Origin of the sequence: Brevundimonas sp. (assembly GCF_051860745.1) — a bacterium.
GTDB lineage: Bacteria > Pseudomonadota > Alphaproteobacteria > Caulobacterales > Caulobacteraceae > Brevundimonas.
This window is the reverse complement of the sequence record NZ_JBHYDN010000013.1, coordinates 1-55462: the sequence shown is the minus strand read 5'-3', so window position 1 is coordinate 55462 and position 55462 is coordinate 1. Positions and strand designations below refer to the sequence as shown.

The window sequence follows — 55462 nt, the reverse complement described above, 5'->3', positions numbered from 1 at the left end:
GCCGATCCGGTCTGCGCCCAGGCGGGCAGAAGCCCTTGCAGCCCCAGCAGGCCGCCGCCGACGACGGCGCCCCGGAGAAGCATTCGGCGGTCCAGGCGGGGGGTCGACATCGGCGAGAAATTCCTTGGCGACTATTCAGCCGTTCGTTCAGATACGCATTCCGTCGGCGTATCCCTTGCGGCAGGACGCCACAGGCATCGAGATCGCGGCCTTGTGCACCTTCCCGTCACGGCCAGGTCAAGCGACTTTGCGCGGAGCCCCGCCCAAGACCTCTGACAGCTTCTTGCGCGCGCGGGCGATGCGGGTTTCCACAGCCTTCGGCGTGATGCGAAGGATGGAGGCGATCTCTGCATGAGACCGCCCTTCGAGCGAAGCGAGAAGGAGCGGCCCCTTCAGGGCATCCGGGAGGTCGAACAAGGCGCGTTGCAGGTTCTTTGCCTTGCGCTGGCCATCCAGTCGGGCCTCAGGCGTGGGCGCGTCGTCGCCCACTGCCGTCGCCTCGGGCGCGTCGAGACCCATGACCCCGCGCACACCGCGGCGAACCGCTCGGCGACGGCTCCAGTCGCGACATTTGTTCAGGGCGATGGAGCGCAGCCAGACCTCGAAGGGCCGCGCCGGATCATAGCGCCGCATGGCGAGCCAGGCTGACGCATAGGCTTCCTGAAGCACATCATGCGCCTCGGCCTCGTCGCCGACGTAACGGCGAACGAACCGATAGAGGTCGGCCTTCGTGGCGGTCATCAGGGCGGTGAAGGCGGCCCGGTCCCCGCCTGCCGCGCGGACCTCGATGCTTTGTCCGGCCCCCACGCGCCGCGCTTAGCCGGCGTCGGGGCGCAAGGCGTCGACGACCGCTGCGTCGAACACCTCGGCCTGGGCCGGGGTCAACACGGATCGCATCTCGAAGACATGGGTGATTGTCGCCTTCTGGAGATCGCCCATTGCAGCGTGGAAATGGTCTACCGCCGCCTGGACCTGCGGCGAGTCTCCGTCGCTGGCGGCGATGGCGGCGGCCAGTTCTCGATTGCCGGCGCGGACCTCGGCCTCCAGCGCGGGGCGACGAGCAGCGAAGCGGGCTTCGATGGCGTCGAGACGGCGATCCTGCTCCGCGCTCAGATCGAGCTTTTCATGGACCACGCTGTGCAGGCTGGTCGGCTGCCGCTCCCGCATTGTCCAGGTCGCGCTCGCCCAGGTCGCCGCGCCGCTGGCCAGGGCCGCCAGAACCCCCGTGATGACGATGGACTTCCAGTTGGTGCTCATCCCCGGACATCCAGGCCGCTGAGGGGCGAAAGACCGGCTGATACAGTGAATACACGCATCTCTGACGGTTCCGGACGGGGAGACAGCAGCATGAAACCTCCGTTCGTGACGCCGACGACCAGCGCAAGAGCAACGGCTGCGACCCGGACCTGTCCCATGCGAGTCCGGTCGTGGCGTTCGCCGATGCTCGCCCAGACCTTGTCCTCCAGGTCGGCGAGTTGCGCCTCGCCATCGTGTCGGCCGCCGCCGATCAGTCGATCAATGTCATCCAGCATTGCGCACCTGCTTCACGCCCCGTTTTGTCATACGCGCCTTTTCGGCATAGCCCTCATGAGGGGTCGAAGGCTATCTGACGTATAGAAGTATGACGTCGGCGCGACCCGGCTGATCATGCACCCGGTCTGGAGGGAGACGCACCTGATGCGATCGCAACTGAACCGTCGTCTATTGCTCGGCGCAGGCTTTTTCCTGAGCGTCGGCGGGACCGCCTGCGCGCAGACAGCACCCGCGCGGAACCTGACGGTATTCAAGACTCCGACCTGCCCATGCTGCGACGGGTGGATCGCCCACATGCGCCAGGCGGGCTTCACGACAACTGTCACCGTTGTTCCCGATCTCCAGCCGATCCGCAGCAGTCGGGGACTGCCCGACGCGCTTGCCTCCTGTCACACCGGGCTGGTCGGCGGCTACCTGGTCGAGGGTCATGTGCCGGCCCAGGACGTCATCCGCCTGATAGCCGAGCGACCGACGGCGGTCGGTCTGGCCGTGCCGGCGATGCCGCTGGGGTCGCCGGGGATGGAAACGCCACAAGGGCACCAAGACCCCTACGAGACCTTGCTGGTGCTCCGGTCTGGTGCAACCCGCGTGTTCGCTCGCCACAACCAGCCGGCCTGACGAAGATCCCGCGCAGTCCGATCACCTAACCCACAACCCGGAGCCCGCCATGTCCCGCACCGCCCTTGCCCTCGCCCTGTCGATGACCGTGCTTTCGGCGACGCCCGCCTTCGCCCAGGACCACGCTCACGGCCATGACCACGCCCCAGGTTCAGTCGCGGCGGAAGCAGCGGGCGCGGCCACAGCTGTTGACGCCTTCCACGCTGCGCTCAAGGCCGGTGACACGGCCGTAGCGCTGACGTTTCTGGCGCCGGACGTCATGATCTTCGAAGAGGGCGGCGCGGAACGATCGCGGGACGAATATGCGTCCCATCACCTGGGATCGGACGCCGCCTTCGCTGCTGCGTCTGAAGCGACGATGGCGCGCAGATCGGGCTGGGCTGAAGGCGACCTCGCCTGGATCACCAGCGAAGGCCGCACCACGAGCCAGTTCAACGGCCGCGCCGTGGATCGCCTGACGACCGAGACCATGGTCCTGAAACGGCACGCGGACGGCTGGCGCATCCACCACATCCACTGGTCGTCGCGCGCCCCCGGCTAGGCGCGTTCGCTACGTCACAGGGCCGACGGCGGGGCGAGCGTGCCCATCACCGCGACGACGGCCAGAAGGATGGCCCCGACCAGCGTCTCTGTGACCACGCTGCGCCGGAGCCGTTGGAGCGCCTGTCGAGGATCGGCTCCGCCCGCCAGGACCGAGCCCAGCTCCGGCGTGAGCCGGAAGCGGTTGCCTGCCGCGAAGATGAGCATCAGGGCGAACAGGACGAGTTTGCCGATCAGAAGCTGGCCGTAGAGACTGGCTCCCAGGTCTCCGATCCGCGCGGGGCCGACCAGAAACCAGCTGTTGACGAGGCCGGTCACCACCAGGACACCGACAGCGAGGGTCCCCAGACCGGCGAAGCCGTGCAGGGCGCGATGGATCGCGACATCGTCCGGCGCGGCGCGGCACAACAACAGGGTCGTCAACGCCGCCAGGGCGCCAAGCCACAAGGCGGCGGCGACCGCATGAATGATGTCTGCGGCGAGATGCAGGAGCCCGCCGGGCCCTTCGGTCGCTGCGCCATGACCCGTCCAGGCGAAACTGGCGGCGACGATCAGACCGGCCAGAGTCGTCAGACCCCAAAGTAGCCGTCCCGGCTTCGTGGCAACCACCACGACAAGACCAAGAACGGCGACGACGGCCCGGACGACCATGGCCATGCCCAGGGCTGTGCCCGTGACCATGAAGGATAACGACGCGGGCTTGACGGCTTCGCTCAACGACCCCGCCATGACCGCCGTCTGGGCCACCAGGGCGGCGAGCGATCCCAGGGCGATGACAATTGCAGCGACGATCAGCGTGGGCCGGGCCCAGCCGAGGTTCGGACCGTCGGCTCCCCTGAAGCTGTAGAGCAGGAACAGCGGCGCGCCGAGCAGGACGACGGCGCCGCTGTATTGAAGCCAGCGGAGCGCGATGACCGCGACTTCGAGCATGCGGTCAGCGCACCGTGAAGGTGTAGGAACCCGTCATGCGGTGGCCGTCGCTCGTCGCGATGCGCCAGTCGACGCGGTAGGCGCCGGCGGCCAGAGCGCGGGAGAGAGCTCCCGTCAGGGTCCTGCCGTCCTCGGCGACCGAGGTCTGGACCGCGACCTTCTCGCCCGCCGCATTGACGACATCGAAACCCGAGAAGGCGGGAGCCATGCGCTCGCTGAAGGTCAGGCTCAGCGTCCGGGTTGAGGCCACGGTCGCGTTCGGCGCCGGCGTTGCGCTGACCAGTCGGGCGTGCGCCGCCGCCGGTCCAGCGGCGAACGCGAGGACTGCCGCGACGGCGATGATGGGCGTGGGATTGAAGTGACGCATACTCAGTCTCCAGACATCTGGCCGCTTCCGGCCTTGAGCTTCTCTACGCACTGCGCTGGCCCATCCCTCATGAAGAATGATCGCGGCTGCTTAGCCACGGGCCGGGCTTTCTCCATGCCAAGGCGGCGAACGAGAAGCGCTCAGGAACCGCCGCTCTCTCGATAACGTTCCCAAAGTATCAAAGGTGATCGCTGAATAGTCAGGAGAGTTGCGTATGATGAAGATGGGTTGGGGGCGTTTCGCCGCGATGATCACGCTGTCCACGGTCGTGATGTTCGTTCTGATGTATCAGCTCGTCTACAGCCCGGAACATGCAACATTCAGCGTAAACCGTTTGGTCGCGTCCTTGGTTATGGGCTGTGTGATGACGTTGATCATGCTCGGGTTCATGTGGGGCATGTATGAAGGCGAACGAACCAAAATCGCGATACTGACGGGCGCTGCGATACTCGGCGCGCTGCTGCTCTACACGAACCGAAATCAGACGCTCGTAGGCGATACCGCCTTCATGCGCGCGATGATCCCCCACCATTCCATCGCTATCAACAACGCCAGAAAATCCAGGATAAGCGATCCGCGCGTCCGCGAACTGGCCGATGAGATTATCGCTGCTCAGGTGCGCGAGATCGCGACCATGCAGCGCCTCATCGCCGACATAGAAGACAACGGCGAACGCGGCGATCGACCTCTGCCGGCCCGGTCCGCCACTCTGACTTCTTCCATGGAGCCCAAGATCCGCGAAGCCGTCCGCTAGGTCCCGGGTCCGTCGGGTCTATCGAGCGGCCCGCGCCAGAAGTTCGATCAGTTCGCTGGCCTTGGCCTTCCGATCAACGGGATCGTCACTGGTCATCGCGCCCATCACGCAGTGGTCGAGGTGGTCCCTCAGAACCTCCGTCTCCACGCGGTGCACTGCGGCCCGGACGGCCTGCAGCTGGGTCAGCAAGTCGACGCAGTAGCGGTCGTCCGCAACCATCCGGGCGATGCCCCGCACCTGGCCTTCGATCCGGCTCAGCCGGTTAAGGATTTTGGGCTTCGTGTCGATTTGCATGCGGCCTCGCCTCCAGAGTTTTGGATATACCCCACAAGGGTATCTTGCGCTATACCCCCAGTGGGTATATTTACGCGCTCGGATCAGCCGGAGAAAGCGCCATGTCCACGCATCCTCACAATCACGCCGCAGGCCATTCGTGCTGCTCGACGAAAGCCTCCGCAGGCTCGGCCACGGTAAAGGATCCGGTCTGCGGGATGTCGGTTGATCCGACGACAACCGCTCACCGAGCCAACCATGACGACCAGGACTATTTCTTCTGCTCGGCAGGGTGTCGGACCAAGTTCATCGCGGACCCGCAGCGTTATCTGAACCCGCGCGTGGAGGCGGAGCCCGTCGTCCCGGGCGCGATCTACACCTGCCCCATGCACCCGGAAATCCGCCAGGAGGGTCCAGGCTCGTGCCCGATCTGCGGCATGGCGCTGGAGCCGGAAACCGTCGCCGCCGAGGCGCCGCCCAACCATGAACTGATCGACTTCACCCGCCGCTTCTGGGTCGGTCTGGTTCTGACCCTGCCGGTCTTCGCGCTGGAGATGGGCGGGCACTTGACCAACCTGCACATGCTGTTGTCCGGACAGTTGTCGAACTGGATCCAGTTCGCTTTGGCCACGCCTGTCGTACTGTGGTGCGGCTTGCCCTTCTTCCAGCGCGGCTGGACCTCGCTGCGCACCCGCCGCCTGAACATGTTTACCCTGATCGCCATGGGGGTTGGGGTCGCCTGGCTCTACAGCGTCGTGGCCGTCCTGGCGCCCGGACTGTTCCCGCCCGCCTTCCTGAAGTCTGACGGAAGTGCGCCGGTTTATTTCGAGGCGGCGGCGGTCATCACGGTGCTCGTGCTCGTCGGACAGATCCTCGAGCTCCGCGCCCGGGAGCAGACGTCAGGCGCGATCCGGGCCTTGCTCGATCTCACGCCCAAGACCGCGCGACGGGTCCGGCCGGACGGCGTTGATGAGGATGTCTCGCTTGACCAGGTCATTGTCGGCGATTCCTTGCGGGTCCGCCCCGGTGAAAAGGTCCCGGTAGACGGCGAAATCCTGGATGGCCGCGTTGCCGTCGATGAGTCGATGGTGACCGGCGAATCCATGCCGGTGACCAAGGAAGTCGGCGACCGGGTCGTCGCCGGGGCTCTGAACAAGACCGGGTCCTTCGTCATGCGCGCCGACAAGGTCGGCGCCGATACCCTGTTGGCGCAGATCGTCCAGATGGTCGCCCAGGCACAGCGCAGCCGCGCACCGATCCAGAGGCTGGCCGATACGGTGTCAGGCTGGTTCGTCCCGGCTGTGATCGCGATAGCCCTGCTCGCCGCCCTTGTCTGGGGTCTGGTTGGTCCGGAGCCCCGGCTGTCATACGCGCTCGTCGCCGCCGTTTCGGTCCTTATCATCGCCTGTCCCTGTGCCCTGGGCCTTGCGACCCCGATCTCGATCATGGTCGGGGTGGGGCGAGGCGCGCATGCCGGCGTCCTGATCAAGAACGCCGAAGCGCTTGAGCGCCTCGAGAAGGTCGACACCCTGATCCTCGACAAGACCGGCACCCTGACGGAAGGACGCCCGTCCGTGACGGCGATCCTGCCCGCCCAAGGCTTCGACGAAGCGGACATCCTGCGTCTTTCGGCCAGTCTTGAGCGCGGAAGCGAGCACCCCTTGGCGGATGCGATCGTCCGGGCCGCTCGGGACCGCGATGTGACCCTGTCAGAAGCTGCGGACTTCGATAGTCCGGTCGGACGCGGAGTTCGCGGGACAGTCGAGGGCCGCCAGGTGGCCCTGGGCAACACCCGGTATCTCGGTGAGCTTTCGATCGACGTCTCCGCTCTGGAGCCGGAGGCTGATGCGCTCCGCCATGACGGCGCCACGGCCATTTTCGTGGCGGTGGACGGGCTGGCGGCCGGGATCATTGGCATCGCCGATCCGATCAAGGCGACCACCCCGGGCGCGATCCTCGCGCTGAAGGCGGCGGGTCTGCGGCTGGTCATGATGACGGGGGACAACCGGACCACAGCCGAAGCCGTGGCGCGACGCCTTGGCATCGATGAGGTGCAGGCCGAAGTCTTGCCGCAGGACAAGGCGTCGGTGGTTCAGCAGCTTCGGTCACAGGGCCGGGTCGTGGCCATGGCGGGGGACGGGGTCAACGACGCGCCCGCCCTCGCCGCCGCTGATGTCGGCGTCGCCATGGGGGCGGGCTCGGACGTCGCCATTGAAAGTGCGGGCGTGACCCTGCTGGGCGGCGATCTGCAAGGTATCGTCCGCGCGCGGCATCTGTCTCGGGCGGTGATGGGGAACATCCGGCAAAACCTGGTCTTCGCCTTCGGCTACAACGCGCTCGGCATCCCGGTAGCGGCGGGACTGCTTTATCCCGTGTTCGGCTGGCTCCTCTCACCCGCCTTGGCCGCGCTCGCTATGGCGCTCTCCTCGGTCAGCGTCATCGGGAACGCGCTGAGGCTGCGCGCGGTGAAGCTCCAGAAACGTCCCCTCCGTTGAAAACATGCCGCCGACGACATGGGGCTGGAAGGGTCCGCGGCGGCGAGGTCCAGCCTTAACTGCTGCTCCCACGGGAGGAGGTGCATCAGCGCGAATACGCCGTCAGCCACCGGAGCACCCGCGTAGCAGCTGTGAGTAGCAGCACTGCCCGGGTCGGTCCAAGTCCTTGTTTGATAACGCCTGGTGGAGCCGAGGGGAGTCGAACCCCTGACCTCGTCATTGCGAACGACGCGCTCTACCAACTGAGCTACGGCCCCCCTTACCCCGTTGGACAATGGGGCGCAGGCGAGGGCGCGACATACGAGGGGCGGGGCGGGAGTGTCAACGGGGTTGGCGTCGCTGAACCTGCGACGCCGGAATCGTTGGACGCCGGAATCCTTGGACGCAGGACGCGGTCACGCTAGAAGCGGAACAGATTTCGCTTCTGGAGCCCCTTCATGGGTTACGCCATCGTCTGGCTGGTCAATACGATCCTCTCGATCCTGATTTGGTCGATCATCCTGTCGGCCATCATCAGCTGGCTGTTCGCCTTCGACGTCATTAACCGCCGCAACCGGTTCGTGAACCAGGTCGCCGACTTTCTGGACCGGGTCACCGCGCCGCTGCTGGAGCCGTTCCGCCGGATCATTCCGCCGCTGGGCGGCATGGATATCTCGCCGATCGTGGTGCTGCTGCTGATCAATTTCGCGCGGATTCTCTTCAACCGGATGAGCGCGCCCTATCTGATCTCGATCCTGGGCTGACGATCATGCGACCGGGGCGCCACGGGACGGCGGGTTCGGGACACGCGCCGCGTTCCGGCCTTGCACCGTCCGGCAGGGGTCCTAAGGTGCCGCTCCGACCGGGCCTCCCGCCTGCCAGATAACCGGACTCCATGACCACGATCCGATCCGTCGCCATCGTCGGCGCAGGCCAGATGGGCGCAGGCATCGCCCAGGCTGTGGCCGCGGGCGGCTATCAGGTGCTGCTGTACGACTCTGCCGCCAACCGCGTGCCCGAGGCGCAGGCCGCCATCGCCGCCAGCCTGGCCCGCCAGGTCGAGCGCGGCCTGACCGATCAGGCCTCGGCCGATGCAGCGCTGTCGTGCATATCCGCTGCGGCTTCCCTCGCAGTTGCGGCCAAGGCCGATCTGGTGATCGAGGCAGCGGTCGAGGACGAGGCGGTCAAGAAGTCGATTCTGGCCGAACTGGTCCCGCATCTGGGTCCCGACACCCTGCTGGCGTCCAACACCTCCTCGATCTCGATCACCCGGCTGGCCTCGGTCACGGACCGGCCCGACCGGTTCATCGGCCTGCATTTCATGAAGCCGGCGCCGGTGATGAAACTGGTTGAGATCGTGCGCGGCATCGCCACCTCGGCCGACACCTATGAGACGGCCGTCGCCTTCGCCGAGTCCCTGGGCAAGACCACGACCAACGCCGAGGACTTTCCCGCCTTCATCGTCAACCGTATTCTGGTGCCGATGATCAATGAAGCGATCTACACCCTGTACGAAGGCGTCGGGAACGTCGCTTCGATCGACAAGGCGCTCAAACTGGGAGCCAATCATCCGATGGGGCCGCTGGAACTGGCGGACTTCATGGGGCTGGACGTTGTTCTGGCGATCATGAACGTGCTCCATGAAGGCTTGGCCGACACCAAATACCGGCCCTGTCCCCTGCTGGTGAAATATGTCGAGGCCGGCTGGCTGGGGCGCAAGTCCGGGCGCGGCTTCTACGACTATTCCGGCGAGACGCCGGCGCCGACGCGGTGAGTCCGGCGCGATGATCCCGTTTCCGGAAAAGGCCGAGGATTTTCCCTGGCAGGAACGGGTGGCGTGGCGGCGCGAGCCGCACCGGATGGTGCTGGCGGCGGTGGCCGGGGCCCTGTGGCCGCCTATCCCGATCACACTCCTGATCTGGCCGCCGAACAACTGGGCGCCCTCGATGGAGATCGACCCGCGGCTCGTGGCCCTGATCATCGGCCTGATCGCTGTGCCGGCGGGATTGTGGTTGCTGAGGCGAGAGCGTGAGCGGACAGGACGGCCGTCGACGCGGCTGGGCGTGGTGTGGCGGTTCATGTTCTATGGCGGTCTGCTGGCCGCCGGGCTTCAGGCGCTGTTCGCCCTCATTCTGTGCGTCTTCGGCTGGTTCGAGGCAGGCGGGATCGCCCAGGCCGCGGGCGCTACGGAGACCACCCTGCTGATCTATGGCGTCGGCCTGCTGCCGGTCGCCGTCATGGTCGGGGTCAGCTATGCCCTGTGGGCGGGCCTGTGCGCCGCCTTCATCGCCTTCAGGCCCCAGCCCGAGGTGCGTGACCGCCTGGGGTTGATGAGCGACCCCGACGGGGCCTGACCGCGCAGACCGGCCCGTTACACAGAATTCAGTTTCAAGACCGCGCCGCTTCGGCCAAGCTTGCCTCGCCAAGATGGGGGAAATGTCATGGCCATCGCCGAGACAAATGACGCAGTGGCGCCCGCGCCGCTCGCGAAACTGGCGCCCGTCGCCACGTCAGACCGCCTGTTCAGTCTGGACATGGTCCGCGGCCTGGCCGTGCTGGGCATTCTGGCGGTCAACGCCATGACCTTCGCCTGGCCCTGGTCGGTCTCGTCCAATCCCGGCATCCAGCCCGGCTTTGACGCCGAGGCGGCGCAGGCCTGGCAGTTCATGCACGTCTTCTTCCAGGACAAGATGCGCACCCTGTTCTCCATGCTGTTCGGGGCCTCGATCTTCCTGATCGGCGGCGAACGGGCGGACAAGGCGCGCGGCAAGCTGTTGCGCAGCCGTCTGTTCTGGCTGGCCATCTTCGGGGCGATCCATGGCCTGGCCTTCTGGTTCGGCGACATCCTGCTGCTCTACGCCTGGACCGGCCTGTTCGTGATGCTGGTGCGATCGTGGAGCGCGCGCACCCTGCTGATCACGGGCGTCAGCGTGAACGTGATCTGTTCGGGCCTCTATGTCGGCATGATGTCGATGCTGGCCTTCGCCCCGCCGGAGGCGATGACACAGGCGATGGAGGGGGCGGGGTGGGTCAATGACCCGGCCAAGCTGGCGGAGGCGATCGCGCCATTCCAGGGCGACGCCCTGTCCGTGACCCTGCATGTGATGTCGATGTGGCCGACCGTCGTGCCGATGATGCTGATCTTCTTCCTGCCGGCGACGATCGCGCTGATGCTGATCGGCATGGGCCTGTACAAGTCAGGCTTCCTGGCCGGCCGTTCGCCGGCCTGGGTCTACAGCCTGTTCATCGTCGCAGGAGCCGGATCGGTGTGGATGGTCTGGCAGGAGACCTCGGCCTTCGTCGCCGCGGGCTTCCCGTTCGTCGAGACGATGAGCAAGCCGTACAACAGCTTCCTCGCCCCCTTCATCTCGCTCGGCTACGCCAGCCTGCTGATCCTGCTGGCGCGGTCCGGGCTGAAGCTGATCCTGACGCCGCTGGCCTGCGCCGGGAGGATGGCCTTCACCAACTACCTCAGCCAAACCCTGATCATGACCACCATCTTCTATGGCGGTCGGGGGCTGGGCTGGTACGGCCAGATCGGCTGGCCCGAGATGTGGATGATCATCGGCGGTGTCTGGGCGGCCCAGCTGATCTGGTCGCCGCTGTGGCTGTCGGTGTTCCAGATGGGCCCGCTGGAGTGGGGTTGGCGCTGCCTGACCTACAAGCGGATGGTGCCGCTGAGGAAGGCCTAGGGATCAGGGATCAGGGAAGGGGATGTATCGGAACGGCCCATCGACGCCTCCGCCCCCTAACCCTAACCCCTAGTCCCTGATCCCCAGTCCCTCTAAAGACCGGGCATGACCGCAGACGCCGACGCTCCCGCCCGCCCCGAAGCCCGCAATCCCAGGGGGTTCGCCGACCGTCGGGGTCGCGACCTGATTGCCGAGCGCCGTCTCGTCCAGCGGGTGTCCGAGGTCTATGAGCGCTGGGGCTTCGAGCCGCTGGAGACGGGGGCGTTCGAATACGCCGACGCCCTGGGCAAATTCCTGCCTGACGCCGACCGTCCCAACGAGGGCGTCTTCGCCCTGCAGGATGACGACGACCAGTGGATGGCGCTGCGCTATGACCTGACCGCGCCCCTGGCCCGGTTCGCGGCGCAAGGCTGGGAGACCCTGCCCAAGCCGTTCCGCCGCTACGCCTTCGGTCCGGTGTGGCGCAATGAAAAGCCGGGTCCCGGGCGGTTCCGGGAGTTTGTCCAGTGCGACGCCGACACCGTCGGCTCGGACCGGCCCGAGGCCGACGCCGAGATCATCGCCATGGCCTGCGAGGGGCTACGCGTGGCCGGTCTGGACGCAGGTCAGGCCGTGGTGCGCGTTTCAAATCGAAAGTTGTTCGACGGCCTGTTTCAGGCGGGCGGGATCGAGGACGGGGGCCAGAGGCTGACCGCGCTGCGGGCCATCGACAAATTCGACCGGCTGGGCTGGGAGGGCGTCGCCGCCCTGCTGGGTGAGGGCCGTCTGGATGAATCGGGCGACTACACCAAGGGCGCGCGTCTGCCGTCCGGCGTGATCGCGACGATCGAGGGCTTCCTGTCGTCGGTGGCGACCGAGGGTTTGACCCGGGCCGGGACGCTGGACGCCGTCGCGCGGGTCGGGGGGCTGGGCGAAATCGGCGAGGCGGCCCTGACCGAGCTCGCCGCCATCGACGCGGCCCTGAACGCCATGAAGGTGAGCCAGGAGGCCGTCCGCTTCGACCCGACCATCGTGCGCGGGCTGGAATATTACACCGGCGCCGTGTTCGAGGCCGAGCTGCTGCTGGACACCGTCGACGACAGGGGCCGCGCCGTGCGCTTCGGCTCGATCGGCGGCGGCGGGCGCTATGACGACCTGGTAGCGCGGTTCACCGGCGAACGTCTGCCGGCGACCGGCTTCTCGTTCGGAGTGTCGCGCCTGGCCTCGGCCCTGCGCGCCGCCGGACGGGGCGACGAGGACGCGGTGCGCGGGCCGGTCGTGGTCATCGTCTTCTCCGACGCCGACATGCAGCACTATCTCGACGCCGTTTCCGAGCTGCGCAACGCCGGGATCGCCGCCGAACTTTATCTGGGCCGGGCCGGGATGAAGGCGCAGATGAAATACGCTGATCGCCGCGGCGCGCCGGCCGCCGTCATCCTGGGCGGCGACGAGATCGCGGCCGGCCAGGTAACGGTCAAGGATCTGGACGCAGGCCGGGCTCTCGCCGCCGGCGTCAGCGACAATGAGGCCTGGAAAGCCGAACGCCCGGGCCAGCAAATCGTCCCCCGATCCGAGCTGGTCGCCACGGTCGCCCGGATCGCCAAACAGGCGCGCACAGCTTCGTGACTTATCACTGATTAGTCCTGAAAAACCCGGGTTTCGCCCGCCCGTTCATTGACTTGAGACGGTAAATGTCGTCTTTCTGACGCACTCGGGAAGCGCAGCGTTTCGGCGCAGCAGCGGCCCGGAGGCGTTTCGGGGAGGAAACGTCCGCTCGTCAAAGAGCGAAAGAAAGCCCGTCGCGAATGTATCCCCCGCGGCGGGCTTTTTTGCATCTTGTCGTCATCCTCCGGCAAGCCGCGCTTCGCGGCGCAGACCGGGGGACCCAGCGGCGCGCGCGAGCGCGAATCTGTCGCGGACAAGCCTGCTCGATACATCCTGCCTGAACAAATCGCCTTCGGCGCCGCTGGGTCCCGGCCTTCGCCGGGATGACGAAAGAAAAAAAAGGGGCCGGAGCGCTGGTTCCGACCCCTCTTCGTTCAGCGTGTGGAACGCCCTACCAGATGCGGACCCGGTCTTCCGGAGCCAGGTAGTATTTGTCGCCGGGCTGGACGTCGAAGGCGTCGTACCAGGCGTCGGAGTTGCGGACCGGGCCGATGACGCGGAACTCGGCGGGGCTGTGCGGATCGGTGGCGATCTGGTTGCGCAGCGCATCCTCGCGGTATTTCGACTGCCAGACCTGGGCCCAGCCGAAGAAGAAGCGCTGGTCGCCGGTGACGCCGTCCAGCACCGGGGCGGGCTGGCCGTTCAGCGACAGGTGATAGGCCTCGAGGCCCACCGCCACGCCGGCGGCGTCGCCGATGTTCTCGCCCATGGTCAGGCCGCCCTGGACGGGGAAGCCGGGCAGGGGTTCGAACTGGTCATACTGGGCGCCGAGGCGCGCGGTCAGGGCTTCGAAATTGGCCTTGTCCGCGGGCGTCCACCAATTGCGCAGCACGCCGTCGCCGTCGGACTTGGAGCCCTGGTCGTCGAAGCCATGGCCGATCTCGTGGCCGATGACGCCGCCGATGCCGCCATAGTTGACCGCGGCGTCGCCGTTCGGATCGAAGAAGGGCGGCTGCAGGATGGCGGCGGGGAAGACGATCTCGTTATTGGCCGAGTTGTAATAGGCGTTCACCGTCTGGGGCGTCATGCCCCACTCATCCTTGTCGACGGGCTGGTTCAGGCGGTTCAGCTGATACTTCCACTGGAACTGGCCGGCGCGTTCGGTGTTGCCGAACAGGTCGTCGGGGCGAACTTCCAGAGCGGAATAGTCGCGCCACTTGTTCGGATAGCCGATCTTGACGGTGAATTTCTCCAGCTTCTCCTGGGCCGCCGCTTGGGTCTCCGCGCTCATCCAGGTGTAGTTGCGGATGCGGTTGGCGAGGGCGATGCGCAGGTTGGAGACCAGCTCTTCCATCTTGGCCTTGGATTCGGCCGGGAAATATTCGGCTACGTACTGCCGGCCGACGGCCTCGCCCAGCATGCCTTCGGCGAAGCTGATGCCGCGCTTGTCGCGGGGACGCTGCATCGGCTGTCCGTTCAGATCGCGCGAGCGGAACTCCCACTGGGCGTCCACGAAACGTCGCGACAGGCGCGGCGCGGCATCGTCGACCGTGTGGAAGGCCTGCCAGGCCTGAATGACATCCATCGGCGTCTCGGCGTAGATGGCCGCCATCCGGGGCATGGCCGTGTCCTGACGGACGATCAGCCGCGGAACCTCGCCTACGCCGACTGCGTCGTAATAGCCCTGCCAGGCGAAGCCGGGCGCTTCCGACGCCAGCTGAGCGATGGTGTATTCGTTGTAGGTCTCGTCGCGGTTGCGGTTCTGGATCGGGGTCCAGTGGGCCTCGGCGATGCGGGTCTCGAAGGCGACGATGGCGGCCGCGTTCTCGACCGGGTCAGCCCAGCCGATCATCTCGAGCATGCGGGCGACATAGAGTTGGTACAGCGCCTTCTTCTCGGCCCAGCGGGCTTCCAGATAGTAGTCGCGGTTGGGCAGGCCGATGCCGGACTGGCCGGTCGAGACCACGTATCGGGTGGGAGCCTTCTGGTCGATCGAGATGCCCGTGCCGAAGAGGGACGCACCCACGCGGCCCTGGGTCTGGCCCATGTAGGCCGCCATGGCGTCATGGGTCTCAGCCGCGCGGATGGCGGCGAGATAGGGCTGAAGCGGTTGGGCGTCGAGCGCCTCGAGCCGGCCTTCGTCCATGTAGGAGCGGTAGGCGTCGGCGATCTTCTGCTCATCGGAGCCGGGCAACAGGTCGGTGCGCGCCACCAGGGCGTCGATCATCACCTTGACCCGGTTGTCCGACAATTCACGCAGCAGGTTGAACGAACCGTAGGACGTACGGTCCGACGGGATCTGCAACCGGTCCAGCGCCGCGCCGTTGGCGTAGCGCATGAAGCTGTCGCCCGGCCTCACCGAGGTGTCCCGGCCGTCGAGGTTGAAGCCCCACGTTCCGTATTTGGGCGCCTCCGTGCCCTGGTAGCCCAGGACCGTGGCGCCCTCGGCGGGGGTCTGGAACAGTTCGAAGACGGTGCAGCCCTCGTCGATACAGGCGTGGCCGTGATCCTCGCCGCCGACCTGGGCGACCGCGACGGACGCGGGCAGGAGCAGGGCGCCGAGCGCGGCGCCGATGAGCAATTTCTTCATGGGGATTTCCTTGACTTCGCTTCTCTGTCGGACAGCGTCGGCGGCGACCCTACGCCCCGGTTCCGCCCTGTCGCCTGAATTATTTGTCATGTGCGACGGAAACCCAGACGGGGCGGCGTTTCAGCCTGTAGGCTGACCTCCGACGGAGGACGAATGGCGACTCACGGCGGCGGCGGCGAATACAAGGATCTGGTGGTCTTCCTGGCCGCGGCGGGCGTGGTCGTGCCGCTGTTCAACCGCCTGAAGATCAGCCCGGTGCTGGGCTTCCTCGCCGCTGGCGTACTGCTGGGTCCGGACGGGCTGGCGCGGCTGGCGGATACTGCGCCCTGGCTCTCGTGGCTGACCATCTCGGACGCGACCCAGATCCGGTCCCTGTCTGAACTCGGCGTCGCCTTCCTGCTGTTCATGATCGGACTTGAGCTGTCGTGGGAGCGGCTCCGGGCCATGCGCAAGCTGGTGTTCGGCCTCGGCCTGACCCAGGTGGCGGCCTGCACGGTGGCGCTGGCGGCGTTGTTCGTCTTTATGGGACAGCCGTTGGTTTCCGCAGCCGTGCTGGGCATGGGCCTCGCCCTGTCGTCGACCGCGGTGGTGATGCCGGTGATGGCCGAGCGGGGCCGGATCAAGACGACCGCGGGACGCGCGACCTTTTCGATCCTTCTCGCCCAGGATCTGGTCGTGGCGCCGATCCTGATCACCGTCACAGTCCTGGCGGCGCTCGCCGAGAGCGGGGTCGGGGGCGGCGATTTCGATCCGGCGGTGCTGCGACCGGCGCTGTTCACCCTGATCCCGGCCGCCATCGGTCTGGCGCTGCTGGTCGTTCTGGGTCGGCTGGTGCTGCGGCCCATGTTCCGTTCCGTCGCCCGGGCCAAGGCCCGGGGGCAGGGGCAGGAAATGTTCATCGCCGCCAGTCTGCTGGTGGTCGTCGGCGCCGGCGTGGCGGCCCAGGCCGCCGGCCTGTCTATGAGCCTCGGCGCCCTGATCGCCGGCCTGCTCCTGGCCGAGACCGAGTTCCGTCGCGAGGTCGAGATTTCGATCGAACCGTTCAAGGGGCTGTTGCTCGGGGTCTTTTTCGTGGGGGTCGGCATCAGCCTCGACCTCGACGCGGTGGCCGCAGATCCTGTCGCGGTGTTCGGCCTGGCCGCCATGCTGACGCTGCTGAAGGCCGGCCTCATCTTCGGCGTCGCCCGTCTGTGGGGCCTGAACCATCGGTCAGCCATCGAGACAGCTCTGGTGCTGGGGCCTGCCGGGGAGTTCGCCTTCGTCATCCTGGGGGCCGGTCTGGTGGAGGGCATCGCCTCGCCCGCCTTCACCCAGACCGTCCTGATCGCCGCAACGATCAGCATCTTCACCATCCCCCTGATGGCAGCCATCGCCGACCGGGTGCTCAAACACACGGCGCCGGCTGCGCCCGACCTCCCACCCGAGGCCCTTGAGCCGCCGTCGGCCACCTCGGGACAGGTGCTGATTGTCGGTTTCGGGCGGGTCGGGCGCCTGGTCGGCGAGATGCTGACCGAACACGGTCAGGCTTTTCTGGCCATCGACGCCAACCCCACGACCGTGACCAAGGGCCGAGCCGAGGGCGCCAATGTCTTCTATGGCGACGCCGGACGGACCGAGATGCTGGAGCGCTGTGGCATCGATACGGCGCGGGCGGTGGTGGTGACCATGGATGCGCCGATCAAGGTCGATGAAGTGGTGGTCGCCACCCGCTCGCTGCGGCCCGACCTGATCCTGATCGCCCGCGCCCGGGATCACAAACACGCCGCGCGTCTGTACGCCCTTGGCGTCACCGACGCCGTGCCGGAAACCACCGAGGCCAGCCTGCAACTGGCCGAGAACACCCTGGTCGATCTGGGGGTGCCCATGGGTCTGGTCCTGGCGTCGATTCACGAGCGGCGCGACCGGTTCCGCAAAATCTTTCAGGAGGCCATGCCCGGCAGTGACGCGGTCCGCAGCCCGCGCGCCCTGCGTTCCAACCTGCGTCGCTGAGCCGCAGCGACGGAGCGGCGGCGGCGACGCGTTAACCCCATGACTATTCCGACTGTTAATCCCGCTACCCCATTTTGGTCATCGTTGCGTGATGATTGCCCCGTTCTCGCCTGACAGGCGATGTGTCTGCGTGCCTTCGCGCCCGCCCCGGATTTTCCATCGCTTCGGCGTTCAGTTCCCACGACGGTCCACAGCCGCCGCCCAGTGAGTACCCGTTTCATGCGAGATATCGCCTTGACCCCCTCCAAGACCAACGACGCTGAGGGGGAGACCCCCCGGTTGAACCGCCGCCAGGCCGCCAAGGTCCGCACCCGCCAGAAGGTGCTGGACGCCGCGCGCGCCCTGTTCGCGGAGCGTGGCTATGAGCCCGCCACCATTCGCGATATCGCCAAGGGCGCGGGCATGTCGACGGGCGCCGTCTTCGCCAATTTCCAGGACAAGGCCGAACTGTTCGAGGCCGTCCTGTCGGAAGACCTGGCGAAACTGGCCGAGACACTGAAGACCGCCGCCGCCGCCGAGACCTCCCTGCGCGCCCGTCTGCTGGCCGCCCTGACCGCCGGCTATCACAGCTCGCTGGAGCAGCTGCCGCTGGTTCAGGCTGTCGTGGCCCGCTCGTGGTTCCAGCCCGTCGCCGCCGAGATGCGCACCCGCACCGCCATCAAGCCGCTGGTCATGGTCGTCTCCGACGCCCTGCAGGCCGGGGTGCGTGAGGGCGAACTGCGCCAGGACGCTGACGTGCGTCTGCTCAGCGAGCTTATCTACGACGCCTATCTGTCCAACTATCGCGGCGCCGCCTACGACGGCTGGACCATGCAGCAGCTGACGACGCAGATCGGCAAGCAGATCGACGTGATCTTGGCGGGCCAGCTTTCGCGACAGTAGAAATTGTCTCCTCCCTGTTCGCGGAGCGAATGGGGAGGTGGCGCGGCGCGCCTTCGCGCCGTGACGGAAGGGTAGAGACGGCGTTGTCGGATCGCATGCGATCCCCTCGACCCCTCCACCATGCTTCGCATGGTTCCCCTCCCCATGGCTTCGCCACAGGGAGGAGACTCAGCTTTTCCACCTCAGAACCGTGGCCTTGACCGGATTGGCGAAGGGGCGGCTTTCGGCGCGGGACTTGATCCATTCGCGCTTGAGCTGCTGGTACCATTTGGCCTGTTTGTCGGCGTCGTCGATCCAGATCAGGGCCGGGTCATAGCGCAGGCCCTCGTTCTGCAGGTTCACCATCCCGCCGTCCTGCTTCAGGAAGGCGATCACGCCCATGCGCAGGAACGGCTTGGCGATGCCGAACACCCAGTGGTCGGACCAGAAGATCTGGGTGATCCGGGTCCTGGTCTCATTGATCGGAGTCAGGCAGGTGAGGGCCAGCACCTGCTTCTCTCCGACCTGGATATGCTCCCAGCGATAGCCGGGCAGGCGGAAGGTGATCTCGGTCGCCGGCGCTCCGCCCAGGATCCTGTAGGCCCGGCTGTTCGACGAGGGGGCGTGGCGGACCATGGCGAAGCCCTGCTCGCGCGGTTCAAAGGCCTTGGCCTTTTCGTGCATCGAATGCTCTGAGCGCCACCACCATTGCTGATGCACATAGGGGCCGTGGGCCGGGTCCATCAGGCCGACGACGGCATGGTCGACATGGGCGTCGAAATCCATCCATTCGACCATCTTCGCCCCGCCGCCGACGACGCCCGGAAACAGCGGCGGCTCGTGGTCCGGATCGGGCGCGATGCGCGGGTCCGACGCCATCCAGACGAAGACCATCCCCTGGCTCTCGCGCACCGGATACGACCGCACCCGGATGCGGTCGGCCTCATAGGGCTGATCCTCGACCAGGGAGGGGATGGCGGCGCAGACGCCGTCGGGGCGGAAACGCCAGCCGTGGTAGCAGCACTCGATGGTCTCGCCCTCGCCGGGCTTCTCGACCAGCCGCCCGGCCGACAGGGGCGCGGCGCGGTGGGGGCAGATGTCGCGCATCGCATAGACCTGACCCGCGCGTGTCCGGCCGATCAGTACCGGCTCGCCGAGCAACTCATGGCGCTTCAGCGCGGCCGGCGCGACGTCGCGCGACAGGGCGACGAAATACCAGGCGTCCAGCACAAATCCCTTGCCGAAGGCCGTCGGCGGGGCCTTGGCTTCGGGTGATTTCGAGGAAACGGGGGCGCTGTCGGCTGGGCTCATGGACACTGTTTAGCGGGCTGTAGCGGTGAAGTCTTGACCGGCTGCATCTGTTCACGCCCTGTGTGACGACCAGGGACAGCAGCGGGCGTTCGCCCGTCCATCGGGATCACACACCATGAAGACCATGACCGCCCTCGCCGCCCTCGCCGGGGCCCTTTCCTTCGCCGTCGCGGCGCCCGCCTTCGCCCAGTCGCACGGCGACCATGGCCAACCCCGGGAACAGGCCCCCGCCGCAGCCGCGGGTCATGGTCACGCCCATGCCGATTTCGAGTCCGGCCGGTTTCATGTCCGCGTCGACGGACCCGAGCATCCGGTCGGCGACGTCATCCTGATTCCCGGCCTGTCCTCGTCGCCCCACGTCTGGGACGGTCTGACGGAAGAGCTGAAGGGCCGTTACCGCGTCCACCGCATCCATGTGCAGGGCTTCGCCGGCGCGGCGGCCGAGGACAACGCCACGGGCAATGTCTCCGCCCCTGTCGCCGAGGACCTGGTCCGCTACATCGCCGAACGGGGGCTGAGCAGGCCGGCCGTGATCGGCCACTCCATGGGCGGGACAATCGGCATGATGCTGGCGGCCCGTCATCCCGATAGCGTCGGCAAGCTGATGGTCGTCGACATGGTGCCGTTCATGGGCGCGATGTTCGGCGCTCCCGGAGCCACGGTCGAGAGCGTCACGCCGATGGCCGACGGCATCTATCACGGCATGTCCACCTCGCCGCGCGACCAGTACCAGCAGCAGGCCGATGCCCAGGTCGTCGCCATGATCAACACCGAGTCCCTGCGCGCCGGACCGCTGGAAGACAGCCGGACCAGCGACCAGCGGGTTTCGGCCTCGGCCTTCCGCGAGCTGATCGTCACCGACCTGCGGCCTGAGCTGGCGCGCATCACTGCGCCGACCACCGTCCTCTACGTCCGGTTCAACGATCCGCGGATGACCACCGACATGGCCGACGGCGTCTACCGCGCTTCGTTCGCCAATCTGCCTTCCGCGCGCCTGACCCGGATCGACGACAGCGCCCATTTCATCATGCTGGACCAGCCCGCCCGGTTCGCCGCCGAGGTGAACGCGTTTTTAGAATAGGCATCTGAAGCGTCATGGTTTCGGCGGAAACGTCCCTCACAGTCCTGTGAAGAGCGTGAGGGCGTTCCCGTGCGCGTCCCGACCGGCTAAGACCGGGCACGGCTTGATGAGGGTTTGATGGCGGGTTCCGGCTTCAACTTCGGACGCAGCGGCGGCGCGGGCCCGAAATCGGCGCGCACGCCGTGGCAGCGCGTCATGTACTGGAGCGCCGTTCTGGCCGTCTGGGGGGCCATCTTCCTGGTGGTCTTCTTCGCGGTGTTCGCGCGCGATCTGCCCGACACCTCGACCCTGTACAATGTCGATCGCCAGCCCTCGATCACCTATCTGGACCGCAACGGGGCCCTGATCGCCGTGCGCGGCACCCAGCAGGCTCCGCCAGCCGATCTGGACGCCCTGCCCGACTATGTGCCCGCGGCCTTCATCGCCATCGAGGACCGGCGCTTCTATCATCACCCGGGCTTTGACCCGATCGGCATGACCCGGGCCATGGCCGCCAATATGCGCGCGGGGCGCGTAGTCCAGGGCGGTTCGACCCTGACCCAGCAGCTGGCCAAGAACCTGTTTTTGTCGCCGGACCAGAACATGAAGCGCAAGGTCCAGGAGCTGATGCTGGCGGTCTGGCTGGAGATGAAATTCTCCAAACAGGAGATCCTTGCCCTCTATCTGAACCGCGTCTATTTCGGCGCCGGCGCCTATGGCATCGAGGCGGCCTCGCAGCGCTATTTCGACAAGGGCGCCAAGGACCTCACCGTCGGCGAGGCCGCCCTTCTGGCCGGCCTGCTGAAGGCCCCGTCGCGCTATTCGCCCGTGTCCGAGAGCGAGCGCGCCGCCACGCGGGCGACCGTCGTGCTCAACGAAATGGTCGACGCCGGCGTCATCACGCCGGAACAGCGCGCGGCCGCCGTGACCGAACCGGTCCGCGTCTCGCGCACCCTGGCCACCCAGCACGCCCAGTATTTCATCGACTGGCTGGACAAGCAGATCCGCGAACTGGTCGGCGAACCGACCGAGGACATGATCGTCGAGACCACGCTCGACCTGACCCTGCAGACCCAGGCCGAGCGGTCGGTGCGCCGCATCCTCGACCGCGACCGGTCCAAGGGCGTGCAGCAGGCGGCTCTGGTGGCGCTGGACGGCGAGGGCCGGGTGCGCGCCATGATCGGCGGCGCCTCCTATGCCGACAGCCAGTTCAACCGGGCCACGGACGCTCGCCGCCAGGCCGGCTCGGCGTGGAAGCCGTTCGTCTATCTGACGGCGCTGGAGAGCGGCTACACACCCGAGACGCGGGTCAATGACGCGCCGATCCGCATCGGCAACTGGTCGCCGCGCAACTATTCGGGTTCGTTCGCGGGCGAGATGACCATGGCCAACGCCGTGGCCCAGTCGACCAACACCATCGCCGCCGGCATGGCCGACCAGATCGGCCGCGACAATGTCGCCCGCACGGCTCGGCGGCTCGGCGTGAGCTCGCGGATCGGCCTGGAGCCGGCCATGGCGCTGGGCGCGGTCGAGGTTTCGCCGCTGGAGATGGCCCAGGCCTATGACGCCTTCGCCAATGGCGGCAAACGCGTCCAGGCCTATGGCATCAGCCGCATCCGGACGCCGCAGGGCCGGGTCATCTATCAGCGGGCGTCGCGCGCCGACGGGCCGATCCAGGCCATTTCGAACCCATATCTGTACTATATGAACCAGATGCTACGCGGGGTGATGATCTCGGGCACCGGCCGGTCGGCGGCGATCGCCGGGCGCGACACGGCCGGCAAAACCGGCACGACTTCCGACTACAAGGACGCCTGGTTCGTCGGCTACACGGGCGGCTTCGTCACCGCCGTCTGGGTCGGCAAGGACGACAACACCGCCATGCGCGGCGTCACCGGCGGTTCGTCGCCGGCCGCCATCTGGCGCAGCTTCATGGAGGCGGCCCTGCCGCGCCTGAACGCCCCGGCCATTCCCAATGGTCCGGCCATGCCCGAGGGCTGGCAGCCGCCAAACCCGGTCGAAAGCCTGATCGGCCGCATCGGCGACCTGTTCGGCGACAGTCCGCCGGGCGGCGCAGAGGTCGATCCGCTGGACGAATCCCTGCTGGAGCCGCTTCCACGCCAGCCGGCTCCGCCGCGCCGCAACGAGCCCGGGCCGGCCGTGGTGCGCCCGACCGCGCCCCAGCCCCAGCGCGATCCGCCGGACCAGCGGCCTGAACCGACCCCGCCGCCTGAGAAGAAGGCCGAGCCGCTGTTCTTCTAGCGGCCAACGGCGTGGAGCGCCGGGCCGTTTTCACGCAGCCATTTGCGGTGCGGGCGGTGGTCGCCGATCAGCCGCTGCACCACGGCCCAATAGGCCGGGCTGTGGTCGGCGTGGACCAGATGGGCCACCTCATGGGCGGCCAGATAGTCGATGATCGCGGGCGGGGCCATGACCACGCGCCAGCTGTAGCGGATCGAGCGATTGTGCGGGCTGCACGAGCCCCAACGCGATTTCGGATCGGCGATCGACATCTTCACCGGGCGCTGACCCAGGGTGCGAAGATGGAAATCGGTTCGGGTCTGGAGCGTTTCTCTCGCGACCCTTTTGAACAGGTTTTCCACCCGACGCGCATAGGCTTCGCCCTCGCCGCCGGAGGCGATCAGCGGGCCGTCGGCGTCTTCGGTCAGGCGCGCCGCGCCGGCGCCGCCCGTGGCGACAAGCCGGGTCGGCTTTCCGAACAGGTGGACCGCGGCGCCGGGCTCCAGCGGCGTACCGTGCGGGCGTTCGGCCAGCCGTTCCCGCATCCACGAGGCCTTGGTGCGGGCGAAGGCGACGACATCGGCCAGTTTACGCTCGGACGGGGCGATCAGCACCGCCTCGCCGGCGCGGGCGTCGATGCGGATCGATAGCCTGCGCGCGCGGGGATTGACCGACAGCCGGGCTGTCAGACCCTCAAGCGGCAGCCGCTGCCCGTTCCGGTACTGCACTCATGGCCTCGTTCTTCGCGATGAAGTCGCGCACCCGCGGATAGATGTCGTCGCGGAAGCGGCGTCCGTTGAAGACGCCATAGTGGCCGACATCGGGGTGAACATACAGCACCCGCCTGGCGTCCGGCAGGCCGGTGCACAGGGTGTGGGCGGCCTGGGTCTGGCCGACGCCGGAGATGTCATCGTGTCCGCCCTCGACCGTCATCAGGCCGATGTCGGTGATGCCGGTCAGGTCGACCTTGCGCCCGCGATGCTCCAGCAGGCCGCGCGCCAGCAGATGCTGCTGGAACACGATGTCGATGGTCTGGAGGTAGAATTCCTCGGTCAGGTCCAGCACGGACAGGTACTCGTCGTAGAATTCCTCGTGCTTCTGGGCCCCGTCGCCGTCGCCCGAAACCAGATGGCCGAAATAATCACGATGGGCGTCGACGTGCTTGTCCTCGTTCATCGACATGAAGCTGTAGAGCTGGACGAAGCCCGGATAGACGCGCCGGCCGAAGCCCGGATAGGGCCACGGCGCGGTGTGGATCATGTTCGACCGGAACCAGGTGAAAGGCTTGGCCTCGGCCAATTGGTTGGTCACCGTCGGCGACAGGCGGGCGTCGATCGGCGAGCCCATGAAGGTCATGGAGGCGGGCCGGTTGGGGTCATTGTCCTCGGCCATCAGGGCGCAGGCGGCCAGCACCGGCGGTCCGGGCTGACAGACGCCGATGACGTGGGCGCGAGGACCGATCACGCCCAGCATGGTGCGGACGTGGTCGATGTAGTCGAAGAAGTCGAACCGGCCCTCCAGCATCGGCACCTGACGGGCGTTGACCCAGTCGGTGACATAGACGTCGTGGTCCTGCAGGAAGCCCTCGACCGTACCGCGCAGCAGGGTGGCGTAGTGGCCCGACAGGGGCGCCACGATCAGTACGGCCGGCGCCGAGGTCGGCTTGCCCGCGCGTTTCAGGTCGCCGAGGTGGCGGGCAAACCGCACCAGCCGGCACCAGGGCGAGGACCAGATCACCTGTTCGGTGGTCCGCACCGGCCTGTCGCCGATGGTGATCGTCTCAAGACCCCAGGCGGGCTTGCCGTAACGGCGCGTCACGCTCTCGAACAGCTCGGCCGAGGCGAAGGCCGTGCGGCCGATCGCGGTGTCCGACGCCGGATTGAAGGGAGAGGTCCAGAACTGGCGGGCCATCTGGGCCCCGAACCGGAACGGCGTCGCCGAGTGATAGGCGAGCTCGTGAAGCGAATAGAGCATGGAATCCTTGATACGGCCCGACCGTTACGCGGCAGAGCACCATAGAACGCATCGCACTGCAAAAAGATTTATTCCTCTCCATCGGGGCGGGGGACCGCCCGAAGGGTGGTGGAGGGGCGTCCGATACAAGCGCCGCTTTCTTGGGTTGGCGCCCCTCCACCGCTACGCGGTCCCCCTCCCCCGATGGGGGAGGAATGCCAACCCGCACGATTTCCTTGAACCGCCTGACGACTTGTCCGCACCTCTCATACGAAACGGGGCGAGCCGACGATGGAGAGGACCAGGGAGCAGCTTCTTGACGAGTATCTGGTCGCGTCCGCGCGCACCGGTGATCGCAAGGCGTTCGACCTGCTGGCCCGGCGTTGGGGCAGGAAGCTGCTGGCGCATGCCTGGCGTCTGACCGGCGACGTCGACCTGGCGCGGGAGGCCGCCCAGGACGGCTGGGTCGAGATCGTCCGCGGACTCGGGCGGTTGCTTGACGAGCGCGCCTTTCCGGCCTGGGCCTATCAGATCGTGACGCGCAGCTGCGCCCGCCAGATCGGAGGACGACGCCGGGACCGCAACCTGACCGCAGCCGTCGCGATCGAGCCCGTGATCGAGGCGGAGGCGCCGGAGACGACCGACCCCGTCGCCGCCCGGCGGCTGCGGGCCGCGCTCGCCACCCTGCCGGAGGCGCAGCGGGCCGCGGTCGGCCTGTTCTATCTCGAGGATCTGAGCGTCGCCGAGACGGCGGTCGCCCTGAACGTGCCGGCGGGCACGGTGAAAACCCGCCTGATGCATGCCCGCCGCACCTTGCGCGCGGTTCTGGAAGGAGACGTGTGATGCAGGATATCGACCGGATGATCGAGGAAGCCCTGAACGACGAGGAAAGGGCGCTGTTCCGCGAGACGGCCCGTGAGCCGGGGTTTTTCGGCCAGGCTTTCGGCCTGCTCGGAGGTCCGAACGGCTGGGTCAATGTCGTTATGATGGTGGTGCAGGCGGCGTTGTTCGTCAGCGGTCTGTGGGCGGGATGGCGGTTCTTCGAGGCCGAGACGCCCTTGTCGGCCCTGCATTGGGGACTCCCGGCGGCCGTGCTGGTGCTGTCGTCCCTGATCATCAAACTGGGCATGATGCCGGAGCTCCAGGCCAACAGGCTGATGCGCGAACTGAAGCGGCTCCAGCTTCAGGCAGCGGTGGGGCGGAAGGGTTAGGATGTTCGCTTCGGATTTTGTCATCCCGGACGCCGCGAACGCGGCGATCCGGGACGGCAGGGTTCCTTGCGCAAGAGCTCCCGGAAATCGCCTGCGATTGTCCGGGAGACGGGCGGCCGCCGCGCCGCACCCTGACCTGTCTCCCGGATAGCTGCTGACGCAGCTTCCGGGAGGTTGAAAATTCCTGAGCCCAAGCGTCCCGGATCGCCGCGTTCGCGGCGTCCGGGATGACAAGGGTTGGTTCCTACCCCCGCGCCATGGCCTGTTCGATGATCCGGGCGGAGTTCGCCGGCCCCAGATCGTGGCCGAGGGCGCTGCGGAACCGGCCGTCCGGCCCCATCAGATAGATCGTCAGCGAGTGGTTCATCGTATAGGCCTCGCCCTCGCCGACCTTTTCGTACACAGCGCGCCAGGCGTCGGCGGCGGCCCGGACCTGGGCCGGCGTGCCGGTCAGGCCGATGACGCCCTCGGGAAAGCCGTCCGAGGACAGATAGTCCTTCAGCGCCTGGGGCGTGTCGCGCTCGGGGTCGACGGAGATGAAGACGATCTGGACGTCGTCGGCCCGGTCGCCCAGGGCCCGCTTGGTCGCCTCGAGCATCCCGAGGGTGGTGGGGCAGTAGTCCGGGCAATATGTGAAGCCGAAGAAGACCAGCGACCATTGGCCGTTCAGCAGGGTCTGGTCGACGGCCTGACCGTCCTGGTTCACCAGCTGGAACGGACCGCCGACGTCGGGCTGACCTGTGGAGCCGATCTGGCGCGAGGCCGATCCGACGTCGTCGCGGCCGTTCACCACCACGATGGTTCCGACCGCAAGAACGGCGGCGATGGCGATACAGGCACCGGCAAACAGCAGGATGGATCGGCGCGGCATCACGGTCCCCTTGAAAACGCGCACGCCCGCGCGTGTCCAGTCTATAGAAGAGGCGTGAGCCTGTCCCAAGAGCCCCAAAAGCCGCAGCTGACGCCGCAGTCCCCGTCGCAGTTCGCGCCGTACGATCCGGGCCGCTTCCCCGGCTGGCGGAACCTGCCGCGTCGCAGCCGGGGCCTGTCCCTGCGCACCCTCGTCATCCTGCGCTGGATGGCCATAGCGGGGCAGAGCGCCACGATCGGGATCGCCACCCTCTATTTCCATTTCGACCTGCCGCTGTGGGGCTGTCTGGCCGCCATCGCCGCCAGTGTGGCGATGAACCTGAACGCCACCGCCCGACTGAAGCGCAGCGACGGCTCCCTGCCCGATGGGGGGCTAACGGCGGCGCACCTCGGATTCGACATTCTGCAGCTGTCGGTCCTGCTGGGGCTGACGGGCGGATTGCAGAATCCCTTCTGCCTGCTGCTGGTCGCGCCGGTGACGGTGGCGGCGGCGTCGTTGCCGGGGCGGCAGGCGGCGCTGATGGGGCTGCTGGTGCTGGGCGCGACGATCAGCCTGTTTTTCGTCTCCCTGCCGCTGCCATGGCAGGCGGGGACCGAGCTGAACCTGCCGCCGCTCTACAAGTTCGGCATCGGCCTGGCGCTGGTGACTGGGGTGATCTTCACCTCGGCCTATGCCTGGCGGGTGGCCGCGGACGCCGAGAAGCTGGAGCTGGCCCTGGCCACGACGCAGGACGTGCTGCAACGTGAGCAACGGCTGGCGGCCCTCGGAGGGTTGGCGGCGGCGGCGGCGCATGAGCTGGGCACGCCGCTGGCGACCATTCAGGTGGTGGCCAAGGAACTGCTGCGCGCCTCGCCACGGGACGGCCCGGCCGCCGAGGACGCCGCCCTGATCCTGCAGCAGGCCGAACGCTGCCGCGACATCCTCAAACGCCTGTCGCAGGCGCCCGAGGAGGGTCAGTCGGCCTTCGCCGAGGTGGGCTTGAAGGCGCTGCTGGAAGAGGTGGTGGAGCCGCACCGCGGCTTCGACCTGGAGTTCGAGGTTTCGGTTCGCACGGCTTCAGGAGAGCCCGAGCCCCGCGTCCGTCGCCTGCCCGAGGTGGTGCACGGACTGTCGACCCTGGTCGAGAACGCCGCCGACTTCGCCGCGGCGAAGGTGCGGGTGCGGGCCATCGTCGACGCCGGCTTCATCGAGATCGAGGTTGTGGACGACGGCCCCGGCTTCCCCGCCGACATCCTGCCCCGCCTCGGCGAGCCCTATGTGACCAGCCGGCCCCAGGGCAAGGCGCGCCGGGCCCTGTCGGCCCAGATCGCCGCCTCGGTCGCCGCCGCCACGCCGGGCCGGAAAGGGAAGAAGGCGACAAAGTCCGAGCCCGTCCCCGAAACCATCGCCCCCAGCCAGGGCGGCATGGGCCTGGGCTTCTTCATCGCCCGGACCCTGCTGGAACGGACCGGCGGTAAGGTCTTCGTCGGCCCCGGCGACGGAGGGCAGGCGCCAACCAAGGGGGTGGCGAAAGGCGCACGGGTCGCCGTGCGCTGGCCGCGGCCCGCGCTGGAGGTGTCGTCGTGATGTCGCACCCTCATTGTGAACCTTGACCGCAGGCCCGCCGTTACCGACTTGAGCCCCCAGGAGAACTCCGATGCCCGAAGCTGAAGACCGGATCGCCGCCCTTGCGGACAAGACCCTGCTGGTGCTCGACGATGAAAACGCCCTGCGCACCCGGCTGGGGCGCGCGCTGGAGAGCCGGGGGTTCGAAGTCACCCTCGCGGCGTCGCTGGCTGAGGCCTTCGAGACGCTGAAGACTTCGGTTCCTGCGTTCGCCGTGCTGGACATGCGGCTGGAGGATGGCAACGGGCTGAAGGTGGTCGAGGCCATTCGCGACCGGCGCGCGGACGCCCGCATCGTCATGCTGACCGGCTACGGAGCCATCGCCACGGCCGTGGCGGCGGTCAAGGCTGGAGCCGTCGACTATCTGCAGAAGCCCGCTGACGCCGACGACGTGGTCAAGGCCCTGCTGGCCACTGGCGAGGCCCCCGAGCCGCCCGACAATCCGATGAGCGCCGACCGGGTGCGCTGGGAGCATATCCAGCGGGTCTATGAGCTGTGCGACCACAATGTCTCGGAGACGGCGCGGCGTCTGGGCATGCACCGCCGGACGCTGCAGCGGATCCTGGCCAAGCGGGCGCCGCGGTAAACGGCGCCCCTGCCGGCGGCCGTTTAGGTCAGAGGCCGTCCGGCATGCGTGAGCCCTGCATCCGGCGCAGCATCTCCTGGCTGTCGCGGCGCTCGTCGGCGGTTTCCACGCTGCTGCGGCAAACCCTTCGGCCGAAGCGTGATCCGGTCACCGGCTCGGTGCGGCAGACCTGGGTGATCGGCGACCGCTCGGGCTGCGCCTGCACCTCTACAGTCTCGAGCGAGGCGACCGCAGCCGCGGGCTGGACGGTGGTCGGGGCCTGCGCAGGGGCGGGGGTCTGCTGCACAAGGGCGAGGGAGGCAAACAACAGGACGGGGGACACCAAGGGACTCTCCTGGAAATTTCGAAACACATAGAAGACCAATCGGGCGAATTTCGCAAATCGGCAACGTCAGGCCGCAAGCGGAATCCCGGCCGGAGCCAGCGAAAAGGGCCCCGGTGTTTCCACCGGGGCCCTCTTCAATTCAGACCGGACGCCGCTGGTTAGCGACGGCTGCGGCCACGGTCGCGATCGCCACCGCCGCCTTCACGCTTGGGACGGCCGCCGGTGTCGTCCGACAGGGCCGGCTCGCCGCGTTCGGCGCGTTCGGCGTTGATCTTGTCGGTGATGTCCTCGCCGGTGGTCTGGTCGACAACCTTCATCGACAGCTTGGTCTTGCCGCGATCGTCCATGCCGAGGAACTTGACCTTGACGTCCTGGCCTTCGGTCAGGACGTCGGCCGGGTTGGCGACGCGTTCCAGGCTGATCTGGGACACGTGGACCAGGCCGTCCTTGGCGCCGAAGAAGTTCACGAAGGCGCCGAAGTCGACGACCTTCACGACCTTGCCCGAATAGATCATGCCGGGCTCGGGCTCGGAGACGATGGACTGGATCCAGGCCTTGGCGGCGTCGATCTTTTCCTGGTCCGAGGCGGCGATCTTGACCGTGCCGTCGTCGTCGATGTTGATCTTGGCGCCGGTCTTTTCGACGATCTCGCGGATGATCTTGCCGCCGGTGCCGATGATGTCGCGGATCTTGTCGGTCGGAACCTTGATCGACTCGATCTTGGGCGCGTACTCGCCCAGTTCCGAGCGGGCGCCGTCGATGGCCTTGTCCATCTCGTCGAGGATGTGCAGACGGCCGGCCGAAGCCTGGGCGATCGCCTTGCGCATGATCTCTTCGGTGATGCCCGCGACCTTGATGTCCATCTGCAGCGAGGTGATGCCTTCGCGCGTGCCGGCCACCTTGAAGTCCATGTCGCCGAGGTGATCTTCGTCACCCAGGATGTCGGACAGGATGGCGAACTCGCCCGAGGGCTCGAGGATCAGACCCATGGCGATGCCCGAGACTGGACGAACCAGCGGCACGCCCGCATCCATCAGCGCCAGCGACGAACCACAGACCGTGGCCATCGAGGACGAACCGTTGGACTCGGTGATCTCCGACACCAGACGGATGGTGTAGGGGAAGTCTTCCGACGACGGCAGCATGGGACGGATCGCCCGCCAGGCCAGCTTGCCGTGACCGATTTCCCGACGGCCCGCGCCGCCCATCCGACCGGTCTCGCCGACCGAATAGGGAGGGAAGTTGTAGTGGAGAAGGAACTTCTCCTTGTAGGTCCCGCTCAGGGCGTCGACGTATTGCTCGTCCTCGCCGGTGCCGAGGGTGGCGACCACGATGGCCTGGGTCTCACCGCGGGTGAACAGGGCCGAGCCGTGGGTGCGCGGGAAGACGCCGACTTCGGAGACAATGTCGCGGACCTTGTCGAGGGCGCGGCCATCGACGCGGTGGCCGTTGTCGATGATGTCGCGGCGCAGGACGTGGGCTTCGCATTCCTTGAAGGCGACGCCGAACCGGGCGGACTCGACGCCGTCCGGGTTCTCGTCGGTCTTCACCATCTTGGCGGCGGCGGCCTTCTTGGCCGTGTCGACGCCCGAGCGGCGCTCGTATTTGCCGGCGTGGGTGTAGGCGGCCTTGATGTCCTTGCCGACCATCTTCTGGATCTTGGCGACGATGTCGGAGACGTCGTCGGCCTGGAAGTCGAAGGGCTCCTTGGCGGCGTGCTCGGCCATTTCGATGATGGCCTCGATCACCGGCTGCATGCCACGATGCGCGAACATCAGGGCGTTCAGCATGATGTCTTCCGACAGCTCCTTGGCTTCGGATTCGACCATCATCAGGGCGTCCTGGGTGCCGGCGACGACGAGGTCGAGCTGGCTGGTCGGCATCTGGTCAAGCGTCGGGTTCAGGACGTATTCGCCGTCGATATAGCCGACGCGTGCGGCGCCGATCGGGCCCATGAAGGGCACGCCCGAGATGGTCAGGGCGGCCGAGGCGGCGACCAGGCCGACGACGTCCGGGTCGTTCTCCATGTCGTGCTGCAGCACGGTGACGACGACCTGGGTCTCGTTCTTGAAGCCCTTGACGAACAGCGGGCGGATCGGGCGGTCGATCAGGCGGGAGACGAGGGTCTCCTTCTCGGTCGGACGGCCTTCACGCTTGAAATAGCCGCCCGGGATCTTGCCGGCGGCGAAGGTCTTTTCCTGGTAGTTGACGGTCAGCGGGAAGAAATCCAGGCCCGGCTTGGGCGCGCGGCCGTAGACGACGGTGGCCAGAACCACGGTCTCGCCGTAGGTCGCCAGCACGGCGCCGTCGGCCTGACGGGCGATACGGCCGGTTTCCAGCGTCAGCGGGCGGCCGGCCCAGTCGATCGTCTTGCGTTTGATATCGAACATATTTGTCTTTCATATCCCGCGGGCGGATTCCGCACGGGGTCCCATCAGTGGGTGGAGCGTCGGGCGTTCAGTCCTTCGGTCCATGGGCGTCCGCGCCATCGCGGAAGCCCGGGAAAAGAGGACCGGTATGGCCCTCGCGTCATGCGCCGGTCGGTCCGGCGGCGCGCCGGTCTCTGGATGCGGAAAGAGGCGCGGACATGGCCCGCGCCCCAAATCTCATCCGCGTTCCGCGCCTAGCGGCGCAGGTTCAGCTTGCCGATCAGCGCCGTGTAGCGCTCGCGATCGACCTTGGAGAGGTGGTCCAGAAGGCGACGACGCTGCGAGACCATCTTGAGCAGGCCGCGACGCGAGTGGTTGTCCTTCTTGTGGGTCTTGAAGTGGTCGGTGAGGTTGGCGATGCGTTCCGAAAGGATCGCGACCTGGACCTCGGCCGAACCGGTGTCGCCGGCGGAGCGGGCGTTCTCGGTGATGACTTCGTTCTTACGCTCGGGCGTAATCGACATCGGGTGACTCCTTATTGGAGGTTAAAAACGCGGTCGGGTTCCAGCCGGCCGGCCCGCAACTGACCGAGAGCGACGAGGGTCTGACCCTGAAAGGCTGAAACAGTTCTGGAGCCGTCCCGAAGGCGGCTCTTGAGCGTTTCGACCTGTCTGGGGAGCAGAACGATCGGTCGTCCCTGACGAAGCGAGAAGGCGTCCTGATCCGTCACGGCCAGCTCCGGGATGTCGTCCAGGGCGGTCGCGACGGGAAGCAAGCCTTCCGAGGCGGCGTCCCTATGCACCAGATCGGTCAGGAAATCCAGCGACACGGCGTTTTCTGTCGAGAACGGTCCAACCCGCTCGCGCCGCAGGGCCGAAACATGCCCCTCGGCGCCGAGAACCGTGGCCAGATCGCGCGCCAGCGACCGCACATAGACGCCCTTGCCGGTTCGGATCACAAGCTCGATGTGATCGGCGTCCGGGGCGTCGCTGACCGCGGCCTCGTGGATCATCACCCGGCGGCTGGCCAGTTCGAACTCGGCACCCTCGCGGGCGAGGTCATAGGCCCGCTGGCCGTCGACCTTGATGGCGCTGAACTGCGGCGGGACCTGATCGATCTCGCCGACGAAGGCCTCCAACGCCGCGCGGACCGCCTCGACGTCGGGCCGCACGTCCGAGCGGGCGACGATCTCGCCCTCGCGGTCGAGGCTGTCGGTCGAAATCCCCCAGTTGATGGTGAAACGATAGACCTTCTGCGCCTCCATCATGAACGCGACAGTCTTTGTGGCTTCGCCGAGGGCGATGGGAAGGATGCCGGAGGCCAGCGGGTCCAGCGTGCCGGCGTGGCCCGCCTTCTGGGCGTCGAACAGGCGGCGGACCTTCGAGACGGCTTCGGTCGAGCCCATGCCGAACGGCTTGTCGAGACAGACCCAGCCGTTGACGATCTCGCCCTTCTTGCGACGGCCCATCAGGCCTGACCGTCCTCTTTGTCGTCGTCTTCGAACGGCGAGACATAGACGTCGGCGCGCACGCGGGGGTCGTCGAGCAGGCGGTTCAGCCGCTCGGCGGCGGCGAAGCTCTCGTCGTGGCGGAAGCGCAGGTCGGGGGTGAAGCGCATCTCGATATGCCGCCCCAGCGCGCCGCGCAGGAATTTCGCGTGCGCGTTCAGCGCCTTGACGATCTCGTCGATATGGCCGGCGACCGGCGCAGTCTCGACGCCGGCGCCCAGCGGCTCGACGAAACAGGTGGCGTGTTTCAGGTCAGGCGACAGCCGCACCTCGGTGACGGTGACGGATACGCCGACCAGGGCCGGGTCGCGGATCTCATTCTCGCGCATGACCTCGACGAGGGCGTGGCGGATCATTTCCGAGGCGCGCAGCTGGCGCTGGCTGACGGTGCCTGCCTTGGCGGCGGGCTTCTTGGGTTTGCGGTTGCTCATGGGATCTCCTGTCGCCCGCCGGGGATCGGACCCGGTCTGGAAAAAGCGACGCCGCGTCGGGTCGGAAAGGCATGACCTTTCGAGTGCGGCGAAATTGAAAGAGCGCGGGGTCTAGTCCCGCGGGGCCGCCGTGTCCAATTGCACCCGCTCGATCGTGGCCATGACCTCGGATGAGGTGATGGCGCGCAGCGGTCTGGCGGGGAGGCCGGCGGCGTTGAGGACGCCGGCGCTCCAGTGGTTGCAGAGCCGTCCGATCCAGAAATGCTCATGGCTGGCGAAGAAGCGGGCGTCGTCTCCGGCGCGGGCGGCGGCGATGCGGGCCCGACCGTCCGCGAGGTCCAGAGAGGCCTCGATGTGGTTGGCCATGGCATCGAACCCGGCGGCGGAGAGACGCAGCGAGCGGCGGTGGTCGGCGGCGACCAGATCGCGGGGATCGCGCTGAGCCGGGTCGAGCATGATCACCGAGGCGTTGCCGGGGCGGAAGAAGGCCCGCGCCCCGTCGGGCAGGCGGTCGGTCATCGGGCTCTGGTCGACATAGAATCTGGCGTCGCCCCAGCCGATCAGGATCCAGTCGCCGGGGGGCAGGCTGCGCACGGCCTCGGCCAGCGGTCCGGTCCGCGCCTCGAGCGACGCGCGGGGCACGGCCAGATCGGTGTGGAAGCCGTTGTCCAGCACATGCACCTCGACGCCCGGTTCGGGCGCCGCCGCCGGAAACAGGGCGGGATCGCCGGGCGCGGTCCAGGTCCACAGGGCGGCACCCGCGCCGAGCGCCGTGGCGGCGACGAGCGGTCCGAGGCCTGATCCGCTGGAGCGTCGCTTCATCGGGCCTTGAGCCGCCAGGCGCCGCACAGGGTCGCGACCGGCGCATCCGGTCCCGGCCGGGCCGGGGCGCGGAACAGCATCAGATCGACGCGGTCGCGACGATGCAGCAGGGCGATCATGTCCGGCGTCTCGCCGCCGCACAGCGCCGAGGGCTTCACCGGCTCGCCGCGCGTAATGGGAATGATCCGGCGCAGCTCGATCTGGGCGTCGGCGGGAGCCTCCAGCCGGTCGGCGAAGGTCTGGCCGAAGACGAAATGCTCGCGTCCGGCAGCGATCCGCAGAGGGGTGGTCCGGAAGCTGTCGCCCGTGTCGAACCGCACCATGGCGCCGGCGAAGGTCGCGCCGCCGAGAGCCGCCCGGGCGGCCTCGTCCGCCGGACCGAACTCGCCGGCGAGCACCGCGTCGGTCGATGCGGCGACCAGCGGGTTGCCGTCGTCGGCGAGGACGGCCTTGAGACTCGTGATGCCGTCGCCTTCGCCGGAGACCAGTCGTCCCGCCCAGTCCGCCACGCGCCCGGCCGCCGGGGCCGCCTCGTCACGGATCGTCCCCCAGGCGGCTACGGCATGCTTCTGTTCGATGGCCAGCAGGAACAGCACCAGGCACAGGAAGGCCAGTGCGCCGGCCAGGCCCTTCAATCCCGTCTGGCGCGGGGCGGTGCGGCGGATCTCGGCGACCGTCATGGCCGCAACCTTAGCGGGGGTGTGTGACGGCGGGAATGACTATCGCGCCACAGGTGCTTCAGGGAGTGGGCGCGCCGGCGTCGTCGCCGGAGCCGCTCGCGGGCGGCAAGGTCCACTCGCCGCGCCAGTTGTAGGACAGTCTGACACAGTGCCGGTAACCGCCGTCCGGCCAGCGCCCGACCGCGTGAACGGTCATGGGCCGGCCAAGCCGGACGCGGCCCAGCACCATCCAGGCCTCTTCCGCGCCGGGACACAGGGCCCGGCTCAGGCCCCGACCCCCGCCTTCCGGCGTGATCGTATAGACCGAGGTTTCCCGCGAGCCGGCGGGCAGGGCCTGCCGTACGGCGTCGGGACCGCCGCGCCGGATGTCGGCCGAGCCGCGGTTTGAGGTGGAGATGATGCGCCGCACGCTGATCGCGCCGAACAGGCCGCGGTCGGCTTCCAGCGTGATGCCGCGCGTCATCGCCTGGGTGACCCGGTCCGAGGCGTCGTAAGCCAGGTAGCGCGTCTCGGCCGCGGCCGGTCCGGCGACGGCGGAGAAGGCGAGCAGGGAGATCAGGGAAGGACGCATGGGGAAACTCATCCACAGAGGATGGGGCGGAATGACGGCATCGCGTCTCCCTCCCCTTCATGGGGAGGGACGGCGAGGCGTAGCCGAGCCCGGGTGGGGAACGCCAGCTCCGCAGCGGCGGAGCCCGGCTTCGAAATTCCCCACCCGGTCGCTTCGCGACCACCCTCCCCACTTTGGGGGAGGGAGAACCTAGTCCAGCGTGCGCTTGATCTCTTCGACGGTGAAGCACTCGATGTAGTCGCCGGCCTTGATGTCCTGGAAGCCCTGGAAATGCATGCCGCACTCCTGGCCCGACGGGACCTCGTTGACCTCGTCCTTGAAGCGTTTGAGCGTCGTAAGGGTGCCCAGTTCCAGAACCACGACGTCGTCGCGGATGATCCGGACCTTGGCGCCCTTGCGGACCACGCCCTCGGACACCCGGCAGCCGGCGATCTTGCCGGTCTTGGAGATGTCGAACACCTGCAGCACCGCCGCATTGCCCAGGAAGGTTTCCCGTTGCAGCGGGGCCAGCATGCCGGAGAGCACGCCCTTTATGTCGTCGAGCAGGTCGTAGATGATCGCATAGTAGCGGATCTCGACGCCCTCACGCTCGGCGAGGTCGCGGGCCTGTTTCGAGGCGCGGACGTTGAAGCCGAGGATCGGCGCGCCGGCCGACTTGGCCAGCTGGACGTCGCTCTCGGTGATGCCGCCGGCGCCCGACATGACGGTGCGCGCGCGGACCTCTTCGTTGCCCATCTTGTCGAGCGAGCCGACGATGGCTTCGGCCGAACCCTGGACGTCGGCCTTGATGATGACCGGCAGCTCCGAGACCTTCTTGGATTGCAGCTTGGACATCATGTCGACCAGCGAGACCTGGTTGATGCCGCCCGTGGCCTTCTCGCGCTTCACGCGGTCGCGGTATTCGGTTAGCTCGCGGGCGCGGGCTTCGGTTTCCACGACGGCGAGGGGCTCGCCCGGGCTGGGCGCTTCGTTCAGGCCGAGGATCTCGACCGGAACCGACGGACCGGCTTCGGTCAGCTGTTCGTTGCGCTCGTTGAGCAGGGCGCGAACCTTGCCCCAGGCAGAACCGGCCACGACGATGTCGCCGCGGCGCAGGGTGCCGCGCTTGACCAGAACGGTGGCGACGGGACCGCGGCCCTTGTCCAGCTTGGCCTCGATGACCACGCCTTCTGAGGAGCGTTCCGGATCGGCCTTGAGGTCCATCATTTCGGCCTGCACCAGGATGGCGTCGATCAGGCCGTCCAGATTGGTGCGGTTCTTGGCCGAGACCTCGATGATCTGGGTATCGCCGCCCAGGCTCTCGGCGATGACTTCGTATTGCAGCAGTTCGTTGACGACCTTGAGCGGATTGGCGTCCGGCTTGTCGATCTTGTTGACCGCCACGATGATCGGGGCGTTGGCCGCCTTGGCGTGCTGGATGGCCTCGATCGTCTGGGGCATGACGCCGTCGTCGGCGGCCACGACCAGAACCACGATGTCGGTCACATTGGCCCCGCGCGCCCGCATCGCCGAGAAGGCGGCGTGGCCGGGCGTGTCCAGGAAGGTGACGCGGTCGTCGTTGGGCAGGCGGACCTGATAGGCGCCGATGTGCTGGGTGATGCCGCCGGCCTCGCCCGAAGCGACGTCGGTGGTGCGCAGGGCGTCCAGCAGCGAGGTCTTGCCGTGGTCGACGTGGCCCATGATGGCCACGACCGGCGCGCGGGGCGTGACCGCCTCGTCGTCGATCGCGTCGGACAGGAAGCCGGCCTCGACGTCGGATTCCGACACGCGGCGCACGGTCATGCCGAACTCGTCGGCCACCAGTTCAGCGGTGTCGGTGTCGATGACGTCGTTGATCTTCATCATCAGGCCCTGCTTCATCAGGAATTTGATGATGTCGACGCCGCGCACGGCCATCCGGTTGGACAGCTCCTGCACGGTGATGACGTCAGGGATGACGACCTCGCGCGGACGGTTCGGCGCATCGGTGGAGCCGCCCTTGCGCTTTTCCTTCTCGCGTTCGCGAGCGCGGCGGACCGAGGCCAGCGAACGCATCCGCTCGGCCGTGTCGCCATCGCCGGCGACGGACTGGATGGTCAGGCGGCCTTCGCGGCGCTTGGGCTCGCCGCGGGTGCGGCTGACGGCCTTGCCGGCGTCCGAGAAACGCTTGTCGCGATCGTCTTCGGGCTTCAGCGGACGGGCGAAACCGCCACCGGGCGCGCGGCTCGGACGGGCGACCTCGGCCTGTGCCGGGGGCGCGTTCGGGGTCGGACGGCCGCCGGGGCCGGTGCGCGGACCCGGACGGGCGGCGCCCGGCGCAGGGCGCGGAGTCAGGGCCGAATAGCGGACCGGCTCGGCCGGCCGGCCGGTCGGTCGGGCCGGAGCGGCGGGACGGTCGGAATAGGCGCGCTCGCCGCCGCCCATGGCTTCTTCACGGGCCGAACGACCCCCGAAGGCCGGGCCGGCGGGGGCGCGGGCGGGGTTGGGGGCCTTGGGCACGCGCTGGCCGAAATTGACCACGGGGCGCGCCGGCGGGGCCGGACGGGCCGGCGCCGCGAGAGCCGGAGCGGCGGCCTCGACCGGAACCGGGGCGGGCGTTGCCGGCGCCTCAGGTGCGGGCGTCGGAGCTGGGGCGGCGGCCGGAGCGCGCTTGGTCGGGGCCGGAGCGGGCGCGGCGGCAGTCAGCTTGGCGGCTTCGGCGCGGGCGGCCTCGGCGGCGACGCGGGCGGCGGCGGCTTCAGCCTGGGCGGCGTTGGCGGCCTGGGCCGTGGCGGCGGCCTGTTCATGCGCGGCCTGATCGCGGCGCGCCTGTTCGGCGGCGGCGGTCTCGGCGCGCTGGGCCTGGGCCTGGGTCGCCAGTTCGATGGCGCGGCGGCGGGCTTCCTGTTCCTCGTTCGACAGGCGGCCGCCGGCGGGACCGGCTGGCGCGGCCGGACGCGGCGCCTGGGGCGCGGGCGCATCGGTGCGAGGACGTGCGGCGACGTCAAAGCCCTGCGGGCGTTGATGGCCCGGCACGGCGCCGGCGCGGCGCTTGGTCTCGACCACCACGGTCTTGGTGCGGCCGTGGCTGAAGCTCTGGCGCACGGTGCCGGTCGAAACCGATCCCGCCTGCCGGGGCTTCAGGCTCAGCGGCGCGCGCGGACCCGTCTGGGACGGTGTCCCGGTCGGAGCTTGCGGTGCGCCGTCGTTGGTCTTGTCGTTCTCGTCAGTCATCCGGTCGCTTTACTGGGGACGGCGGGTGATCCGCCGTCGTCTCGTTCAAACACAAAAAGCCGCGCGTCGCCCTGCCCCCAAATCAGGGAGCAGAACCCCGCCCGTCCAAAACCTTATTCGGGGCCTCAGCCGGCTCACCGCCCCACTCCGGGGGCAGAAGCGGTCGAAATCCCGCCAGTCGTTCGACCTCTATGGTCCAGCGATCGGCCCGCCCGCCCTCAAGCAGGACGGCGTGTATCGCATTTTCCAGCCCAAGGGCCAAACTCAAATCGTCCGCCGTGAAGACGCCGCAGACTTTCGGGGGCGGCGTCATGTGTTTCGCCAGCGAAAGCAGCTTGCCGCGGCCGTCGGCGGACCCGTCCGCCGCCTCGATGATCCAGGCGGTCTTGCCCGACCGCACGTTGGCCAGGGATTTCTCGAAGCCGGAGATAAGCACGCCCTCGCGCCGGGCAAGCCCCAACTGGTCCAGACAGCGGCGGAACAGCAGGTTTTCGACCGTGTCCGCCAGGTCGGCGGCCGGCTTCATCGGCGCCTTGGCGGCGCGCGAGAACAGGTTCTTCTTCACCGCCGCCTCGATGGAGGCGCGGTCCGCCGCGACCCAGAGGCCGCGGCCCGGCAGCTTGCGCGCCAGATCGGGGGCGACCGAACCGTCCGGAGCGGCGACGAAGCGGATCAGGCGAGATTCGTCCATGACCTGGTGGGTGACCAGGTCGCGTCGTTCTCTATCGCCCCGAAGGGCGGACCGTCCGCCCGCACTCTCCCGACCGGCGGGGGTGGTCTCAACCCCCTCCACCGCCTTGCGGTCCCCCTCCCCCTTAGGGGGAGGAAATGTCGCTTCGCGCAGACTCATGAACGATCCGGCTTTCCATCACGCGTCGGGGGTTTGTTCGGAGTCCTCGGCGAGGACCTCCGCGTCGTCGTCGTCGTCGCCTTCGGCGGCGGCGGCTTCACCCTCGTCGCCTTCCGGCGCGGCGGCGAAGACGGCGTCGGCGTCGTATTCGCCCTCGGCCAGTTCTTCCTCGTATTCCGGCTCCGGCGGCTGCGGCAGTTCCGAGGCGTCGATCCAGCCGGCCGCGACCCGGGCCTGCAGGATCAGCATTTCGGCCTCTTCCTGGGCCAGGTTGAAGCTTTCCAGAACGCCCGGGACCTTGGTCCGTTCGCCGTTCTTGACCTCATAACCGCCGCGGATTTCGTCGGTGGCCAGATCGGCCAGGTCCTCGACGGACTTCACTCCGCCCTCGCCCAGGGCGACGGCGATGGCGCCGGTGACGCCCGGAACGGCCATCACCTCGTCCAGCACGCCCAGCTCGACGCGCTTCGCGTCCAGCACGGCCGCCTGTTTGTCGAGGAAGTCGCGGGCGCGGGCCTGCAGCTCCTCGGCCGTGTCCTCGTCAAAGCCCTCGATGTCGGAGATTTCATAGGGTTCGACGAAGGCCAGATCCTCGACCGTGGCGAAGCCTTCGGTGACCAGCAGTTGGGCGATGACCTCGTCGACGTCCAGGGCTTCCTGGAACAGGGCGGTGCGCTCGCTGAACTCGCGCTGGCGGCGCTCGGAGTCCTGGCTCTCGGTGATGATGTCGATCTGCCAGCCGGTCAGCTGGCTGGCGAGACGGACGTTCTGGCCGCGGCGGCCGATGGCCAGCGACAGCTGCTCGTCCGGCACCACGACCTCGACGCGGTCGGCCTCTTCGTCGAGCACGACCTTGGAGACTTCAGCCGGCGCCAGGGCGTTGACGATGAAGGTGGGCTCGTCGTTGTTCCACTGGATGATGTCGATCTTCTCGCCCTGCAGTTCGGCGACGACCGCCTGAACCCGCGAGCCGCGCATGCCGACGCAGGCGCCGACCGGATCGATGGAGGAGTCGTTGGACAGCACGGCCATTTTGGCGCGCGAGCCGGCGTCGCGGGCGGCGGCGCGGATCTCGATCACGCCGTCATAGACCTCGGGCACTTCCTGGGCGAACAGCTTGGCCATGAAGCCCGGGTGCGAGCGCGACAGCATGACCTGCGGGCCCTTGGCCTCGGCGCGGACGTCATAGATGTAGGTGCGGATCCGGTCGCCAATGTTGAACACCTCGCGCGGGATCGAGTCGTTGCGGCGCATGATGCCCTCACCCCGGCCCAGGTCGACGACGGTGTTGCCGTATTCGACGCGCTTGACGGTGCCGTTGACGATCTCGCCGACGCGGTCCTTGAACTCTTCGTACTGGTTGGCGCGCTCGGCGTCGCGGACCTTTCCGGTCACGACCTGACGGGCCATCTGGGTCTGCACCCGGCCGAACTCGAACGGCGGCAGGTTCTCGACGTATTCCTTGCCGACGAAGGCTTCCGGATCGCGCTTGGAGGCGTCGGTCAGGCGCACCATGGCGCTGTCGTTGAACTCTTCCAGCTCGTCTTCCGGCTGCCAGTCGTCGGCCACAATGGTGACGTGACGCGTCAGGGCCATTTCACCCGACTTGATGTCGATCTTGGCGCGGATGTCGTGATGGGCGCCGTAGCGTGACTTGGCCCCCTTCTGGATCGCCTCCTCGATCGCCTCGACGACAATCTCCTTGTCGATGTTCTTTTCGCGCGCGACCGCGTCAGCGATCTGCAGCAGTTCGAGTCGGTTCGCGGAAACGCCGGCTACAGCCATGGTCTAGTCCTCGGTCTCAACAGAGTTGTCATTACGGGCGGCGCGCTTCTCGGCGCCCGCCTTCATCAGTTCGTCGGTCAGCACCAGTTTGGCGTCGACCAGCCAGTCAAACGGGATCAGGGCGGTGTCCTCCTCCCCTTCCAGATCCATCGCGACATTGTCGCCGTCCGTGCCGGCGATCATGCCCTTGAACCGCTTGCGGCCCTCAATCATGCGATCGCTTTCCAGCCGCGCCTCATAGCCCTCAAACAGGTCGAAGTCCGACAGGCGGGTCAGCGGACGGTCGACGCCGGGCGACGACACTTCCAGCAGATATTCGCCGGCGATGGGGTCGGCGGCGTCGAAAATCTCGGACACGGCGCGGCTCAGGCGGGCGCATTCCTCGACGGCGATGTCGTGGTCGCTGGGCCGTTCGGCCATGATCTGCAGCCGCCGGCGCAGGGTGCCGCCCATCAGACGCACGCGCACGATGTCGAGGCCCAGGCTCTCGGCCACGGGTTCGATCAGCTCCAGCAGAGCGCGGTCTTCAACGGTCTTGGCCTTCAACGGGGCTCGATCCAATAAAAAAGCGGCGGGCCATCCAAGGCCGCCGCTTCAAACGGCGCCGTTGGACGCCGGTCTAACGATGTGAGGGGGCGTATACCTCCCCCGACAGGGTTTGTCAGCCCCTCTTGGCGAAGGCGGAATAGATCAGCCCGGCGGCGGCTCCCGCCAGAAGCAGGCTGGCCACCAGCCACCCCTCCTCGCCGCTCGGGCTTGAGCCCCTCAACTCGGGCGTGGCCCAAGGCGCGAAGAACATTGCTACACCCGGCGACAGTTCGGCGATCCCCAGACCCGTCAGCACATAGAGGCAGGCGGCCGCCACGCCGCCAATCATGAACACGACCGCGGTCGGGCGTCCGCGCCACGGTATCCGACCAATCCCGGCAAGCACCAAACCGCCGAAAACCAAGCTTGGTATGATGCCCCAAACGGACACGATCAGTAACATCAGGAGAAAGGCGCCAATGAGCCTGCCGATCTCGCCGGGTTCAACGAACGGCCCTGCCAGCGCAATACCGACGATGAAAATCGCCACCGCCATGCCGGGAGCGAGCATTGCAGCAACGATGAAACCGCTGCCGTCGAATGGCGACTTCTGCGTCTCTGGTTGAACCATGCCCACCGCTCCGCCAACGACGCTCCTGCCGCGGAACAACTGCTACGCTTCGCGCACGAAATCCAGAAAGATCGGCGGGGTGTCGCCCAGCTTCTTTTCTTCATAACGGGTGACCACATGGTCCGCCGGCGCGACCTGCCAGTCGTCGGCGGCCTCGGCCTGCCAGACGAGACCGGGCGTGCGTTCGAACTTCTCCAACGCCCAGTCGGCATAGTCCTTCCAGTCGGTGACGAAGCGCAGCCCGCCGCCGGGCTTGAGCAGCCGCGCGATCTCGGCCGCGGTCTCGTCCTGCACCAGCCGTCGCTTGTTGTGCCGCGCCTTGTGCCAGGGGTCGGGGAACAGGATCATCACCCGGTCCAGCGAGGCGTCCGGCAGGGCGGTCATCACGTCGCGGGCGTCGTCGGCGTGGAGCCGGACATTCTTCAGACCGCGCTCGTCGATATGGCGCAGGGCCGAGCCGACGCCGTTGAGGAAGGGCTCGCAGCCGATCATCAGAGTGTCGGGATGGCGCGCCGCCTGTTCGGCCAGATGCTCGCCGCCGCCGAAGCCGATCTCCAGCCAGACCGCGGCCGCCCCGGGCATCAGGGCTGTGGGGTTGATCGGCCCGGCCTTGGGATCAGGCAGAGCGATCGACGGCAGCAGGGTGTCGAACAGGGCCGCCTGACGCGGCTTGATGGCGCGCGACTTGATGCGGCCGAACGAGCGGAGCGGGCGGCGGGCGGGATCGTCGGAAGGGGACATGGGGCGGGGCTATAGCCCAAGAAGAGGGATTGGGGATTAGGTTCTAGGGGTTAAGGATGAGGAATCCCGTTGCGACCCCCCGTCCCTGGAACCTAGCCCCTAGAACCTAAAACCTGTCAGGCCAGAGCCTTCAGCTGATCGACCAGATCAGTCTTCTCCCAGCTGAAGCCGCCGTCGGCGTCCGGCGCGCGGCCGAAATGGCCATAGGCCGAAGTGCGGGCGTAGATCGGCTTGTTCAGACCCAGATGTTCACGGATCGCGCGGGGGGTGGCGCCGCCGATGAGGCCGAGAATGTTCGCCTCCAGCACCGCCTCGGTGATCACGCCCTTGCCGGTTCCATGCAGGTCGACATGGATGGACTGGGGCTTGGCCACGCCGATGGCGTAGGAAATCTGGATGGTGCAGCGGTCGGCCAGGCCGGCGGCGACGACGTTCTTGGCCAGGTAGCGGCAGGCGTAGGCCGCCGAGCGGTCGACCTTGGTCGGGTCCTTGCCCGAGAAGGCGCCGCCGCCGTGCGGCGCCGCGCCGCCGTAGGTGTCGACGATGATCTTGCGGCCGGTCACGCCTGCGTCGCCGTCAGGCCCGCCGATCTCGAAGATGCCGGTCGGATTGATGTGCCAGACGGTGTTCTCGTCGGTGAAGCCCACGGGCAGCACTTCGAGAATATGCGGTTTCACAATATCGGCGACGTCATCGGAGGACAGGCCGGCGGCATGCTGCGTCGACAGCACGATCGAGGTGGCGCGGACCGGAACGCCGTTTTCGTACTGGATGGTGACCTGGCTCTTGGCGTCGGGCTCGAGCCGCTTGTCGCCTCCGTGGCGGACCTCGGCGAGGCGCTTCAGGATGTTGTGGCTGTACTGCAGGGTCGCCGGCATCAGCTCGGGCGTCTCGTTCGAGGCGTAGCCGAACATGATGCCCTGGTCGCCCGCGCCCTCGTCCTTGTTGCCGGCTGCGTCCACGCCCACGGCGATGTCCGCCGACTGGCCGTGCAGGCGGTTGATGAATTCGAACGTCTCCCAATGGAAGCCGGTCTGTTCGTAGCCGATGTCGCGCACTGCGGCGCGGACCGCGGCCTCGATCTCGTCCTGCACGCCCGGCGCCCAGGCGCCATCGGTGTCCATGATGCCCTGGCCGCGGATCTCGCCGGCGAGCACGACCAGATTGGTCGTCGTCAAGGTTTCGCAGGCCACCCGCGCCTCGGGGTCCTTGGACAGGAACAGGTCCACGACCGTGTCGGAGATGCGGTCCGCGACCTTGTCGGGATGGCCCTCGGAGACGCTTTCCGAGGTGAAGAGGAAGGACGAACGGGACAAGGCGGAACTCCGGCGAGACGGGATGGCCGCCAGACATATAAAGATATGTTTATATGTTCAAGGTCTGGTGCGACGTCGCGGGCCGGGGCTTCCAGAGGTTGCTGAACGGCCGTTCGCCCGCCAGCCAGCGTTCCCCGACCCCGGCCAGAAGAGCCAGAACCGTCAATAGCGTCAGTCCGAGGCGGGCCGAAAGGTCCGCGCGGGTATCCAGTTCCGGGATCAGGATCATCGCCGCATGGACCAGGCCGGTCAGGACCATGGCCGCCGCTGCGAGGAAAGGCCACCAACGGTCGCCCTTCAGCGACATCCACAGGAAGACCGCCAGCAGCGCCGCGTCGGCGATGGCGTCGAAAAGCATAAGACCGCCGGCCACCACCACGGGGGGGGCCACGGCCGCCACGAGATAGGCTGTCGACATCAGCAGCGCCCCGAAGCGCTCGGGGTGGCCGCCCTTAAGCCAGGCGAGGGCGAACACCGCCATGCTGAAGGCCAGGACGAGGTAGCTGAACCAGGTCATGGGCGCGAAAACCTCTTCGGTCGGGGTGCGTGGTTCAGGTCGGCGTTCCAGGCGATTCCGGACTGATCACGCGGTCGATGACCCGCGCCTGGGCCGTATAGGCGACGATCATGTCGGCGACCGCCTTCACCATGACCGCCCCCAGCACGACGATCGCCATGATAATCAGGAGGCGGACGCCCCAACCGCCTGGCGGGGGGCGGTAGCCGAGGCGCCGCTCTGGGCTCCCACCTGAGCCATCACCCAGCCGGCGCTCAGAACCTGTTGCAGCAGTTCGCGCGGGCTCGCCTGCTCCGCGTCGTCGGCTAGGCCCCGCATCAGGTGCGCCCGGACCGGATCGTCCGCGCCCAGGGGACTGAACCCGTCCAGAGCGGCCTCCAGATCGGCCCAGGTCCAGTGGGGAAGCACCTTGGTCTGATGACCCATCGTCTGACTCCGTTACTGCCGGGTCAGAAAAGGCCGGCGGGTCAAGCGCGGCTATGGGGTCTTTCGTAGGGTCTGGTACGTTTCGTTCCAGAAGCGCGAGCCCCGCCTTGCGCCGGTTGACGCCCAGTCGGCGGCAGGCCTCATGCACATGCTTCTTGGCCGTGGCCTCCGACAGGCCGAGCCGGGCGGCGATTTCCTTGTCGGTCAGGAAGGCGGTCAGCCTCAGACATTCTTCCTGACGCGCGCTGAGTCGCTGGGCCATCGACCGCTCCGAGTACTGCGGCCTAGCTAGGGGGTTCCGGACGGATCGTCCAGATCAACCGATGGTCGTTGATGAGTTCGAGGAAGAATGGTGCCGCTTAGGTGACTCGAACACCTGACCCCCGCATTACGAAGGCTAGGGAAGGGCGGACAGTAAGTTGTTATAGAACAAGTGGTTGATGAGGAGCTCGGACGGGCTCTGGACCACAACCCAGCCCCTTCCCAGCCTCGACTCAGGGGCTCGTGACGGCCTTTCCCGAGTTACTTGCTTTAACGTGAGAAACCCGGAAATTTTGACCTGCGCCATACCTGCAAGCGCGCCTCGCTGCGGGGCGTGGACATGTATGTGGAGCCCGGCGAGGTCGTCGGGCTGATCGGTCCCTCGGGATCGGGCAAGAGCACCCTGCTCAAATGCCTGGGCGCGGTGATCGAGCCGACCTCATGGCGGATGACGATCGGCGAGGAGACCATCTATGATGACGGCTGGAAAACGGCGGACCTGCCGCGCTGAGGCGGGACCGGATCGGCTTCATTTTCCAGGCCCCCTATCTGATCCCGTTCCTTGACGTCACCGACAATGTCGCCCTGCTGCCCATGCTGGCCGGCGTCGCCAATGCCGAGGCCCGCGCCCGCGCGAGGAAGTTGCTTACGGCCCTCGATGTCGTCCATCGCGCCAAGGCCATGCCATCGCAACTGTCGGGTGGAGAACAACAACGCGTGGCCATAGCCCGCGCGCTGGTGAGTGAGCCGCCGGTCATCCTCGCCGACGAGCCGACCGCGCCGCTCGACGGCGAGCGCGCGCTGGCCGTAATCAAGATCCTGAACGACATGGCGGCCCGCTACCGGACGGCGATCATCATCGTCACTCATGACGAGAAGATCATTCCCACATTCAAACGCCTCTACCACATCCGGGATGGGCGGACGCACGAGGAAATCCGCGGCGATGGACCCGCAGCCTGAGTTGGACCGCACTCGTCGATCAACCGTCCTTCAACGAGGGCCCGGTCAGCAGATCGGGCGGCGATTTTGTCGTCCCGCTTGATCAGGCTGTCGCCTGCACGAGCCAGACCCGTGCGGGCATCATCACGCCCTGTCCGGTCGCGTAGCCTCGATAGAGATCGGCCAGATCACGCGCGAGCGCGTCCCGGGCCGGAGGACCGAGTGCCGCAACCTTGTCGCGGAAGGCCATGCCCTCCAGCGCAAAGGTGACGGCGTCGGCGCTTGAGGTTCCCGGCCCCGCGAACGGCAGGTCCCCGTTCCAGGCGTCGAAGCCGACCTTGTCAAAACCGGCGCTCTCGAGGATATCCCTGAGGTAGGCGGGGGCCTTGAAGGCAAACGGGCCGGGTGCGTGCGGCTCCGGGCGCGGCAGGTCGAGATGGCGGCGAACGACGGAGATCATGGCCGACATCCAGGGATTGTCGCGCGGTGCCGCCCAGACCGCGAGATCGATGCGCCCGCCCGGCCGGATCAGGCTGTGCAGATTGGCGAAGGCCGAATAAGGGTCAGGGAAGAACATGCTGCCGAATCGGGAAATCAGGCGATCAAACTTGGCGTCGTCGCCTGAATAGACCGAGGCGTCGGCACACTCGAAGCGGACATTGGCGACGCCGGCGCTGGCGGCCCGATCCATAGCGCGGGCAATCAGCGCCTCCGAGATGTCCAGGCCGAGCGCCTCGCCGTCGGGCCCGACCAGTCGACCGGCGGCGATCGTCGTTGTGCCGCCGCCGCAGCCGATATCGACGACGCGCTCGCCGGGTCGCAGACCGGCCTTTTCGAGGAGAGCGGGATCCACCGGGGCGATCATGCCTTCGAAGGTGTCAATGTGCGCCAGCCAACGCGCACCCATTTCGGCCTCCCAATCTTCAGCGGGATAGGCGACAGGGGGCGCGCTCATGGTTGCGGCATCGGAATGTTCCTTAGGTGGGTCAGAACGTAAGAACATGCACGTCCAGCGCAACGAAAAGCGGCCCGGCCTCAGGAGGACGTGCAACGCCCAAAGTCTCGATCAGCGCCGTTCGATTAGATCCTCGCGGGGGCAGATAGATGAGCCTCGTCTGATACCAATTGTCATTTCGATTGACACTTGGGCAGCATCCGCTGGCGCAATCGACCCTTTTGGCTGCATCGAAGCTGACAGCACCCGGACACCGGACGTTCGGCACCGCCGCTTCGAGTCATGGGGGCCATCCCGGAACTGCGCCAACGGACGATCGCAGCGGCCGGTTGTCGGCGACCCTGGCGCATGCAACCTTCAACGACCGCATCCGCAAAGGTCGAACCATGCGCACCCTCGGTCCTCTTCTGCTCGCCGCCCTTACTATCGCAGCGACGCCGGCCGGCGCGCAAACTCCAACCGCGACGGACATGGCGGTGGCGAGGGCGGTGGAGGCTATCGCCAGCATCCGCTCCGCGGGCGGCCCCCGGTTCTCGCCTGACGGATCGCGCATCGCCTACATCTCCAACGCGAGCGGGATACCCCAGCTGTGGGTCATGAATTCGGATGGAGGCGGCCAGACCCAGGTGACCAACCTGAGCGACCCGGTGCAGTCGGTCGACTGGTCCCCGACCGGCGACTGGCTGGCCTATGACGTTGCGCCTGGCGGTGGTCTGAACGTGCAGCTTTACGTCAGCCGTCCGGATGGCTCCGAAGTGCGCCGGCTGACCCCGGGCGGGCGCGAAAACAACTCGCTGGGCGGCTGGAGCGACGATGGCCGCTGGGTGATCGGCGCCTCCAACAGGCGCGACGCGGCCCGGTTTGAGCCCATGCTGATCGATCCGACGACGGGTGAAACGACATTCGTCGGGGCGGGGCCTGGACGCGCCCAGCTTACAGACCTGAGCCCGGACGGTCGGTTCGCCGTGTTGTCGCGGCTGATCAGCCGGGGAGACAACAACCTGTATCTGGTGGAACTGGCCACGGGGACCGAGACCCTGCTGACCCCGCACACCGGGACGGGGTCATTCGGCGGGGGTGAGTTCTCACCCGATGGTCGGCGCATCTATCTGATTTCCAACGGAGGGCGCGACCGCGCCGCCTTTGGCGTCATCGACCTGACCCGAGACGGCGCCGCCGGACCCATCCGCATCCTGGCCGAACGCACCGACGCCGAAGCCGAGAACGCCGTGTTGTCCGAGGACGGAACCCGGGCCGCCCTGATCTGGAACGCGGCAGGGCGCAGCGAATTGGCTTGGCTTGACACGGCGACGGGCGCGACGACGGCCGGCCCGACACTGCCGGTCGATATCGTCTCGGGCGCGGCCATGTCGCGAGACGGTACGGTGCTGGCGCTGTCGGGATCCGCTGCGGACCGGCCAGGCGATATCCATCGCCTCGAAATCGCCAGCGGCGCCATCACCCAGCTGACCTTCAGTCCCCACGAGGGCGTGGATCTGGCCAGCTTCATTCGGCCGACGCTCGTGACCTATCGCGCTCATGACGGGCTGGAGCTCTCTGGCTGGCTGTATCGGCCTCTCGGTGTCACCGCCCCCGGGCCGGTCGTGTTCAATTATCACGGCGGACCCGAGGGGCAGTCGCGACCGTCGGTCAGCGATGTGACCCAGGCGCTGGTCGCACGAGGCATCACAGTCTTCGCGCCCAACGTTCGGGGCTCCACCGGTTTCGGCAAGCGGTTCATGAACCTCGACAACGGCCCGCTGCGCGTCGACGGCGTGCGCGACATTAAGGCCACCACCGATCATCTGGTCGAGGCGGGGATCGCAGACCCGGCGCGGCTGGGCATCATGGGCGGGTCCTACGGCGGCTATATGGTCATGGCCGGCGTGACGGAATATCCGGACATGTTCGCGGGCGGAGCCAATCTGTTCGGCGTGGTGAATTTTGAGACGTTCTTCGCCCAGACGGAGCCCTGGATGGCCGCAATCTCAACCGTCGAGTACGGCGATCCGGTCACGCAGGCCGACATGCTCAGGACACTGTCGCCGATCCACAAGATCGACATCGTCACCACCCCGCTCATCGTGCTGCACGGCGCCAATGATACCAATGTGCCCGTGGTTGAGGCCGAGCAGATCGTCAACAGCTTGAGGGCTCGCGACGTCCCAGTGGAATATGTCCTCTTCCCCGACGAAGGGCACGGCTGGCGCAAACTGCCGAACCGCATCCGCTCTACAACCGCGATAGTCAGCTTCTTCGAGCGGACGCTCGGGGTGGCCGATTAGGGCTCGAAGACCCGCTTCGCGCGCAGACTTGTGTCCGGGAAGCGGACGCTCAGAAGGTCGGCTATGGGGGTTAACGGAAGTCGTGTCAGGCTCGGCAAAGCTCGCTAAATCCTGAGGAGCGAATGGCGGGGTGGTGGAAACGTCGTTGGAGGGTGAAAACACCAAGAAATAACGACGGTCTCTAACTCTGCCGCTTCTATGGTAGAGTTGGTCGTGGACAGGTCGAGTCGATGCTACCGTAGGAAGAAGATGCCCAGGACTGTCACCGCCGCCACAGCTGGCCTTCTGCTCGTGGTCGGTCAAACCGCCGCCACTGCCGATCAACCGGCCGTCCCTAGGGTAGGCGACCGGGTCGGTGGTCGCGCCGACGCGTCTTCCGACTTGGGAGCAGACGGAGCCGGAATATTGGTCGCCAGCGCGATGTTGCTTACTCTCGCTGTAAGCATAGCCACCAACGACGACCCCGACAGCTGCTGACCGTTCCGGTCCAGGGCGCGCGTTTCCAGCTACAAAAGCCAGCGCCGCGCTCACTCGGGCCTCTCGTCCTGCTTGGGCGCAGTCGCCACCTTCCGCACCTTGTCCTCAAGCGCAGCGCATGGTCGCCCGGGCTCGCATCGGGCAGGGCTCCCGCGAAGTCCGCAACGGGTCAGTATCGGGCCTGACTGCCAGGCCGGAAAGCGGACCCCGCTGGACAGGCCAGAAGCGGACGTACTGCATGTCGGCGCAGGGGGGATAGCGGTAGTTGGCTCCACGCCGGAAAGCGGACATGTTCAGCGTCGGCTTGTGCGCATCTCTCCAAGGCGATTGACAGTGGACTAGCCTAACCCTGCCTACATCTCAGCCGCACTATTGCGGTCGAGTAACGACATCAATGCCCGTCAGAAGCACTTCGTCGAGGCCTGAGCGGATACCTTCAATCGTCGGCGAAGCCGGGACTGTGGGCAGAACGCCCCTCCCGAAGAGACTTGATCCGTCATGGTTCAAGACGCGCATGCCCGTCCAGATGATACGGTGATTTCCTGGAAGCTCGAATGGATTGATATTGCCATTCATGCCCGCAGTCGGTTCTCCGACAATGTCAGCCAAGCCGTAGCCCTTGACGATCGCCAACAGGGTCTCCGAATAGCTAATAGCCCGTTCGTCGGTCAGGAACGCGACGCGAGCGCGGAGCCTTGGCGACGCGGGCTCCACACTCCACCCCACCGATTTCCAGGTCCTCGCTCGTCCCTCTGGTAGCTGGTCGACGGCAATCTGGAACGGTGCTGTGCTGACGGGCTCGTCTGTGAGATAACCGAGGAACTCGGCTTCGACGTTGGGATAGCCCCGTAGGTCGAAGATCACAGGCTGATCCGGTTTCACGTTCGTCAGCGCAGCGGTCAGGCGCGCATCATCCAGCCGCGTCAAATCGAAATACCAGGTTCCCTGAGGAAACCATGTGATCGGTTCCGGTCGTGCTTCGGCGAGGCTTCCGGGCCTTGTCGAAGCGACCGGAGTGACTTCGACGTCCAGTTGCTGCCCTTCAGCCCGCTGCACCTTCAACTGCAGCGGGCTGTCGTTGTTTCGACGTGCAAGCCCTTGCGTAGCCCGCATCATGCGATGGCTTTCCGTGGACGCTGAAACCAACCGCGCCTGCGCCTGCATCAAGTCCGCCACCGGTTGTCCGTTGATGGCGATGATGACGTCGCCCGTAGCGACGGGTAGCGCAGGATCGCTGACGGCGGTTACGACGAGAGCATCCTCCACCCACTGTGTCCGGAAGGGCAGCCAGTAGATGTTCGCGGCAGGACCAACATAGTTGTTCACGGCAGGAACAACACGTCCGTGTCCGTCGTCGAGATCGGCGACCATGAGTTCAAGCCGTTGACGGAAGTCGTCCGGGGTGCGGGCCGTCGCAGCGCCGGCGAGGTGGCTCGAAAGGGTCGATGCCCAAGCTTCGCCGTCAACTTCGAAATAGGGGTAGAAGTGCCAGAATACGTTCCAGGCAATGATGATGGCCCAAGGCGCGTTGCTCGGTCGTTAAGGGGCACGGGGCCCGCCGGTGAAGCCTGACCGGGAGCGGGAACGGACAGCGTAGAGCGCGGTGCCGTTACCGGCAATGAGACGGCAAGACCGGCTCCCAGGTCTGCGTTCCAGGTTTCCGCGCGGGCCGCGCTGACACGCTGGCTCTGATAGATTGGGTTGGAAAAGGCGACACCTTCATGTTGCCATCGGAGAAGATCGGAGGCGTCCGCTATGTCGCCTTCTGGTTCCGTCCTTCTGGTCCCCTGACGGATCACAAGCCCGGGTGCGAGGGGTTCGAACCAGGTCCTGAGGACTGCGGCGAGAGCTTCTGGACTAGCCGCATTTTCAGCATCGATAGCACCCTCTCTGGCAATCTCGGCCCAGCTCGGTGCGTTCGGCTCAGAGTAGGGCGAGAACCAGCGCACATAGCCGTAGAGCTTGGCAAAAGCAGACAGGTGTTCGACTTGCCGATCTGACAGCGGCGCGCCATCGTCTTGGGCTGCCTCTTTTGTCGGCACGACCTCCAAACTTGCCTCGTCGATCCAACCCGGACCCGACCCGTTGAGCAGGAAACCCACTGTCAGAAGGGTCGCATCTTCTGCCACCGGCGCGGTGATTTCCGCCTCTGTAGGCACCACGGCCGAAGCCCCTCGCCGCCCATCTTGGGCCAAGGCAGTTGTCGCCCCAAGCGCCAGAATGACCGCCGCAGCGGCTACCACAAATCGTGCCCTCATAATGCCGTCCCCCCAAAGTCGGTCCGCAAGTGGAAGCTCGACGACCCGTGTTGTCCAGAAGTTTCACAACACCCTGATCCTCGGCCACGTCGCCGGCGGCGCAGCTCTATTCGGGGTCAAGAGCGGCGATCCAGTTCCTGCCGGAAAGCAGACGCTATCGACGGCGCGGAGGGGTCGAACTCAGCGGTTGGCTATCCACCCCAAACCATACATTGGCGTTTCGGCCACAAACCGGTCCTGCCGAAGGTTCGGGGTGGATAGCCGACACGGCAATCAGTGGAGAACGGCATGCAGTACCCCGACGGGCGCGCGGTCATTGTGCTCCGCCCATCGCGCCAGCGGTCCACACGAATCCCCAAACGAAAACGGCCATTGGAAAGTAGGTGGCAATGATCTTTTGAGCGAGTGTATTGCGGATCGTGGCGGCGGCGACCGCCAGCACTACAAAGTGAGACACGACGAGCAAATAGGTCGCTGGCTGGAACAGCGCGCCGTGAATTGCGGTCTGTACGATGTCGAGCACCAAAGCGACCGTGATCGCGAAGAGGACGACACGGCGGTGCGTCTCAAATCCTTCCTTGCCGAGATCGCCGGGCGGGTAGACCGCAACGCAAATGACAAACATCGCGAGCGACCAGAGCGTCAGCACAAGAAATTGGATCAAGCTCCAAGCGGGCGCGTCCTTCCACGCAAACAATCCCCACCAGTTCAGCACGATTATCAGCAGCGCGAGCACAGCGTAGCACGCCTGCACATAGTCGATCTGTCGGCGATAGACTTGCTGGATAGCACCCGTGAGCAAATGCGCGAGGCCGAGGCCCATGATGATGGACGCGAAGACGGAGATAAACTCGAACTGCGTCACCCACTCACCCCCGGTCTCTTCCCACTGAATAATCGCCGCGGAAAACTTGATCGGTCAATGTCCGAATTGGATCGAGACAGGACTGTCGCCTGAGGGTGGTGAGCGGATATTTCTGTGACGAGCCTCGCGGCTTTGCTCTCCAGTCGCTTGGGAGAGCTGACCGTCACCGGCATGACTGGCTACCTACAGAACGCCGTAAAATATCCAGGCAGTCATCGTCAGATTGAACCCCGCATGGGACAATATCGCGCCAACGATCGAGCCCGAGGCGCGACGCGCCCACGAGAAGACCAGTCCGGTCACGAACAGGCCAGCCACCCACCAGATCGCCGGGCCGACAAGGAACGTCCAGCCCGCTGTCCGCCAGATCAGGCCGAAATGAGCGAGATGCACCAAGGCGAAGGCCCCTGCCTCAAACAGCGAGGCCCGGCCCTCACCGACCCGACCCGTCAGTGTCTGGTGGACAAGGCCGCGATAGAATAGCTCTTCGCCTATCGGGCTGAAGGTCATTCCGATCAGGGCAAAAACGGCGAACAGGATTAGCCGCGTCCGGTCATCCATCGGGGACGGAACGCCGGAATATGTTCCGGCGATGTAGATGAACGCGTTGTCGTCCCCGGAACCGAACAGCAAGCCAGCGGTGACCACCATCGCGGCGCAAGCCAGCGCACCCAGGCAGAACCCGGCGGCGACGCCGCCTAGCGAGGTTGGCCTTACCATGCCGATCCGGCGTCGGCCCTCGCCTGTCAGCAGGATCAGAGGGGCTATAGCCATGACGACGAACAGAACAGATACCGGGCCGTAGTTGTTCGTGACATTCGCCTGCATCACCAAGGCGAACCGAGCGGCACTAAATAGGGCCAGCAAGATGAGCCCCGTCCCGACGCCGAAACTCAACCAACTCTGAAACAGCGGCCTGAAGGGCGGGGGCGTCAGCTCATGCACAGTCATGGTTAAGCTTTGCCATTATGGACGACGCCGCGCCAGAGCAGCCAAGGCTGGTGGTGATCTCGTGATGAATGACCGCTACGGGTCGAGACTGGACTGTCGCCTGAGGGTGGATAGGGGACAAACGCGGTCTTATGATCAGAGGCATGAGCGCACAGATCGAAGTCGTCGCCGAACCGACCAGTGAGGATAGGGAGGCAATCGCTCTTCCCCTAAGGGAGTACAACCGACGATACGGCCCACCACTCACCGCAAAACCTGTCGGCATCCTTCTCAAAGATGAAGCGGGGACGCCCGTTGGCGGGCTTTGGGGCAGGATCGCCTACGACTGGCTGTTCATCGAATTACTCGCGGTGCCAGAAAGCCTACGTGGGAAGAAGCACGGCGCTGCCTTGGTAAACGAAGCGGAGGAAATTGCACGGCGCGAAGGTTGTCTTGGGGTTTGGCTCGACACTTACGAATTCCAGTCGCGCGGCTTCTATGAGCGCCTTGGCTACAGCGTGTTTGGGGCGTTAGCCGATCACCCGGCAGGAAGCACAAGGTTCTTCATGAACAAGCGATTCTAGCAAGGGTCCAGCAATGCCGGAGTGTCCGCCTTGGGTCGAGATCGGTCGAGGGCTCCACGCCGTGAAGCGGGCCTTCAACGACCGGCGCAGGACGGGACCTCCCGAACGTCAGTGCGGGGTGATGGGGTGGACGCCCCCCGACGGCATCGACGTGCCAGAGTGAGGTGTTGA

At 66.8% G+C, this 55462-nt stretch carries 56 protein-coding genes, 1 tRNA gene and 1 pseudogene (1 of these 58 cut by a window edge); 21 read left to right on the top strand and 37 right to left on the bottom strand.

Annotated elements, in window-relative coordinates:
- The 4 genes from ACTIEW_RS13085 to ACTIEW_RS13070 all read right to left on the bottom strand — a co-directional run.
- Nucleotides 1-110 carry the start of a copper resistance system multicopper oxidase gene (locus tag ACTIEW_RS13085; protein ID WP_439478338.1) on the bottom strand. 1669 nt of this gene lie to the left of the window's left edge, so the window shows 110 of its 1779 coding nt (coding positions 1-110); its start codon is at nt 108-110; the stop codon falls past the left edge of the window.
- A 127-nt stretch (nt 111-237) separates the two neighbouring features.
- Nucleotides 238-807 carry an RNA polymerase sigma factor gene (locus ACTIEW_RS13080; RefSeq protein ID WP_439478337.1) on the bottom strand — a complete coding sequence of 190 codons (570 nt, stop codon included), beginning with the start codon at nt 805-807 and terminating at the stop codon, nt 238-240.
- A gap of 9 nt (nt 808-816) precedes the next feature.
- On the bottom strand, nt 817-1257 hold the full coding sequence (locus tag ACTIEW_RS13075; RefSeq protein ID WP_439478336.1) for a Spy/CpxP family protein refolding chaperone: 441 nt from the start codon (nt 1255-1257) through the stop codon (nt 817-819).
- Nucleotides 1254-1532, bottom strand: a complete 279-nt coding sequence (locus tag ACTIEW_RS13070) for a hypothetical protein (RefSeq protein WP_439478335.1) — start codon at nt 1530-1532, stop codon at nt 1254-1256. The genes ACTIEW_RS13075 and ACTIEW_RS13070 overlap by 4 nt, the downstream gene beginning before the upstream one ends.
- 145 nt (nt 1533-1677) lie before the next feature.
- On the opposite strand from ACTIEW_RS13070, the gene ACTIEW_RS13065 reads away from it, so the two are divergent.
- Nucleotides 1678-2151 (top strand): DUF411 domain-containing protein, encoded by a 474-nt coding sequence (locus tag ACTIEW_RS13065; protein WP_439478334.1) that lies wholly within the window; start codon nt 1678-1680, stop codon nt 2149-2151.
- A gap of 49 nt (nt 2152-2200) precedes the next feature.
- A complete protein-coding gene (locus ACTIEW_RS13060) occupies nt 2201-2692 on the top strand; it encodes a YybH family protein (protein WP_439478333.1) in 492 nt (163 codons plus the stop codon).
- A 14-nt stretch (nt 2693-2706) separates the two neighbouring features.
- Here ACTIEW_RS13060 and copD read toward each other — a convergent pair whose 3' ends face one another.
- Together copD and copC are read right to left on the bottom strand one after the other, a co-directional pair.
- A complete protein-coding gene (gene copD / locus ACTIEW_RS13055; protein WP_439478332.1) occupies nt 2707-3621 on the bottom strand; it encodes a copper homeostasis membrane protein CopD in 915 nt (304 codons plus the stop codon).
- A gap of 4 nt (nt 3622-3625) precedes the next feature.
- The gene (copC, locus tag ACTIEW_RS13050) at nt 3626-3988 is read right to left on the bottom strand and encodes a copper homeostasis periplasmic binding protein CopC (protein WP_439478331.1); all 363 of its coding nucleotides are present in this window, start codon (nt 3986-3988) and stop codon (nt 3626-3628) included.
- A gap of 214 nt (nt 3989-4202) precedes the next feature.
- Between copC and ACTIEW_RS13045 the strand changes: the two genes are divergently transcribed.
- Nucleotides 4203-4742 (top strand): DUF305 domain-containing protein, encoded by a 540-nt coding sequence (locus ACTIEW_RS13045; RefSeq protein ID WP_439478330.1) that lies wholly within the window; start codon nt 4203-4205, stop codon nt 4740-4742.
- 18 nt (nt 4743-4760) lie between these two features.
- On the opposite strand, the gene ACTIEW_RS13040 is transcribed toward ACTIEW_RS13045, so the two are convergent.
- Complete coding sequence (locus tag ACTIEW_RS13040; RefSeq protein WP_439478329.1) at nt 4761-5036, bottom strand: metal-sensitive transcriptional regulator; 276 nt, start codon at nt 5034-5036, stop codon at nt 4761-4763.
- Nucleotides 5037-5137: 101 nt separating this feature from the next.
- On the opposite strand from ACTIEW_RS13040, the gene ACTIEW_RS13035 reads away from it, so the two are divergent.
- A complete protein-coding gene (locus tag ACTIEW_RS13035; RefSeq protein WP_439478328.1) occupies nt 5138-7510 on the top strand; it encodes a heavy metal translocating P-type ATPase in 2373 nt (790 codons plus the stop codon).
- Nucleotides 7511-7691: 181 nt separating this feature from the next.
- Here the strand turns inward: ACTIEW_RS13035 and ACTIEW_RS13030 are convergent.
- Nucleotides 7692-7767, bottom strand: a tRNA-Ala gene (locus ACTIEW_RS13030).
- Nucleotides 7768-7947: 180 nt separating this feature from the next.
- Between ACTIEW_RS13030 and ACTIEW_RS13025 the strand changes: the two genes are divergently transcribed.
- The 5 genes from ACTIEW_RS13025 to hisS all read left to right on the top strand — a co-directional run bounded on the left by ACTIEW_RS13025 (nt 7948) and on the right by hisS (nt 12786).
- On the top strand, nt 7948-8253 hold the full coding sequence (locus ACTIEW_RS13025; RefSeq protein ID WP_439478327.1) for a YggT family protein: 306 nt from the start codon (nt 7948-7950) through the stop codon (nt 8251-8253).
- A gap of 131 nt (nt 8254-8384) precedes the next feature.
- Nucleotides 8385-9263 carry a 3-hydroxybutyryl-CoA dehydrogenase gene (locus ACTIEW_RS13020; protein ID WP_439478326.1) on the top strand — a complete coding sequence of 293 codons (879 nt, stop codon included), beginning with the start codon at nt 8385-8387 and terminating at the stop codon, nt 9261-9263.
- A gap of 10 nt (nt 9264-9273) precedes the next feature.
- On the top strand, nt 9274-9843 hold the full coding sequence (locus ACTIEW_RS13015; RefSeq protein WP_439478325.1) for a phthalate transporter: 570 nt from the start codon (nt 9274-9276) through the stop codon (nt 9841-9843).
- A gap of 87 nt (nt 9844-9930) precedes the next feature.
- Nucleotides 9931-11181, top strand: coding sequence for a DUF418 domain-containing protein (locus ACTIEW_RS13010; RefSeq protein ID WP_439478324.1), 1251 nt, complete (start codon nt 9931-9933; stop codon nt 11179-11181).
- A gap of 105 nt (nt 11182-11286) precedes the next feature.
- Nucleotides 11287-12786: a histidine--tRNA ligase gene (hisS, locus tag ACTIEW_RS13005; RefSeq protein WP_439478323.1), complete on the top strand. Its 1500-nt coding sequence runs from the start codon at nt 11287-11289 to the stop codon at nt 12784-12786.
- Nucleotides 12787-13216: 430 nt separating this feature from the next.
- Here hisS and ACTIEW_RS13000 read toward each other — a convergent pair whose 3' ends face one another.
- Nucleotides 13217-15355, bottom strand: a complete 2139-nt coding sequence (locus ACTIEW_RS13000) for a M13 family metallopeptidase (protein WP_439478322.1) — start codon at nt 15353-15355, stop codon at nt 13217-13219.
- 153 nt (nt 15356-15508) lie between these two features.
- Here ACTIEW_RS13000 and ACTIEW_RS12995 point away from each other — a divergent pair, with 153 nt between their 5' ends.
- On the top strand, nt 15509-17344 hold the full coding sequence (locus tag ACTIEW_RS12995; RefSeq protein ID WP_439478321.1) for a cation:proton antiporter domain-containing protein: 1836 nt from the start codon (nt 15509-15511) through the stop codon (nt 17342-17344).
- Nucleotides 17345-17563: 219 nt separating this feature from the next.
- Nucleotides 17564-18226, top strand: a complete 663-nt coding sequence (locus ACTIEW_RS12990) for a TetR/AcrR family transcriptional regulator (RefSeq protein ID WP_439478320.1) — start codon at nt 17564-17566, stop codon at nt 18224-18226.
- A 168-nt stretch (nt 18227-18394) separates the two neighbouring features.
- Here ACTIEW_RS12990 and ACTIEW_RS12985 read toward each other — a convergent pair whose 3' ends face one another.
- Complete coding sequence (locus tag ACTIEW_RS12985) at nt 18395-19516, bottom strand: Rieske 2Fe-2S domain-containing protein (RefSeq protein WP_439478319.1); 1122 nt, start codon at nt 19514-19516, stop codon at nt 18395-18397.
- 115 nt (nt 19517-19631) lie between these two features.
- Between ACTIEW_RS12985 and ACTIEW_RS12980 the strand changes: the two genes are divergently transcribed.
- Together ACTIEW_RS12980 and ACTIEW_RS12975 are read left to right on the top strand one after the other, a co-directional pair.
- Nucleotides 19632-20597: an alpha/beta fold hydrolase gene (locus ACTIEW_RS12980; RefSeq protein WP_439478318.1), complete on the top strand. Its 966-nt coding sequence runs from the start codon at nt 19632-19634 to the stop codon at nt 20595-20597.
- Nucleotides 20598-20714: 117 nt separating this feature from the next.
- Entirely contained in the window at nt 20715-22838 is a 2124-nt protein-coding gene (locus tag ACTIEW_RS12975) for a PBP1A family penicillin-binding protein (RefSeq protein ID WP_439478317.1), read from the top strand.
- On the opposite strand, the gene ACTIEW_RS12970 is transcribed toward ACTIEW_RS12975, so the two are convergent.
- Together ACTIEW_RS12970 and ACTIEW_RS12965 are read right to left on the bottom strand one after the other, a co-directional pair.
- Complete coding sequence (locus tag ACTIEW_RS12970; protein WP_439478316.1) at nt 22835-23545, bottom strand: M48 family metallopeptidase; 711 nt, start codon at nt 23543-23545, stop codon at nt 22835-22837. The genes ACTIEW_RS12975 and ACTIEW_RS12970 overlap by 4 nt on opposite strands.
- On the bottom strand, nt 23511-24791 hold the full coding sequence (locus ACTIEW_RS12965) for a polyhydroxyalkanoate depolymerase (RefSeq protein WP_439478315.1): 1281 nt from the start codon (nt 24789-24791) through the stop codon (nt 23511-23513). The genes ACTIEW_RS12970 and ACTIEW_RS12965 overlap by 35 nt, the downstream gene beginning before the upstream one ends.
- Nucleotides 24792-25061: 270 nt before the next feature.
- On the opposite strand from ACTIEW_RS12965, the gene ACTIEW_RS12960 reads away from it, so the two are divergent.
- The gene (locus ACTIEW_RS12960; RefSeq protein ID WP_439478314.1) at nt 25062-25613 is read left to right on the top strand and encodes an RNA polymerase sigma factor; all 552 of its coding nucleotides are present in this window, start codon (nt 25062-25064) and stop codon (nt 25611-25613) included.
- On the top strand, nt 25613-25981 hold the full coding sequence (locus ACTIEW_RS12955) for a DUF6768 family protein (RefSeq protein WP_439478313.1): 369 nt from the start codon (nt 25613-25615) through the stop codon (nt 25979-25981). Before ACTIEW_RS12960 ends, ACTIEW_RS12955 begins: the two co-directional genes overlap by 1 nt.
- A gap of 244 nt (nt 25982-26225) precedes the next feature.
- On the opposite strand, the gene ACTIEW_RS12950 is transcribed toward ACTIEW_RS12955, so the two are convergent.
- Nucleotides 26226-26852 (bottom strand): SCO family protein, encoded by a 627-nt coding sequence (locus ACTIEW_RS12950; RefSeq protein ID WP_439478312.1) that lies wholly within the window; start codon nt 26850-26852, stop codon nt 26226-26228.
- Nucleotides 26853-26906: 54 nt separating this feature from the next.
- Here ACTIEW_RS12950 and ACTIEW_RS12945 point away from each other — a divergent pair, with 54 nt between their 5' ends.
- Nucleotides 26907-28418, top strand: a complete 1512-nt coding sequence (locus tag ACTIEW_RS12945) for an ActS/PrrB/RegB family redox-sensitive histidine kinase (protein ID WP_439478311.1) — start codon at nt 26907-26909, stop codon at nt 28416-28418.
- Nucleotides 28419-28488: 70 nt separating this feature from the next.
- Complete coding sequence (locus ACTIEW_RS12940) at nt 28489-29043, top strand: ActR/PrrA/RegA family redox response regulator transcription factor (protein WP_439478310.1); 555 nt, start codon at nt 28489-28491, stop codon at nt 29041-29043.
- Between the two features lie 28 nt (nt 29044-29071).
- Here the strand turns inward: ACTIEW_RS12940 and ACTIEW_RS12935 are convergent, their stop codons facing one another.
- The 19 genes and pseudogenes from ACTIEW_RS12935 to ACTIEW_RS12845 all read right to left on the bottom strand — a co-directional run.
- A complete protein-coding gene (locus tag ACTIEW_RS12935; protein ID WP_439478309.1) occupies nt 29072-29368 on the bottom strand; it encodes a hypothetical protein in 297 nt (98 codons plus the stop codon).
- Between the two features lie 158 nt (nt 29369-29526).
- Nucleotides 29527-31758 carry a polyribonucleotide nucleotidyltransferase gene (pnp, locus tag ACTIEW_RS12930; protein WP_439478308.1) on the bottom strand — a complete coding sequence of 744 codons (2232 nt, stop codon included), beginning with the start codon at nt 31756-31758 and terminating at the stop codon, nt 29527-29529.
- 233 nt (nt 31759-31991) lie between these two features.
- A complete protein-coding gene (gene rpsO, locus ACTIEW_RS12925; protein ID WP_284221604.1) occupies nt 31992-32261 on the bottom strand; it encodes a 30S ribosomal protein S15 in 270 nt (89 codons plus the stop codon).
- Between the two features lie 11 nt (nt 32262-32272).
- On the bottom strand, nt 32273-33205 hold the full coding sequence (gene truB / locus ACTIEW_RS12920) for a tRNA pseudouridine(55) synthase TruB (RefSeq protein WP_439478307.1): 933 nt from the start codon (nt 33203-33205) through the stop codon (nt 32273-32275).
- Complete coding sequence (rbfA, locus tag ACTIEW_RS12915) at nt 33205-33675, bottom strand: 30S ribosome-binding factor RbfA (protein WP_439478306.1); 471 nt, start codon at nt 33673-33675, stop codon at nt 33205-33207. Before rbfA ends, truB begins: the two co-directional genes overlap by 1 nt.
- A 111-nt stretch (nt 33676-33786) precedes the next feature.
- Nucleotides 33787-34497 carry a DUF2459 domain-containing protein gene (locus ACTIEW_RS12910; protein WP_439478305.1) on the bottom strand — a complete coding sequence of 237 codons (711 nt, stop codon included), beginning with the start codon at nt 34495-34497 and terminating at the stop codon, nt 33787-33789.
- A complete protein-coding gene (locus ACTIEW_RS12905) occupies nt 34494-35177 on the bottom strand; it encodes a hypothetical protein (RefSeq protein ID WP_439478304.1) in 684 nt (227 codons plus the stop codon). Before ACTIEW_RS12905 ends, ACTIEW_RS12910 begins: the two co-directional genes overlap by 4 nt.
- Nucleotides 35178-35235: 58 nt before the next feature.
- A complete protein-coding gene (locus ACTIEW_RS12900) occupies nt 35236-35748 on the bottom strand; it encodes a hypothetical protein (protein WP_439478303.1) in 513 nt (170 codons plus the stop codon).
- Between the two features lie 189 nt (nt 35749-35937).
- The gene (infB, locus tag ACTIEW_RS12895; RefSeq protein ID WP_439478302.1) at nt 35938-38940 is read right to left on the bottom strand and encodes a translation initiation factor IF-2; all 3003 of its coding nucleotides are present in this window, start codon (nt 38938-38940) and stop codon (nt 35938-35940) included.
- 82 nt (nt 38941-39022) lie between these two features.
- On the bottom strand, nt 39023-39733 hold the full coding sequence (locus ACTIEW_RS12890) for an RNA-binding protein (protein ID WP_439478361.1): 711 nt from the start codon (nt 39731-39733) through the stop codon (nt 39023-39025).
- Between the two features lie 75 nt (nt 39734-39808).
- The gene (gene nusA, locus ACTIEW_RS12885) at nt 39809-41575 is read right to left on the bottom strand and encodes a transcription termination factor NusA (protein WP_439478301.1); all 1767 of its coding nucleotides are present in this window, start codon (nt 41573-41575) and stop codon (nt 39809-39811) included.
- A gap of 3 nt (nt 41576-41578) precedes the next feature.
- Entirely contained in the window at nt 41579-42121 is a 543-nt protein-coding gene (gene rimP / locus ACTIEW_RS12880) for a ribosome maturation factor RimP (RefSeq protein ID WP_439478300.1), read from the bottom strand.
- A gap of 115 nt (nt 42122-42236) precedes the next feature.
- A complete protein-coding gene (locus ACTIEW_RS12875; protein ID WP_439478299.1) occupies nt 42237-42734 on the bottom strand; it encodes a hypothetical protein in 498 nt (165 codons plus the stop codon).
- Between the two features lie 42 nt (nt 42735-42776).
- Nucleotides 42777-43475: a tRNA (guanosine(46)-N7)-methyltransferase TrmB gene (gene trmB / locus ACTIEW_RS12870; protein WP_439478298.1), complete on the bottom strand. Its 699-nt coding sequence runs from the start codon at nt 43473-43475 to the stop codon at nt 42777-42779.
- Nucleotides 43476-43591: 116 nt separating this feature from the next.
- The gene (gene metK, locus ACTIEW_RS12865) at nt 43592-44791 is read right to left on the bottom strand and encodes a methionine adenosyltransferase (protein ID WP_439478297.1); all 1200 of its coding nucleotides are present in this window, start codon (nt 44789-44791) and stop codon (nt 43592-43594) included.
- Nucleotides 44792-44840: 49 nt separating this feature from the next.
- Nucleotides 44841-45308 (bottom strand): hypothetical protein, encoded by a 468-nt coding sequence (locus ACTIEW_RS12860; protein WP_439478296.1) that lies wholly within the window; start codon nt 45306-45308, stop codon nt 44841-44843.
- Nucleotides 45309-45342: 34 nt separating this feature from the next.
- Nucleotides 45343-45468 (bottom strand): hypothetical protein, encoded by a 126-nt coding sequence (locus ACTIEW_RS12855; protein ID WP_439478363.1) that lies wholly within the window; start codon nt 45466-45468, stop codon nt 45343-45345.
- Between the two features lie 5 nt (nt 45469-45473).
- Nucleotides 45474-45734: a hypothetical protein gene (locus ACTIEW_RS12850; protein ID WP_439478362.1), complete on the bottom strand. Its 261-nt coding sequence runs from the start codon at nt 45732-45734 to the stop codon at nt 45474-45476.
- A gap of 121 nt (nt 45735-45855) precedes the next feature.
- Nucleotides 45856-45996: pseudogene (locus ACTIEW_RS12845) on the bottom strand (sigma factor-like helix-turn-helix DNA-binding protein); the annotation flags it as partial.
- Between the two features lie 333 nt (nt 45997-46329).
- On the opposite strand from ACTIEW_RS12845, the gene ACTIEW_RS12840 reads away from it, so the two are divergent.
- Both ACTIEW_RS12840 and ACTIEW_RS12835 read left to right on the top strand, forming a co-directional pair.
- The gene (locus ACTIEW_RS12840; protein WP_439478295.1) at nt 46330-46506 is read left to right on the top strand and encodes an ATP-binding cassette domain-containing protein; all 177 of its coding nucleotides are present in this window, start codon (nt 46330-46332) and stop codon (nt 46504-46506) included.
- Nucleotides 46479-46958, top strand: coding sequence for an ABC transporter ATP-binding protein (locus ACTIEW_RS12835; RefSeq protein ID WP_439478360.1), 480 nt, complete (start codon nt 46479-46481; stop codon nt 46956-46958). Before ACTIEW_RS12840 ends, ACTIEW_RS12835 begins: the two co-directional genes overlap by 28 nt.
- 82 nt (nt 46959-47040) lie before the next feature.
- On the opposite strand, the gene ACTIEW_RS12830 is transcribed toward ACTIEW_RS12835, so the two are convergent.
- A complete protein-coding gene (locus tag ACTIEW_RS12830) occupies nt 47041-47892 on the bottom strand; it encodes a class I SAM-dependent methyltransferase (RefSeq protein WP_439478294.1) in 852 nt (283 codons plus the stop codon).
- Nucleotides 47893-48278: 386 nt separating this feature from the next.
- Between ACTIEW_RS12830 and ACTIEW_RS12825 the strand changes: the two genes are divergently transcribed.
- Entirely contained in the window at nt 48279-50177 is a 1899-nt protein-coding gene (locus tag ACTIEW_RS12825; protein ID WP_439478293.1) for a S9 family peptidase, read from the top strand.
- A gap of 846 nt (nt 50178-51023) precedes the next feature.
- Here the strand turns inward: ACTIEW_RS12825 and ACTIEW_RS12820 are convergent.
- The 4 genes from ACTIEW_RS12820 to ACTIEW_RS12805 form a co-directional block, all read right to left on the bottom strand.
- Entirely contained in the window at nt 51024-52025 is a 1002-nt protein-coding gene (locus ACTIEW_RS12820) for a S41 family peptidase (protein WP_439478292.1), read from the bottom strand.
- Complete coding sequence (locus ACTIEW_RS12815; RefSeq protein ID WP_439478291.1) at nt 51977-52816, bottom strand: hypothetical protein; 840 nt, start codon at nt 52814-52816, stop codon at nt 51977-51979. Before ACTIEW_RS12815 ends, ACTIEW_RS12820 begins: the two co-directional genes overlap by 49 nt.
- 409 nt (nt 52817-53225) lie before the next feature.
- Entirely contained in the window at nt 53226-53777 is a 552-nt protein-coding gene (locus ACTIEW_RS12810) for a hypothetical protein (RefSeq protein ID WP_439478290.1), read from the bottom strand.
- A gap of 183 nt (nt 53778-53960) precedes the next feature.
- Nucleotides 53961-54722: a lysostaphin resistance A-like protein gene (locus tag ACTIEW_RS12805; RefSeq protein ID WP_439478289.1), complete on the bottom strand. Its 762-nt coding sequence runs from the start codon at nt 54720-54722 to the stop codon at nt 53961-53963.
- Between the two features lie 149 nt (nt 54723-54871).
- On the opposite strand from ACTIEW_RS12805, the gene ACTIEW_RS12800 reads away from it, so the two are divergent.
- Complete coding sequence (locus ACTIEW_RS12800) at nt 54872-55291, top strand: GNAT family N-acetyltransferase (protein ID WP_439478288.1); 420 nt, start codon at nt 54872-54874, stop codon at nt 55289-55291.
- The last annotated feature ends 171 nt before the right edge of the window (nt 55292-55462 follow it).

Bases quoted from the DNA above. Each gene is read 5' to 3' on its own strand.
- ACTIEW_RS13075 (WP_439478336.1), bottom strand. From the start codon at position 1,257: ATGAGCACCAACTGGAAGTCCATCGTCATCACGGGGGTTCTGGCGGCC.
- ACTIEW_RS13070 (WP_439478335.1), bottom strand. From the start codon at position 1,532: ATGCTGGATGACATTGATCGACTGATCGGCGGCGGCCGACACGATGGC.
- ACTIEW_RS13065 (WP_439478334.1), top strand. From the start codon at position 1,678: ATGCGATCGCAACTGAACCGTCGTCTATTGCTCGGCGCAGGCTTTTTC.
- ACTIEW_RS13060 (WP_439478333.1), top strand. From the start codon at position 2,201: ATGTCCCGCACCGCCCTTGCCCTCGCCCTGTCGATGACCGTGCTTTCG.
- copD (WP_439478332.1), bottom strand. From the start codon at position 3,621: ATGCTCGAAGTCGCGGTCATCGCGCTCCGCTGGCTTCAATACAGCGGC.
- copC (WP_439478331.1), bottom strand. From the start codon at position 3,988: ATGCGTCACTTCAATCCCACGCCCATCATCGCCGTCGCGGCAGTCCTC.
- ACTIEW_RS13045 (WP_439478330.1), top strand. From the start codon at position 4,203: ATGATGAAGATGGGTTGGGGGCGTTTCGCCGCGATGATCACGCTGTCC.
- ACTIEW_RS13040 (WP_439478329.1), bottom strand. From the start codon at position 5,036: ATGCAAATCGACACGAAGCCCAAAATCCTTAACCGGCTGAGCCGGATC.
- ACTIEW_RS13035 (WP_439478328.1), top strand. From the start codon at position 5,138: ATGTCCACGCATCCTCACAATCACGCCGCAGGCCATTCGTGCTGCTCG.
- ACTIEW_RS13025 (WP_439478327.1), top strand. From the start codon at position 7,948: ATGGGTTACGCCATCGTCTGGCTGGTCAATACGATCCTCTCGATCCTG.
- ACTIEW_RS13020 (WP_439478326.1), top strand. From the start codon at position 8,385: ATGACCACGATCCGATCCGTCGCCATCGTCGGCGCAGGCCAGATGGGC.
- ACTIEW_RS13015 (WP_439478325.1), top strand. From the start codon at position 9,274: ATGATCCCGTTTCCGGAAAAGGCCGAGGATTTTCCCTGGCAGGAACGG.
- ACTIEW_RS13010 (WP_439478324.1), top strand. From the start codon at position 9,931: ATGGCCATCGCCGAGACAAATGACGCAGTGGCGCCCGCGCCGCTCGCG.
- hisS (WP_439478323.1), top strand. From the start codon at position 11,287: ATGACCGCAGACGCCGACGCTCCCGCCCGCCCCGAAGCCCGCAATCCC.
- ACTIEW_RS13000 (WP_439478322.1), bottom strand. From the start codon at position 15,355: ATGAAGAAATTGCTCATCGGCGCCGCGCTCGGCGCCCTGCTCCTGCCC.
- ACTIEW_RS12995 (WP_439478321.1), top strand. From the start codon at position 15,509: ATGGCGACTCACGGCGGCGGCGGCGAATACAAGGATCTGGTGGTCTTC.
- ACTIEW_RS12990 (WP_439478320.1), top strand. From the start codon at position 17,564: ATGCGAGATATCGCCTTGACCCCCTCCAAGACCAACGACGCTGAGGGG.
- ACTIEW_RS12985 (WP_439478319.1), bottom strand. From the start codon at position 19,516: ATGAGCCCAGCCGACAGCGCCCCCGTTTCCTCGAAATCACCCGAAGCC.
- ACTIEW_RS12980 (WP_439478318.1), top strand. From the start codon at position 19,632: ATGAAGACCATGACCGCCCTCGCCGCCCTCGCCGGGGCCCTTTCCTTC.
- ACTIEW_RS12975 (WP_439478317.1), top strand. From the start codon at position 20,715: ATGGCGGGTTCCGGCTTCAACTTCGGACGCAGCGGCGGCGCGGGCCCG.
- ACTIEW_RS12965 (WP_439478315.1), bottom strand. From the start codon at position 24,791: ATGCTCTATTCGCTTCACGAGCTCGCCTATCACTCGGCGACGCCGTTC.
- ACTIEW_RS12960 (WP_439478314.1), top strand. From the start codon at position 25,062: ATGGAGAGGACCAGGGAGCAGCTTCTTGACGAGTATCTGGTCGCGTCC.
- ACTIEW_RS12955 (WP_439478313.1), top strand. From the start codon at position 25,613: ATGCAGGATATCGACCGGATGATCGAGGAAGCCCTGAACGACGAGGAA.
- ACTIEW_RS12950 (WP_439478312.1), bottom strand. From the start codon at position 26,852: ATGCCGCGCCGATCCATCCTGCTGTTTGCCGGTGCCTGTATCGCCATC.
- ACTIEW_RS12940 (WP_439478310.1), top strand. From the start codon at position 28,489: ATGCCCGAAGCTGAAGACCGGATCGCCGCCCTTGCGGACAAGACCCTG.
- pnp (WP_439478308.1), bottom strand. From the start codon at position 31,758: ATGTTCGATATCAAACGCAAGACGATCGACTGGGCCGGCCGCCCGCTG.
- rpsO (WP_284221604.1), bottom strand. From the start codon at position 32,261: ATGTCGATTACGCCCGAGCGTAAGAACGAAGTCATCACCGAGAACGCC.
- truB (WP_439478307.1), bottom strand. From the start codon at position 33,205: ATGGGCCGTCGCAAGAAGGGCGAGATCGTCAACGGCTGGGTCTGTCTC.
- rbfA (WP_439478306.1), bottom strand. From the start codon at position 33,675: ATGAGCAACCGCAAACCCAAGAAGCCCGCCGCCAAGGCAGGCACCGTC.
- ACTIEW_RS12910 (WP_439478305.1), bottom strand. From the start codon at position 34,497: ATGAAGCGACGCTCCAGCGGATCAGGCCTCGGACCGCTCGTCGCCGCC.
- ACTIEW_RS12905 (WP_439478304.1), bottom strand. From the start codon at position 35,177: ATGACGGTCGCCGAGATCCGCCGCACCGCCCCGCGCCAGACGGGATTG.
- ACTIEW_RS12900 (WP_439478303.1), bottom strand. From the start codon at position 35,748: ATGCGTCCTTCCCTGATCTCCCTGCTCGCCTTCTCCGCCGTCGCCGGA.
- infB (WP_439478302.1), bottom strand. From the start codon at position 38,940: ATGACTGACGAGAACGACAAGACCAACGACGGCGCACCGCAAGCTCCG.
- nusA (WP_439478301.1), bottom strand. From the start codon at position 41,575: ATGGCTGTAGCCGGCGTTTCCGCGAACCGACTCGAACTGCTGCAGATC.
- ACTIEW_RS12875 (WP_439478299.1), bottom strand. From the start codon at position 42,734: ATGGTTCAACCAGAGACGCAGAAGTCGCCATTCGACGGCAGCGGTTTC.
- trmB (WP_439478298.1), bottom strand. From the start codon at position 43,475: ATGTCCCCTTCCGACGATCCCGCCCGCCGCCCGCTCCGCTCGTTCGGC.
- ACTIEW_RS12860 (WP_439478296.1), bottom strand. From the start codon at position 45,308: ATGACCTGGTTCAGCTACCTCGTCCTGGCCTTCAGCATGGCGGTGTTC.
- ACTIEW_RS12855 (WP_439478363.1), bottom strand. From the start codon at position 45,468: ATGGCGATCGTCGTGCTGGGGGCGGTCATGGTGAAGGCGGTCGCCGAC.
- ACTIEW_RS12850 (WP_439478362.1), bottom strand. From the start codon at position 45,734: ATGGGTCATCAGACCAAGGTGCTTCCCCACTGGACCTGGGCCGATCTG.
- ACTIEW_RS12830 (WP_439478294.1), bottom strand. From the start codon at position 47,892: ATGAGCGCGCCCCCTGTCGCCTATCCCGCTGAAGATTGGGAGGCCGAA.
- ACTIEW_RS12825 (WP_439478293.1), top strand. From the start codon at position 48,279: ATGCGCACCCTCGGTCCTCTTCTGCTCGCCGCCCTTACTATCGCAGCG.
- ACTIEW_RS12820 (WP_439478292.1), bottom strand. From the start codon at position 52,025: ATGGTCGCCGATCTCGACGACGGACACGGACGTGTTGTTCCTGCCGTG.
- ACTIEW_RS12800 (WP_439478288.1), top strand. From the start codon at position 54,872: ATGAGCGCACAGATCGAAGTCGTCGCCGAACCGACCAGTGAGGATAGG.